Annotated in this window: 41 protein-coding genes and 2 tRNA genes (1 of these 43 cut by a window edge); 18 read left to right on the top strand and 25 right to left on the bottom strand. The window is 62.7% G+C overall.

Features of this window, described 5'->3' with window-relative positions; genetic code table 11:
- Positions 1 to 206 precede the first annotated feature (206 nt).
- From AC04PT_RS17770 to AC04PT_RS17760, 3 genes are all read left to right on the top strand, one after another.
- Positions 207 to 431 (top strand): helix-turn-helix transcriptional regulator, encoded by a 225-nt coding sequence (locus AC04PT_RS17770; RefSeq protein WP_482875121.1) that lies wholly within the window; start codon positions 207 to 209, stop codon positions 429 to 431.
- 84 nt (positions 432 to 515) lie between these two features.
- Positions 516 to 1,472: a DNA-primase RepB domain-containing protein gene (locus AC04PT_RS17765; protein ID WP_482875120.1), complete on the top strand. Its 957-nt coding sequence runs from the start codon at positions 516 to 518 to the stop codon at positions 1,470 to 1,472.
- Positions 1,469 to 2,506 (top strand): AAA family ATPase, encoded by a 1,038-nt coding sequence (locus AC04PT_RS17760; protein ID WP_482875119.1) that lies wholly within the window; start codon positions 1,469 to 1,471, stop codon positions 2,504 to 2,506. The genes AC04PT_RS17765 and AC04PT_RS17760 overlap by 4 nt, the downstream gene beginning before the upstream one ends.
- A gap of 356 nt (positions 2,507 to 2,862) precedes the next feature.
- On the opposite strand, the gene AC04PT_RS17755 is transcribed toward AC04PT_RS17760, so the two are convergent.
- A complete protein-coding gene (locus AC04PT_RS17755) occupies positions 2,863 to 3,093 on the bottom strand; it encodes a hypothetical protein (RefSeq protein ID WP_482875118.1) in 231 nt (76 codons plus the stop codon).
- Positions 3,094 to 4,076: 983 nt separating this feature from the next.
- Between AC04PT_RS17755 and AC04PT_RS17750 the strand changes: the two genes are divergently transcribed.
- Together AC04PT_RS17750 and AC04PT_RS17745 are read left to right on the top strand one after the other, a co-directional pair.
- A complete protein-coding gene (locus AC04PT_RS17750) occupies positions 4,077 to 4,277 on the top strand; it encodes a hypothetical protein (protein ID WP_482875117.1) in 201 nt (66 codons plus the stop codon).
- 225 nt (positions 4,278 to 4,502) lie between these two features.
- Positions 4,503 to 5,627 carry a DNA cytosine methyltransferase gene (locus tag AC04PT_RS17745; protein WP_482875116.1) on the top strand — a complete coding sequence of 375 codons (1,125 nt, stop codon included), beginning with the start codon at positions 4,503 to 4,505 and terminating at the stop codon, positions 5,625 to 5,627.
- A 21-nt stretch (positions 5,628 to 5,648) separates the two neighbouring features.
- On the opposite strand, the gene AC04PT_RS17740 is transcribed toward AC04PT_RS17745, so the two are convergent.
- From AC04PT_RS17740 to AC04PT_RS17680, 13 genes are all read right to left on the bottom strand, one after another.
- Positions 5,649 to 6,335 (bottom strand): hypothetical protein, encoded by a 687-nt coding sequence (locus AC04PT_RS17740; RefSeq protein WP_482875115.1) that lies wholly within the window; start codon positions 6,333 to 6,335, stop codon positions 5,649 to 5,651.
- Between the two features lie 297 nt (positions 6,336 to 6,632).
- Positions 6,633 to 7,577 (bottom strand): hypothetical protein, encoded by a 945-nt coding sequence (locus AC04PT_RS17735; protein ID WP_482875114.1) that lies wholly within the window; start codon positions 7,575 to 7,577, stop codon positions 6,633 to 6,635.
- Positions 7,567 to 8,712, bottom strand: coding sequence for a hypothetical protein (locus AC04PT_RS17730; protein ID WP_482875113.1), 1,146 nt, complete (start codon positions 8,710 to 8,712; stop codon positions 7,567 to 7,569). The genes AC04PT_RS17735 and AC04PT_RS17730 overlap by 11 nt, the downstream gene beginning before the upstream one ends.
- 236 nt (positions 8,713 to 8,948) lie before the next feature.
- Positions 8,949 to 9,023, bottom strand: a tRNA-Phe gene (locus AC04PT_RS17725).
- Positions 9,024 to 9,125: 102 nt separating this feature from the next.
- Positions 9,126 to 10,082 carry an alginate lyase family protein gene (locus AC04PT_RS17720; protein WP_482875112.1) on the bottom strand — a complete coding sequence of 319 codons (957 nt, stop codon included), beginning with the start codon at positions 10,080 to 10,082 and terminating at the stop codon, positions 9,126 to 9,128.
- A 26-nt stretch (positions 10,083 to 10,108) separates the two neighbouring features.
- Positions 10,109 to 12,820: a hypothetical protein gene (locus AC04PT_RS17715; protein WP_482875111.1), complete on the bottom strand. Its 2,712-nt coding sequence runs from the start codon at positions 12,818 to 12,820 to the stop codon at positions 10,109 to 10,111.
- Positions 12,808 to 14,073, bottom strand: coding sequence for an alginate O-acetyltransferase AlgX-related protein (locus AC04PT_RS17710; RefSeq protein WP_482875110.1), 1,266 nt, complete (start codon positions 14,071 to 14,073; stop codon positions 12,808 to 12,810). The genes AC04PT_RS17715 and AC04PT_RS17710 overlap by 13 nt, the downstream gene beginning before the upstream one ends.
- On the bottom strand, positions 14,073 to 14,822 hold the full coding sequence (locus tag AC04PT_RS17705; RefSeq protein WP_482875109.1) for a hypothetical protein: 750 nt from the start codon (positions 14,820 to 14,822) through the stop codon (positions 14,073 to 14,075). Before AC04PT_RS17705 ends, AC04PT_RS17710 begins: the two co-directional genes overlap by 1 nt.
- A 4-nt stretch (positions 14,823 to 14,826) precedes the next feature.
- The gene (locus tag AC04PT_RS17700) at positions 14,827 to 16,323 is read right to left on the bottom strand and encodes a right-handed parallel beta-helix repeat-containing protein (protein ID WP_482875108.1); all 1,497 of its coding nucleotides are present in this window, start codon (positions 16,321 to 16,323) and stop codon (positions 14,827 to 14,829) included.
- Positions 16,313 to 17,716: a mannose-1-phosphate guanylyltransferase gene (locus tag AC04PT_RS17695; protein ID WP_482875107.1), complete on the bottom strand. Its 1,404-nt coding sequence runs from the start codon at positions 17,714 to 17,716 to the stop codon at positions 16,313 to 16,315. Before AC04PT_RS17695 ends, AC04PT_RS17700 begins: the two co-directional genes overlap by 11 nt.
- Positions 17,713 to 18,747, bottom strand: coding sequence for a hypothetical protein (locus AC04PT_RS17690; RefSeq protein WP_482875106.1), 1,035 nt, complete (start codon positions 18,745 to 18,747; stop codon positions 17,713 to 17,715). The genes AC04PT_RS17695 and AC04PT_RS17690 overlap by 4 nt, the downstream gene beginning before the upstream one ends.
- A 71-nt stretch (positions 18,748 to 18,818) precedes the next feature.
- The gene (locus tag AC04PT_RS17685) at positions 18,819 to 20,276 is read right to left on the bottom strand and encodes a glycosyltransferase (RefSeq protein ID WP_482875105.1); all 1,458 of its coding nucleotides are present in this window, start codon (positions 20,274 to 20,276) and stop codon (positions 18,819 to 18,821) included.
- A 25-nt stretch (positions 20,277 to 20,301) separates the two neighbouring features.
- Positions 20,302 to 21,621: a nucleotide sugar dehydrogenase gene (locus AC04PT_RS17680; RefSeq protein ID WP_482875104.1), complete on the bottom strand. Its 1,320-nt coding sequence runs from the start codon at positions 21,619 to 21,621 to the stop codon at positions 20,302 to 20,304.
- Positions 21,622 to 22,044: 423 nt separating this feature from the next.
- Between AC04PT_RS17680 and AC04PT_RS17675 the strand changes: the two genes are divergently transcribed.
- From AC04PT_RS17675 to AC04PT_RS17665, 3 genes are all read left to right on the top strand, one after another.
- Positions 22,045 to 23,337, top strand: a complete 1,293-nt coding sequence (locus tag AC04PT_RS17675; protein WP_482875102.1) for a lipoprotein-releasing ABC transporter permease subunit — start codon at positions 22,045 to 22,047, stop codon at positions 23,335 to 23,337.
- Positions 23,330 to 24,013 (top strand): ABC transporter ATP-binding protein, encoded by a 684-nt coding sequence (locus AC04PT_RS17670; RefSeq protein ID WP_482875100.1) that lies wholly within the window; start codon positions 23,330 to 23,332, stop codon positions 24,011 to 24,013. Before AC04PT_RS17675 ends, AC04PT_RS17670 begins: the two co-directional genes overlap by 8 nt.
- A 120-nt stretch (positions 24,014 to 24,133) precedes the next feature.
- Positions 24,134 to 24,325, top strand: a complete 192-nt coding sequence (locus AC04PT_RS17665) for a hypothetical protein (protein WP_482875098.1) — start codon at positions 24,134 to 24,136, stop codon at positions 24,323 to 24,325.
- Here the strand turns inward: AC04PT_RS17665 and AC04PT_RS17660 are convergent.
- Positions 24,297 to 25,502 carry a pyridoxal-phosphate-dependent aminotransferase family protein gene (locus tag AC04PT_RS17660; RefSeq protein ID WP_482875096.1) on the bottom strand — a complete coding sequence of 402 codons (1,206 nt, stop codon included), beginning with the start codon at positions 25,500 to 25,502 and terminating at the stop codon, positions 24,297 to 24,299. The genes AC04PT_RS17665 and AC04PT_RS17660 overlap by 29 nt on opposite strands.
- Positions 25,503 to 25,656: 154 nt before the next feature.
- Here AC04PT_RS17660 and AC04PT_RS17655 point away from each other — a divergent pair, with 154 nt between their 5' ends.
- Complete coding sequence (locus AC04PT_RS17655) at positions 25,657 to 26,370, top strand: phosphatase domain-containing protein (protein WP_482875094.1); 714 nt, start codon at positions 25,657 to 25,659, stop codon at positions 26,368 to 26,370.
- On the top strand, positions 26,367 to 28,115 hold the full coding sequence (locus AC04PT_RS17650; protein WP_482875092.1) for an ABC transporter ATP-binding protein: 1,749 nt from the start codon (positions 26,367 to 26,369) through the stop codon (positions 28,113 to 28,115). The genes AC04PT_RS17655 and AC04PT_RS17650 overlap by 4 nt, the downstream gene beginning before the upstream one ends.
- An 87-nt stretch (positions 28,116 to 28,202) precedes the next feature.
- Here the strand turns inward: AC04PT_RS17650 and AC04PT_RS17645 are convergent, their stop codons facing one another.
- Complete coding sequence (locus AC04PT_RS17645) at positions 28,203 to 28,901, bottom strand: TIGR04283 family arsenosugar biosynthesis glycosyltransferase (protein ID WP_482875090.1); 699 nt, start codon at positions 28,899 to 28,901, stop codon at positions 28,203 to 28,205.
- Positions 28,902 to 28,966: 65 nt separating this feature from the next.
- On the opposite strand from AC04PT_RS17645, the gene ygfZ reads away from it, so the two are divergent.
- Positions 28,967 to 29,716 (top strand): CAF17-like 4Fe-4S cluster assembly/insertion protein YgfZ, encoded by a 750-nt coding sequence (ygfZ, locus tag AC04PT_RS17640; protein WP_482875088.1) that lies wholly within the window; start codon positions 28,967 to 28,969, stop codon positions 29,714 to 29,716.
- An 8-nt stretch (positions 29,717 to 29,724) separates the two neighbouring features.
- Here the strand turns inward: ygfZ and AC04PT_RS17635 are convergent, their stop codons facing one another.
- On the bottom strand, positions 29,725 to 30,003 hold the full coding sequence (locus AC04PT_RS17635; RefSeq protein WP_482875086.1) for a GNAT family N-acetyltransferase: 279 nt from the start codon (positions 30,001 to 30,003) through the stop codon (positions 29,725 to 29,727).
- Positions 30,004 to 30,093: 90 nt separating this feature from the next.
- The gene (efp, locus tag AC04PT_RS17630; protein WP_482875084.1) at positions 30,094 to 30,657 is read right to left on the bottom strand and encodes an elongation factor P; all 564 of its coding nucleotides are present in this window, start codon (positions 30,655 to 30,657) and stop codon (positions 30,094 to 30,096) included.
- Between the two features lie 215 nt (positions 30,658 to 30,872).
- On the opposite strand from efp, the gene AC04PT_RS17625 reads away from it, so the two are divergent.
- Entirely contained in the window at positions 30,873 to 31,202 is a 330-nt protein-coding gene (locus tag AC04PT_RS17625; RefSeq protein WP_482875082.1) for a DUF6280 family protein, read from the top strand.
- Positions 31,203 to 31,306: 104 nt separating this feature from the next.
- Here the strand turns inward: AC04PT_RS17625 and AC04PT_RS17620 are convergent, their stop codons facing one another.
- From AC04PT_RS17620 to AC04PT_RS17610, 3 genes are all read right to left on the bottom strand, one after another.
- Positions 31,307 to 32,260, bottom strand: a complete 954-nt coding sequence (locus AC04PT_RS17620; RefSeq protein WP_482875080.1) for a hypothetical protein — start codon at positions 32,258 to 32,260, stop codon at positions 31,307 to 31,309.
- 103 nt (positions 32,261 to 32,363) lie between these two features.
- Positions 32,364 to 33,788, bottom strand: a complete 1,425-nt coding sequence (locus tag AC04PT_RS17615) for a TolC family outer membrane protein (RefSeq protein ID WP_482875078.1) — start codon at positions 33,786 to 33,788, stop codon at positions 32,364 to 32,366.
- Positions 33,789 to 33,860: 72 nt separating this feature from the next.
- Entirely contained in the window at positions 33,861 to 34,514 is a 654-nt protein-coding gene (locus AC04PT_RS17610) for a protein-L-isoaspartate O-methyltransferase family protein (RefSeq protein WP_482875076.1), read from the bottom strand.
- 268 nt (positions 34,515 to 34,782) lie between these two features.
- On the opposite strand from AC04PT_RS17610, the gene AC04PT_RS17605 reads away from it, so the two are divergent.
- From AC04PT_RS17605 to AC04PT_RS17590, 4 genes are all read left to right on the top strand, one after another.
- Positions 34,783 to 36,876 carry a DEAD/DEAH box helicase gene (locus AC04PT_RS17605; protein ID WP_482875074.1) on the top strand — a complete coding sequence of 698 codons (2,094 nt, stop codon included), beginning with the start codon at positions 34,783 to 34,785 and terminating at the stop codon, positions 36,874 to 36,876.
- Positions 36,877 to 36,940: 64 nt separating this feature from the next.
- A complete protein-coding gene (locus AC04PT_RS17600) occupies positions 36,941 to 38,050 on the top strand; it encodes a pyridoxal phosphate-dependent aminotransferase (RefSeq protein ID WP_482875072.1) in 1,110 nt (369 codons plus the stop codon).
- Positions 38,043 to 39,032, top strand: coding sequence for an Ldh family oxidoreductase (locus AC04PT_RS17595; protein WP_482875071.1), 990 nt, complete (start codon positions 38,043 to 38,045; stop codon positions 39,030 to 39,032). The genes AC04PT_RS17600 and AC04PT_RS17595 overlap by 8 nt, the downstream gene beginning before the upstream one ends.
- Before the next feature lie 6 nt (positions 39,033 to 39,038).
- Positions 39,039 to 39,437: a DUF2177 family protein gene (locus AC04PT_RS17590; RefSeq protein WP_482875069.1), complete on the top strand. Its 399-nt coding sequence runs from the start codon at positions 39,039 to 39,041 to the stop codon at positions 39,435 to 39,437.
- 5 nt (positions 39,438 to 39,442) lie between these two features.
- On the opposite strand, the gene AC04PT_RS17585 is transcribed toward AC04PT_RS17590, so the two are convergent.
- The gene (locus AC04PT_RS17585) at positions 39,443 to 40,210 is read right to left on the bottom strand and encodes a rhomboid family intramembrane serine protease (protein WP_482875067.1); all 768 of its coding nucleotides are present in this window, start codon (positions 40,208 to 40,210) and stop codon (positions 39,443 to 39,445) included.
- 31 nt (positions 40,211 to 40,241) lie between these two features.
- A complete protein-coding gene (gene putA, locus AC04PT_RS17580; RefSeq protein ID WP_482875065.1) occupies positions 40,242 to 43,676 on the bottom strand; it encodes a bifunctional proline dehydrogenase/L-glutamate gamma-semialdehyde dehydrogenase PutA in 3,435 nt (1,144 codons plus the stop codon).
- 110 nt (positions 43,677 to 43,786) lie between these two features.
- On the opposite strand from putA, the gene AC04PT_RS17575 reads away from it, so the two are divergent.
- Together AC04PT_RS17575 and AC04PT_RS17570 are read left to right on the top strand one after the other, a co-directional pair.
- Entirely contained in the window at positions 43,787 to 44,263 is a 477-nt protein-coding gene (locus tag AC04PT_RS17575) for an Lrp/AsnC family transcriptional regulator (protein ID WP_482875063.1), read from the top strand.
- Positions 44,264 to 44,314: 51 nt separating this feature from the next.
- Positions 44,315 to 44,400: transfer RNA gene (locus AC04PT_RS17570), tRNA-Leu, on the top strand.
- Positions 44,401 to 44,449: 49 nt separating this feature from the next.
- Here the strand turns inward: AC04PT_RS17570 and AC04PT_RS17565 are convergent.
- Positions 44,450 to 45,148, bottom strand: a complete 699-nt coding sequence (locus AC04PT_RS17565; RefSeq protein ID WP_482875061.1) for an aspartate/glutamate racemase family protein — start codon at positions 45,146 to 45,148, stop codon at positions 44,450 to 44,452.
- A gap of 1 nt (position 45,149) precedes the next feature.
- Positions 45,150 to 45,429 carry the final stretch of a TRAP transporter large permease gene (locus AC04PT_RS17560; RefSeq protein ID WP_482875059.1) on the bottom strand. It continues 1,022 nt past the right edge of the window, so 280 of the gene's 1,302 nt are visible here — the last part of the coding sequence; its start codon lies beyond the right edge, outside the window; it ends in the stop codon at positions 45,150 to 45,152.

The raw sequence follows: 45,429 nt of genomic DNA, 5'->3' as shown, positions 1-45,429 counted from the left end.
GTGCGGCGCGTGTTCTTGGAGACCACAGGGCAGCATGAACAACTTGATGGCCCCATCCAACTCGCCCTTCAAGATGTAAAAAGATTCCAACGCAAAACGACCTGACGCTTTCAGGACCTTCGCTCGAAACGGATCACGATCTGCGCCATGTTTCTCCTTGTCGGAGCGCTCCTTCGCAAACCCTAACTTGCTGAAGGAAAAGACAGATGAAGATTGCAGACGACCGCAAGACCTTGGCCACACGCGCAGACCTCAAGCGCCTTGGCATCAACGTGAGCAACACGACCCTGCTGCGCTGGGAGGCCCGTGGGCGTTTCCCGCGACGTATCAGGATGGCCGGGACCAGCGTTGCTTGGTTCCTGTCAGAGATCGAGGACTGGCTCGCTGAACGCGCTGCCGAGCGCGCCCGCACCTACTACGCCGAATACTGACCGGCAGTTCCCCTGACACCCACCACTGATGTGCAACGCGCTTTAGCGCGCGCCTCATGGTGTGCCTTCTCGAAAGACACGACAATGGAAAAGCACAAGAAAAAGTCTGAATACCCTGCCCTGATGGCCGAAGGCGCAACAGAACGCGCCGTTCTGCAAGGCCAATACGATTTCCTCTGCGACCTGTGGTACGACCCGGCGGTTCTCGCACCCGATGCTTTCGGAAACCTTTGTTTCCGCCGTAGGGGCACCACGAAGATGATCGACAAGTTCGTTACCTTGCGGGGAAAAACCAGGATCGACCGCCTTCTCCGTCGCTATGATCGCCATCGTTTCGATCAGTTTTTCAGCCCCAATGTCTATGCGCGCCCGAGCCGAAAAGTCGGTTGCGTCCAGATCACGCGCCTTGGCTGGTGCGACGTGGACGATGCCGACCCGTTCGCCTTCGATCCGAAACCGTCTGTGGTTTGGGCGACCTCGCCGGGACGCACGCAGGCGCTGTGGTTCTGGGATAGACCACACACGCCCGCGCAGGCGTCGGCCTTCTCGAAGGCGCTCACGTATCGTCATGGCGGCGACAAGGGCGGAAGCGCGCCGAACAAGCTGCTGCGGTTGCCGGGATCATTCAACCACAAGCCGGATTACGATGCGCCGTTCATTCCTCTGGTACATTTTGATCCTGACCCGATCACGGCCCGCCCCAAGCTGCTGACGGATCGACACGGCGTCGGCGCGGCAGAACCCGAGTCGCTGGACATGAACCCCCATGCGTATGAACGGCTCGCCGTCCTCAGGAAGTACCGTTCGAAGCTCACGGCCTCGACGCGGTCACTGATCCGGCACAACCGCGTGATGGCACCGAACCGTTCCAGCAGGATCTTTGCGATAGTAGCTGGCCTGCACGAGGCCGAGGCGTCGCTCGATGAAATCGCCAGCGTGATCTGGTCCAGCCCATATTTCCGCGACAAGTACGGCGAAGACCAGAACGCGCTGGAAACCGAGGTATCGCGCATCGTCGCGCGAGTGGGAGGGGCGCAATGACCAAACGGCATTTACCGAAAGGCAGCAGAAGCCAAAACCCGAAGACCACACCGCGCGCACCGAAACGGAACCGTCGCACGGCGAAGCTGGCATCTACGTCTGCGACGGGTGACGGAATTGCGACGATCACGGCTAAAGCTCTTCAATCAAAGGATTTTCCTCCTCTTCGATATGCCGTGGACGGCTATCTTCCCGAGGGCGTGACCCTGCTCGCGGGCAAGCCGAAAATCGGGAAGTCGTGGCTGGCGCTGGACTTCGCAATGGCCGTCGCCACAGGGGGCTCGGCGCTGGGAAGCGTCAGATGTCGCCAAGGCCCCGTCCTGTATTGCGCGTTGGAGGACAACCATCGCCGTCTGAAACGGCGCATGAACCAGCTCTACGGCGATGTCGAGCACTGGCCACCGGGCCTGCACTTCGCCACGCAGGTCAGGCGTTTGGGCGACGGGCTGGTTGATGATTTGAGCGACTGGATCGAGGCACGCCGTCCGAAACTCGTCATCATCGACACCTTCGCTGGCGTTCGCCCGCAGTCGCGACGCGAGGGCTACGACGCCGATTATGCGGCTCTGTCGCCCTTGCAGGAAATGGCCGGTCAGATGGGCGTGGCGATCCTCGTGATCCATCACCTTCGGAAAATGTTGGGTGATGACCCGTTCGACATGATTTCCGGCACCACCGGACTAACAGGCGCGGTCGATACCGCCTTCGTATTGCATCGTGGCAAGCAGGGGATCACGCTCTACGGTCGAGGCCGGGAAATCGAAGAGATGGAACAAGCTGTCGAGTTCGTCGGCGGAATGTGGAAGGTGCTGGGCGATGCTGCCGAGGTTCGGCGGTCGGATGAGCGCAGCGCGGTCCTTGAAGTCCTCGAAGGGGCTGATGAGCCGATGGGACCAAAGCAAATCGCCAGCGCCTTGGGCTGGAAGGCGGAAAACGTGAAGCAACTGCTGTTCAAGATGCACAAGGACGGCGAAATCCAAAAGCAGGGACGCGGTCGGTATTGCTTCGCTGACGAAACATGGCGAACCCGGTAACCTCGGTAACCTGATAACCAACGGCCATGCCCAAGGTTATCGCGTTACCGAAGTTATCGATGGTTGACGGTTTCACGGCTGGGGGCCGAAAACCTCGGCAGTATGTATGACCCCTTGTCCGTCCGTAGGGCGCGCGCCGATAAAAAAAACGCCTCCCCCCATCCCCCTGTGGTCGCCCTGTGCCAGCGCCGCGCGGAACGCCTCGGACCGACCCGTTGACTATCTATCAGTCTGTCGGACGCGAGCCGGACCCGAATTGCTGAGTCTTTTCATGCGGTCCGCATTCGCACTGGGTTCCGGCACCACGCGCCGGGTTCCACGTGGGTAGCAATCTGCCATTTTGGATGCCCTCGCGATCATTCCTGCACCCAGCCTTTGCGGTGAAAGTGGCGGAGCACGATTGACCGGTTGTAGAGCGGGAATCCAATCCAGAGGCCGTTGAGCGTGAAGAACGACAATATCGCCCACAGCCACATTCCCTTGAACAAGTAATACAGTGGCCCGAACAATAGGCACCACAGCCGATGACAGTTGCCGAGTATGATCTTGGTCTCGCCGTTGAAGCTCCATGTTGCGCGTATCGTCATGTTTGATGTCCTCATAGATGAAATCGACATCAGCTGATTAAGATTGCCGCGGATGGCACGTCAGGGTATTTCCCGACGATCCGAAGATCCAAACTATCCGCAGCTTCTTCCAATTTGGGCGATGTCAAGAAAGGCATTGCGAGCCGCAGTGTTTCAGCTCGTTGCAGGCCATCTCAGACGCTACGGCGAAACCAATCAAGCAAGATTCTAGTCATGGACCACCAATACTGGAGGTCCAAATCGTGGTTCACACTACACTGCCATTCTACCTACACTCTGCTGATCAAGAATTCACGAATGCTGTCCGTGATGTGGCGCGCAGGAAAAGCGTGCTCTTCCACGGAACAAGCCTTGGAAGCCTGATCGCCCGAACGGATACATTGCTTTATCCTAACGTGGGTGATCCCGCGGTCAGCTTCACACGTTCCCCGGAAACGGCCGTACACTTTGCGACCCTGCCCAAGGATTTCGACGATGGGCTACCAACGGTGTTCGTTTTCGACCGACAGTCCTTGCGGTCGAGATTTCGGATCGAGCCATACCAGTACCCACCTCCCGAGAACCACAAGGGGGGAAAATTCGAAATGGAGGAAATGATCTGGCATCGGGATGTGGAGCAAGTATCGCGACACCTCACGGCGATTGTTTATTGCGTGATGAGCGATGTGTTCGTGGAAACAGACATCTCTGAAATGAGGCGTTCTTACAAACAAATTGCCGCAGCATGCTCTGAGACAAGCCTCGAAATAAGGTCGGGGCGGTTCGCAAGCTGAATTTCTTTGCGCGCCTCAGCGCGGCGTACAGCGCGCCAGCCGGGATTGCGACGGGATCACCATGCCCGAGGCACGCTGCGGCCTTGCTGGCTCAATACAACGCCGCCGCACGCGCGTATCGCCGTGTGCCAAGGAGGTTTGTTAGGGTTGCTCCTGACATACCAGCTGACCTCGTCTTATCGATCTGCATCGGAAACTTTGGAGATCGACATGCCCGACATCATCACGCTGAAAGCCCTTTGCGAAGAACTCAAGGTCGACCCACGCGAAGCCCGCGAAAAGCTGCGCTCTGCCACCAGCGACGCCAAGGCAAACCCCGAACTGGCGAAAGCACGCAAACCACGTACCCCGTGGCAGTGGGTGAAGGGATCGCCTGCAGAGAAGGAGGCTCGGCAAGCATTGAAAAAGTGAACTGTTCAACTTGTTGGGGGCACGTTGGCGGCAATCCTATCTTGCTTGCCAAGGTCGTTGCTGATAGGAACAAATGCAGAACTAGAGGCCAAATGTTGCTGACATATTGCTTGCAGCTGGTACAAGTGATTGTATGGGAAAAAACGAAACGACCAAGATGCTGACATTGTGTGCTAGTTTTGTAGGTCGACGGCAAATCAGAGGTTCAAAATGAGACGCCCTACCGTGATCGATCTGTTCTGTGGTGCTGGCGGCCTTTCGGAGGGCCTTCGCCAAGCAGGGTTTTCGATTCTGGCAGGAAATGACGTAGATGAGCACGCTGGCAATACCTTCGCTGCCACGCACCCAGAAGCAGCGTTCCTCCCGGGATCGATCTACGACATCACCGCCCAAGATTTCTTGAAGGCCACTGGTCTTAAGAGAGAGGAATTGGACTGCCTCGCTGGAGGGCCCCCTTGCCAGGGTTACTCAGTGTACAACCATCAACGTGGTATGCATGATGAACGCAGTCACCTTTTCAAAGAGTATTTGCGGATCGTTGAAGGCCTGATGCCCAAATGGCTGGTGATGGAAAATGTTACAGGCATTATGTCCGCAGGTGAAGGTGAGGCATTCCAAGCGGTCTTGGCCGGAATTCGAGGCCTTGGCTACAATGTCGAGGCTAAGATACTACGGGCAGAGGATTATGGAGTTCCGCAAGAGCGTCGTCGCGTAGTTTTTATTGGAAACCGAATTGGATCGCCAATCGTATGGCCGCAGAAGACACATGGCGAGGGCTTGAAGCCATTCACTACGATCAAGGATGCTTTGAGTGACCTACCCGAGTTGTTGAACGGAGAGGATAAAGGCGTTGTCAAGTATAGGACTCGCCCAACTTCGGAGTATCAACGCAAGTTGAGGAAAGGTTCTCAATTAGTTCACAATCATTCGGCTTCCAAGTTAGGCGCCATAAACATCGAGCGGATGCGGCATATTCCGCAAGGTGGTAGCTGGCGTGACGTGCCATATGATCTCCTTCCAGCGGGTATGAAGCGTGCAAAACGAAGCGATCACACGAAACGATACGGACGAATGCAATGGGATGGCCTATCCTGCACGGTCTTAACCAAGTGTGATATTCACTGGGGTGCGTACATCCACCCGGAGCAAGACCGCAGTATTACCGTTCGTGAAGCCGCCCGTATTCAAGCATTCCCAGATTGGTTTCACTTCACAGGGCCACGCACTGAACAATTCGTACAGGTTGGCAACGCCGTGCCACCGCTTTTAGGGAGGTGCATTGGCGCTGCATTGCTCGAAGCAGCCGAAGCACAAGACAGTCAACACGAATTGACCGCGGCCACAGCCTGACAAGAGTATTCGCAAAAGGGCTTAAAGGTTCTTCTTTCTGCTCAAAGAACTTAGCTTAGCTGCAAGTGTATCCTGATAGATTCCGAGGGGTGGTAGGTTTTGCGGTGAAACGAACGCAAAGGCAATCTGTTCGACCGTTGTGGTAAATTCAGTTTCTGGGACCAATTGCCGTTCCGTACCATGCCATTCTTCTGCGAGCTGATATGAATGAAATGTAATCGTTCCGGGGCCTTTGGGATATTCTAGCAGAGAACTACCGATCCGGGTCCTAATCTTCTGCAATACCGGATCAGGTAGAACGAAGAACAGCCCGTGCTTAGCCAATTTTTCTCTGCGTAGCGCATGGCCCTTATAGATGATTTGGGGCAAAATTCGTTTTGTAACATTCTCCCAGTTGAACCCAGCGTTAGTTCCACCTTCTCCCCACTTGCTGGGATGCGGCTCTTCTGCGTAATAGCTCGTCGAGGCTTGTTTATAGCTATTTGTGGTATCGATGGTCTGTACTTCTACAGCCACGATAGACTGAGGCTCCAAATCTGTATTTACTTTGGTCAGCAAGAAATCAACCTTAAACGAACCCGTTTCCCCTTCAGCGGCGGGTGCTTTGATCCCAACCTCGCCGCTATAGCCTTGACCGAAAACGACAACCTCGCGCCCGTTCAATGCACCGCCCCGTCGTCTAGTCTCAGCTTCAATATCAGAGATCATATCGCAATCGGAGCCAAACGCCTCTCTGGCAATCCGACTGATTACCTCGAATTGATCTCCATAAAGGCGGTTTGGGCAAATAATGACCGGCGGCGCTGATGGCGCTTGTAGAGAGCAAGCACCACCACTCTGACCCTTTTTGCACTTCACATCAACAAATGGGCACCATCTACGTGATGCAAAGTCCACACTTTCTTTCGAGAGCGGTCTGAACCCGTGAAATTCAAGAATCCTTGTCGGCATTTTCCAACCTTTAGATCAAGCGGGCATCTGCAAAGAGTGGCCTCCGATGCTAAGCTACTCCGTCAAGACTTCAAGTGTAAGGCTGCGGACTTCTTCATCGTAATTTGCGATTTTCGACTTATCCAAGTAATTTTCGAAGGCACCAACTATCCTCGCTCTGTCGAAGACGAACCCCGCTTCCCGAGAACTCTCAATCAACACAGCATCGACTATGTGAAACGGTGTCACGAAAAGTCGTACAGGATCAACAACTGCCGCATCGAACCACTTGAATAGTTTCTTGAGGTTCAAGTCGTCGAATTTTGTATCCCAGTCATTTCCACAGGCACATTGTCCCAAAAAAAACTGTTGAGCTATAGATCGGTTGTCCAACAGCGGCGGCCAGAAGACGAAATCTACGCCTTGGTCGCCAGCATTTGCAGGATCAAGTCCATTGTTCGGTTTCCAGATGAACTCATTTGTCTGCTCTGCAAGAAGAGCAGCGGCGTCAGCGAATCCCGCCGGGCCCTCTGGTGTGCGAGGTGAGCCAAAATGCAAACAACGATTGTCTGGACCAAAGTAGCTTGCCGAAACGTGCCCAACTATTCGTTCAAAAAGCCTCGGCAGGCGGACATATCCACCTTTTGTGATTGATGGTGCAGTACAAATGCAGAGCAGAAACTCGTATATTCCGAATCCATCGCCAATATACCGAAGTGTATTCCCCTCAATTTCAAAAGGATATAAGTACCCGAGTAACTGACCGCGCCGCAACAACTCTTCATGCGTGGCTCCAATTAGGGTATCGACCGCAAGATCATCCGCCTGCCAGGATTCAAGGGAAACGTCCATTTCGCCAGCATCGCCTGGTGAAAAACTTTCAACTGCCCCTGCAAGACGATCATCGGATACTGCCTGATCGATGGATGAGGTTCCATTCCGATATGCTTCTTTCTCGACCTGATCGGCGTCGACGGTAGTTCTCTGATCTCGCCCCCGATAACGATAACTATTCGTCATCTTCAGCGAAGTCCTTGATAGAAGATATTTTTTTAGCAAGCTCGATCGCTTGACTGCGGACACCTTGAGCTGCAGGAAAAATTTCTTCCGCAACTTCCACGTCTATGCTTTTTTCTGCCAACTCATTGTTAAGCTCGCGTAATTCTTTTCGAATGGCAGCCAGTCTTTTTGTCAGCCGTTCCGATATTGGTATTAGTATGTCAAGTGCAGTGGTTACTGACTCTCCTGAAATGATCATGCTTGCCGTTTCAGGATTGCCAAATGCGCGGGCTAGATCACCCAACTCACGAGAGTCACTTATACTGGCACTTCTTCCCCTCGAACCATCTCCGAACATTGCCCGAAAGAGGTTGCCAGCGCGATCAAGATTTTCATCGCCAATCGGATTTGGTCCAACCGCTTGATCTTCCAATCTCAAATAGTCGCGAACCGCCCTATAGCCGAGCATGGTGTAAACCCACGAGAAAGGATAATAGGGGAAACTTCCTCGCCCTCGTTTAACGCTGATTTCAGGTGCGAATTGTCCTGTGTCTGTCATCTGCTCGACGAGATAATAGCCTTCCAAGAGCCTGTTCACAGTCTGATGGTTGTCACCAACCATCTGTGTGATCTCCTTGACGGATAGAGTGGTGTCCGAAACCACTTTCGCCACCCAAGCGGCTTTAGCGTAAGAGTCCCAAGGCTGCGAGCTGGCTATATGGCGGACGCCGAGATAGGGAAGCAGCTCAGCTTCTTGAGTTGCTCGATCAAAAAGAAGGAATGGCACTGGCTCAATCGCTTTTGAGCCATGTTCTCGCCATATCGCTTGGTATTTCTCAACCTTAGCTTTTTGGTTCTTTGCTCTGGGGTCTCCAGAAAGGATAATGCATGCCGCTAGTCTACGGTTTCCTTCCAGTACCAAGAACGTTCCCGCTGTTTCTCCTTCAACGCAAACAAGCGGCTCTGCATCAAAAAAGCCATTTACGGACATAGAGCTTAGAAGATCAAGCACACCAAAATTGTCGACAATATGATCAAGGAGTTCCGTTTGATCGCCGGATCTTGCGCCAGACCCAAAACGAGGATTGTGCGGGTCGAGAAGCAATTGAGAGACAGCTACTTCCGATCTAGCGCCACCTTTGGGTGCAATGTTCATACCCCGACCTGCCTTTCAGATCTCTACGATCCTATTTCTGTAGATTTTTCTGACATATAATGCCCTCTAGCGAGAAGTGGCAAGTTTTCAGAACTGTCACCCCAGATTTTGAACCTATCGGTGCAAGTCAAACGAAAGCTGGAATTTTTTGATACCCAAACGATACCCAAGGCACACGACGAACCTGACGTGAAGCACCTTGATGGCTTTAAGTTATTGTTTTTGTTTTGTTAAAGTGGTGCCCGGGGGCGGAATCGAACCACCGACACGAGGATTTTCAATCCACTGCTCTACCCCTGAGCTACCCGGGCACGGGAGAACGCCAAGCGTTCGGGTGGGGGCGTTCTAGGGGAGGCTCGGGGGAGTGTCCAGTGGGTTTGTGCAAAAAACCAGCCCCAATCGGCGCAGATAAATCACGGCGACGGCGAACGCCAGATCAGGGCCTGATCGCCACCCAGTTTCGAACTGCTCAGAGGTGCGTACAGGGCGGCGATGACCTTCAGCTCAGGAGAAGGGACCAGCGACAGGTAGGCTTCGAGCCAAGCCAGGTTGTAGCCCGAGATCTCGCGGGTGCCATCGAAGTAGGATTGCTCCACTCCTGTTATCTCTCGGGTGCGGCTGCCGTCCGTCAAGTCGCCCACGGTGAAATCGACAACCCGCGTCAGCGCGTCCTCGCAGCGGGCCCCGGGCGACAGGCCGTGGTCGCTGAGCAGGCGCGCGGTGACCACGAGCGGCGCAACGGCATGCAATTGGTAGTGATAGGCAAGGCGACCGCGGGACATCTCTTGCGGCAGGGCACCGGCCTCGTCGGCGGTGCATAGCACATAATCGGCGGACCAGGCCGCCCAGCCGCGGAGGATGCCGTCGCCCGTCAGATCGGCGACAGAGGCACCAGCCAACGCGGCCCAGGCGCGCAGGTTGCCTTGGCTCGCGCCATCGGGGGCGTCCCTTTCCCAGAAGGTCATCTGATCGACCATCAGCGAGGCCAGCCAAGCCCGAACGTCAGCAAGCGCATCGGTGTCGTTGCTATGAGGCACTATCTGGCGCAGAACCAGCCCCAGACCTGCAATGCGCGAACCGACGGTCAGGCGTGCGGTTGGCGACGCGATATCACGCAGGGCGCCGGCGCGCGCCCACGCGGCGATCTGGCCCAGCACGCAATCAGAAATCGCCACGCGGTCTGCGTCTGGGTCGTAGACGCCATTTGCCGTGTCCGCGAGGTCGCGGATGAAATCGTCGAGGGGATCCAGCGCGTCTTCGGCCTCAGCTTCTGCGGCTTCGTCGATCTCGGATCGGGTGGCATCGCCATCGCTGTAGCGACTGCCGTAGTCCAGCGTCATGACCGGTTCGGGCGCGGGGGGGCAGTCCATCGCCTCGGCCGCTCCGGCGAAAAGGGTCAGCGCGACCGCAGTCGCAGCCGCCGTGCCAGGTCCGCGGCGTCGCCGTTGCCGGCGGTGGCAGCCTTGTCGAGCCATTCAAGAGCCTCCGTATCATCACGTTCAGGTCCGACGCCAAGCGCCAGTGTGCGGCCGTATTCGGCCATCGCCGGGATCGAGCCTGCGTATGCGGCGCCGCGCAGCACGGCAACCGCGCGGGTCAGCGTCTGGGGGTCGTTCGCGCGCTGCAGCAGAAGCTGCGCATTCCGCCACATGGCTTCGGGGTCGCCGGTCTCGGCGATTTGGGCGATCAGCAACGGCACATCAAGCGCATCGTCGATCGCGCGGCGCAACGCTTCGGGTGCAGCAAGATATTCTTCAAAGGCCAGCGGCAGGTCGGCGCGGTTGCCCGCAAGTGCCTTGAAATGCGCCGCAGCGGCCTGGGGGTCATAGCTGGCCAAGTCCGACCTGGCGGTCAGATGATAGAGCCTCCACCGCGCGGCCGTATCATCGCTCTGATCACGAGTCACGACGACCAGCGGTCCGGGTGCGGCGCGGGTGTCGAAATCTTCCATCTGGGTGTCGGTGAGGCGCAGTTTGGACAGCACGTTGTGGCCCTCGATCGCCAACCCGACGCGCCGCCAGTGATAGGACATCCGGTCATTGGCGAGCATCGCATGGGCCTCGCCCATTTCGTCCGTGTCCTTGGTCGAACAGTTCATCTCGCTTGCGGCGCGGTCAAAGTAATCGTCGCGCTTGGCCTCTGCCACGAAGGGCAGTGCAAACATCAGGGCGAGGAAATCGCCGCGGTCGTCGATAATCTGGGCGAACTCGGCAAAGATCTCCGGCTCGGCCTCCTCAAGACGTGCAAGCAGCCGGATCGCGGCCCCTTCGCCCCGGTTGCCGGCCTGTCGCAGCAGACGGCGGATTTCCTTGGCAATCTCAGGGTCGTTGCCACTGTCGTTGACCATCGCGACAGACAGATCAAGCGCGGTGGTGACACCGTTGTTCAGGTAGACGCGACGGAAAAATTCAAGCGCAAGCGCGCGTTCGGCGGGATTGGTCGCAAGCTCGAACTCAAGCTTGGCGAATTCCTCCAGCGTCTTGTCGGAATTGTCGACGCGGTCGGCCCAGAGCCTTTGCCGGCTGGCTGTGGCCACCGGATCGACCTGCACCAGTTGCAGGTAATCGGCCAGTGATGTCGGTCGTCCGTCCAGCGCCTGAGTCTGCAATTGCGCCAGGGTCCAGGGTGTCTTGTAGGGGTCGAGGCCGATCAGGTTTGTGGCACTGACCGAAACCGAAGCATGGCTGGTGGCGTCATAGGCGCGCGCCCATGGCGCGGCCTGCTCCAGCAGCGGGGCATCGGGAGCCTGACAGCGATAAAGAGCGTCCAGAGCGTCGAGCGCCTGGGCATCGCGATGCCGGGTGGCGGCCAGGGTAAGAAGGTCGGCGGCGCGGTCCAGTTCCTGCGGGTCGTCACGGTAGCGGATCAGGCGTTGGGCGAGAAAGCGCATGCCTTCGGGATCGTCACGCGTGACGGCGATCTCAAGGTGGCGCAGGATCTCCTCTTCACCGGCCCAGCGGCCACGCCGGACCGATATCTCCTGCGCCAACTGTGTGAACACTGCGCCGGGGGCCGAGGGGATGGCGGCAATCTCGCGCAGGTATGTCAGGTAGGGGCCTCCCGTGCTTGCCTCCATCGCGTCGACGTTGACGTCCATCTCGAGCAGGGCGGTCAGTGACGGCCGGCGGCGTCCGCGATCCTCGGCCTGGTTGTGGGCAAGGATTTCGCGCAGCGTCTCGGTATCGACACCGCCCTTCTCCAGCTGACCCTGCGCGCCGTCATCCACCGCGATGCCGCGCGCAACTGCGCGTCGCAGGTAGCGCAGCATCTCGGCGTTGTCCTGCTGGTCGGTGGGCGCGGTAAGGTGGTGTTCGACCACCCGCCACGCGGCCTGCGCCGACCCCAGATCAGCCGCGAACTTTTCCCAGGCGAGGGCGATCTCGGGATTGCGCTGCACGAACCGGCCCGAGCGATAATGCGTGGCGATCCGCAGCGCGCGGTTGCAAACGCCGCTGTCCATCTGCCCCAGCAATCCGCCGAAGGCCATGGTGGCGGTCAGGTCGGTGGGTGCATCCCAGCCAGGCACCGGCCGGTCTTCGGCCAGACGGCGGGCGATGAACAGCAGCGCATCGGCATGGCCTCCGAAGCCCGCGTCGCGGATCAGCTCATAGGCCGCCGCGTCATCTGCCTCAACACCGATGCCGTTCAGGTAGTAATGGGCCAGCATCATCAGCTGGTTGTTGTTCAGGGTGTCGCGGGCGGCGATCAACTGGCTGACGAGCCCAGCGATCTCAAGCTCGGCAAACCGTCCGGCGTCAATGTGCAGCCCGATCAGATCAATCGTTTCCGCAAGGCCGCCACTGGCCTCGTCAGCGGAAGACAGACGCTTGCGCAGCGCGGTGATGAAATCGAAGTAACGGTTGGGATCGGATGACTGGTATCGGCGTATGTCGCGGCTGAGGTAGCGGGCCCGTTCCTCCTGGGTCAGCTCGTCTTCTTCGGTGCCGACGTCGTCGCGCAGCGCCGGCGCACTGGATTCGCGGCCACAGAGCGACTGCTCTTCGACCGGCGGGGGAAGAAACGCGATATCGAGTGTCGCCGCGACGACAGGCGTGGCAAGGCCTTGCGCGGCAAATGCAAAGGCAAACAGGCGGTTCATCGCAGACATGCGCGCACCTCCACCTTGTCGCCCATCGCGACGTCAAGGCTGACGGTCACGGATTGCGCGCCGCCCGGCCAGAGACCGCTGATCGGCAGATAGAACCGACCAGTGGGCAGTTGCGCCGGGTGACGAACAATCTCGCGCTGTCGGCGCCGGCCCTCATCGGTTTCGAAGGCAAAGACCGCGCGGCGGGCCGGGGCATTCCCGGTATCGACAAACAGCGCATAGTCCGTATCCGGATCCAGCGGTGTGAGATCGACGCTGACCTCTTGCGGTGCCCTGTCGTCCCGGGTGACGTCGAGCGTCAGTGCGCAGTTATTGCGGGCAGCGGCGATCAGTTCCTGCATCGGTTGGTCGTCGTAGGTTCCCGGTGCCTCTGCGAGCGGCAGCTCCCAGACCAGTATCGAGGGCCGCGATTGCTGGAATTCGGCCGATGTCAGATAGGTCGATATCGCCGCGAAGGCCCCGCCGTCCGGCACCGAGTACTGGATCACGTCCAGACTTGTCTCGTCGGCCAGAAAGCCTGCAAAGTTGCTTTCGGGGGTATCGGAATGCTCACTGCCCACCAGCGCGATGATCCCCTGCGGTCCGTCGCCGGTGAAAATGCGCTCGGTCTCGTAGGTTGCGGTCTCGGCCTCGGGCAGCGGCTCGTCGCAGTACTGCTGACGCACCAGCCGGGCATGCGATGGCACGATGGCGCTGCCGGTCGAGGCGGTCTCGAACCGGTTCCGCGCCAGTGCCTCGACGCCCGGCACCTCGGCGATGGCCTCGGCAATTGCGCGCGCCACGCCGCGTGCTCCATCGGCGCTCAGGCGGGGGTCGGTGCGGAAATACGGTAGCGGGCCGTCTGTTGGCATCTTGCTGCGGCCATCGACAGCACGCACGCCCGCCTTCCGTAGCCGGTCCAGCGCGTCCAGAAAAACGGTGTTTGCCAGCGAAAAATCGAAGCCAAAGTCCATCGTCTCGGGCGACAGATGGCGCGGCATCGCCAGCGACTTGGTCGGTATCGGCGCATAGATCAGCGCCGTCCCCTTTTCCGCCAATGCCCGGGTCAGGGCGGCGAGGTCCGCGACCGTTTCCGGCGTCATGGGGTGGTAGGTGCGCAGGTCCGGATCGATTTTGAAGAACACGCCGTCGCGGCCTTCGACCGATGCCATGTAACCTGCCGAAGACAGCCCATCGCAGCCATAGAGCGATCCGGCCGCCGCAGGGCCGGCCAGCGCGGAGCACAACAGCATTGCTGTCATCAGCCGCGGCATCATCCGCTCTCCGCCAGAGCGTCGCGCCGGGCCTTCACGCTGGGCATCAGGGTCTGCGCCATGGTGCGGATTGCCAGGTCGCCGCGGTTTTCAACCACCTCGAGGTAGGAGATGACCTGCGTAAGTCCGGCCCGGTCCAGGTCGGGCCGCGCGAGGTCCTTCAGCGCGAGGCTCAGCACCATGCGCCCGCTGCCTGCCGAGACGATGCGGCTGCGGGTGGCGTTCGACATCGGCCCGAACAGCATTCCTTCACCGTTCAGCGCGATCATTGCATCCTGCGCGCGGGTGTTGCCGGCCCATCCATAACCGTAGAGCACCCTTATATACTGCGAAATTCGCGCCCTTGGCTCGGTGGCCGGGTCCAGCTTGTGAAGCGCGTGGATCATGTCGCCCAGCATGCCCTTGCGGCCCGCACCGGCGGCAACCGCGGCGTAAAAGGCCATGTCGGAGGGGTCCGCGGCTGAGCCCCTTTGACGAAGGATCTTGACCAGCTTCAGCGCGGCCAGAGAATCCCTTCGGTCGGCCAGCGCACGCAGGTCGGTCTCGGTCATTGCGGCGCCGCCGACCATGCGCTTGCGCACTGCGCGCAGCGACCGGGGCAACTGGTTGGTATGGGTCACACCCCGGTCGACGACCACCACGATCTGGCGGCTTTCCGGGCTTGCGGGCAGGACCATGGTCTCGGCCGCGACCATCGGCGCGGCGCTCAGCCCTGCCAGCAGTACGACTGTCCATAGCCTGCGTTTCACCGGTTCAACCTCCGTTTTCGCAATGGCGCGGAAGATCGGTGATCTCGACCGGGCCGGCCGCGTCCAGCGCAATGGGCGCGACGCCTTTCATGTCGGCGGCCACAAAACGTCCCTGACGGCCGAGGTCGCCGGAAAGAAACCTCGGAAACTGCGCCGAGAAGTCGTTGCCTTCCAGCACGATGGCGGCCGCGGTCGCGGTCGCGACGCCCGAGCCGTTGGATTCGAGCACATTGTCCTCGATCCGGGTGACCGCGCCTTCGGGTTGGCCTGAAACCCAGATCCCGGCGCTGCGGTTGCCGACCAGAAGGTTGCTGCTGAGCAGCGCCTCGAGACTGCGTCGCACCTCGATCCCCTTCTGGCGGTTTCCAATCAGGATGTTGCCACGGACCTCGGCACAGCGTGCGTGATCCAGCTTGATGCCACTGCCGTCTCGGTTCCAGACGATATTGCCTTCCACGACCGTGCCCTTGGCCGCATCCTTCACCAAGATGGCCACGCGCTCGCCGCCCAGGATGGCGTTGCCGGTCAGCCGGGTTCCGGTCGCGCCATCGAGTACCCGGATCGCGTTGGTCTTCGACCCGCCGGAGATCAGGTTGGCGGTCACGGTGGTGTCGCGGCTGTGCTGGATCACCAGCGCGGCGCTGCCGGCATTGTGGATGCGGTTGTTGTCGACGGTCAGCCCCTGCGCCGACTGGACCGAAATGCGGCGGACGCGCTCGATCAGCGATCCGGCAATAAAAGACGGCGCGGCGGGCCGATCGAGCGCGGTACGCGCCACCGACACCCCGGAAAATTTGACCGAACTGCCGAAGCCGAGGTCCGACACCTTGCTGTCGCGGATCTGGATCGTGCCCGGGCCGGAGGTGGTGAGGAACGGTGTGAATTCTTCGTTGTGTGGGCTGGCCGGGCCAGTGCCGCGCAGATCGGCCCCGTCGATGATCAACCGGCCGAAGTTGAGGATAAAGGCGCCATGCGTGCGGCTCAGCTGCAAGGTTTCGCCCGGCGCGATGCGCAATTCCGCGTCGTGCCACAGCACCAGCGGCGCACGAAGTTGCACAACGCCTTCGCCCGACACGGCCCCGGCGCCCATCACCTCTGCCAGATCGGTCAGGTTCAGGGTGCCGCGGTCGACCAGCAGGACCTGATTGCCATTGGCGGCCTGTGCCTCGAGCACCGCGCTGTTGTCTTCATGTCCGAAGGCCTGTGCCAGAAGCCCCAGCGCGATGCGCAGATCAAAGCGGCGTGTCTCGACCGGCTCAGGATTTCGGGGGGGCAGGGGGCTCAGGTTGGCCGGCGGCGGCAGGACGAAACCCGCCTCTCTCAGCAGGTCGCGGGCACGCCCGTCGCCCTTGGCCTGAACCGTTTCGGCCAGTTCCTCCACCGCCAGCTTCTGCGCCTGCCCTAGGCTGTCAGACGCTGCAAGCGCCGGCAGGCCAAACCCGGCCAGGGCCAGGCAAGCCGCCAGCCTCAGAGTCCGGAAGAGGGACCGTTCACGAGGCATATCGCGCGCTGCTGGCAAGGTCCTGCGGCTTGGCCTGCAAGGCGATGGTCATCACCAAGACCTCGATCGGCTCATCCGTGGGGTTGGCCAGCGTTGTCGGCGTGGTCTCGCACAGGTTGCGGCGACACCCTTCGCCAAGACGGGCCTGCGTACGGCCATTGGTCAGCAGCACCTCGCCCGACGATACGATGGCCTCGCGCCCCGGCGCGGGGTCCAGCCGCATGGTGGCCCCTGCCTTCACGGTCACGGTGCACAGCGACATGTGATCGCGCGCCACCATCTGCCGGATCGAGCCCCATTCGAAGTCGCTGCGCTGATGCCGGTCAGCCTCGATCCGTTCGGCGGACTTGAGGTGCTCGGCGATCTTCTTGACGCTCTGACAATGGCCCACCTTGGTGACCAACAGGGCGTCGGCGGTGTCGACAACGATGATGTCCTCCAGCCCGACGCAGGTCACCAGCCTAGTTTCCGACCGCACCATGCAATTCTTGGTCTCGACCGCGACCACATCGCCCTGGATGACGTTGCCTTGCGGATCGGCGTTCGAAATGCCGTACATCGCGGTCCAACTTCCGACGTCGCTCCATTCCACGTCCAGTGGGCAGAGCGCGATGCGCCGCGTGCGTTCGAAGACCGCCTTTTCCGTCGGCTCGTTGTCGGCTTGCTGAAACTCGGTCCCGTCAAGCAAAAGGCCTTCCGGCGTCTCCTCGGCACCGCTGAGCGCCTGCACCACGTGGGCAAGCGTCGTCGGGTCGTACTTGGTGTATTCCTCGATGATGGTCGAGGCCTTGAACATGCTGATGCCGCTCGCCCAGTAGGCGATGTCGCTTTCCACCAGCAGCCGCGCCTTGCGGGTGGGCGGCTTCTCGACGAAGCGTTCGACCTCGCGCAGGGTGGGGTGTTCGACGATCGGTCCCCCGTCGGTGATATAGCCGAAGCCGGTCTCGGCATAGCGCGGCTTGATCCCGAAGGTGATGATATAGCCTGCCTCGGCACCGGGCTGCACCGCGCGTATGGCGCTGTTGATATCGCCCTCGATGACGTGATCGGCAGGCACCACCAGCATCAGCGCGTCCGGATCCTTCGCCGACAGTTTCAGCGCCGCCGACAGGACGGCCGGACCGGTGTTGCGGCCCATAGGCTCAAGGATCACGTCTGCGCCTCGGCCGATCTGGCGCAACTGCCGGTGCAGCGCGCGGCCGTGTTTCGAGGATGATACGATCAGCGGTGTGTCAAAGCCCTCACCCGAGTGCCGCTCGACCGCGGACTGAAAGAAGGTCAGCGACGTCGGATCGCCAATACGTTGGAATTGTTTTGGGCTTTGCGTGCGCGAGATGGGCCACAACCGCGTGCCATTGCCACCACAGATGATCAGGGGTGTAATCTGGTTCATTGGCTTACGGTCCCACTCTCGAAGGGTTTGGAGAAATATCCCTTGGAAAGACGCACGCGGGCAGACTTTCCGATGTCTTCGGCAGTCAGCATGCCGGGTTGAGGATCCAGCCGCACCGGCAGGAACAGGTCGCCCTCCTCCGCCGCGGCGCTGGTTGCAGATGTCAGGATCACCCGCGCGGGGATCGCGCGGCCGTCATCCATGTAAAGATGCACCTGCTCGCCGCTCATAGCGCGCGACAGGCCCTCTGTGCTCATCTGGGTCTGCACGCTGACCGTCTTTTCGTCCTCGAACAGCGTCAGGATGGAATCTCCGGGCAGCACAGTGGCGCCTTCGAACATGCCGTCGGTCAGTGCCACATCGCAGTTGCAGGGAGACTGGAAGTTCAGCACGTCGCCCGTGGTGGCTGAAAGCGAATAAAGCACCTCGCCCTTGGACGCGCCGGGGTTGAGATAGATGATCTGGCCGCCACTGGTGGCGCGCATCTCGTTGCCGGCGCGCATGATGAAGACCGGGCGCATCTCGTAGGACGTGGTGTAGCGGACATAAAGCGCGTTGAGCGCCAGCATCACCAATCCGGCCGACATGATGGCCACAGCGATGCTTTTGACCCGGCGGCGGGTATCGTCGGCGGCGCCGGCGGTGCCCTTGGGTTCTTTCGGCTTGGTCGGACCGGTATAGGCCATCATCGAGCCGAGGCTGACCACGTCGCCCGCGATATATGTGTTCATGATATAGCGCAGCTGCGGCAGGTGCGGCCCTGTCGGGTCAATGAATTGCAGGGTCAGCTCGTCCCCGGTGGCGTTGGCGGTGATGCGGGCCTCGGGAAACAGCATGATGGTGAAGCCGCCGAAGTCGAAGCGCAGCCGCACCGCCTGACGCGCGCCGATCAGCACCGGGGGCACCGGGCCCTGCGGCTCGACATAGGCGGCGGTTATGGAAATGCCGTTGCCGGTGAACTTGGTGTCGCCGACCTGCGCGGTGAACGGGACAGGAAGGACAGGGTGTTCGGTGTCGAAGCCGAATTCCACAGGAACTTTCCGCGGTTGCTTTGCACCGCCCTCGTTTTTTCCAGTTGTGGTTTCGTCGAGCATCTCGTGCCTCAGACCTTGGTAAAATAAAGAATTGCAACGGTCAGCCAAGCCAGCGCCAGCACATGGTGGGCCGCCGATTCCATCGCTTTCAATCGTTCACGGAACGCCAGAACGACCCCACCGGAGCCGCTGCCCTGCCGGGTCCATTTCTGCTTGTCCATACGGAACATAACGTAGGTTTTCACTGCCGCGCCAACGACCTGGCTGAAGTACAGGATCGGCGGATGGGTGACCGGGAACCATGTGCCGCGGAACAGCGCGATGATGACGCAGAACACGTAGCGCGTGATCATCACCCAGGCGATATAGAGCGGGATCACCGAGGGCGTGACCATCAGCGCCGCCAGCGCCACGGTTGTCGGGCCGACAAGGGTGGTCCACATCGAAACGCGCTGGTCGAGGATCGACCACCAGGTGAAGCCGCCGATCACCGTGGGCGACAGCCGCAGAGCCCGGCCGTTGGTGCGGATCATGTTACCGAACCAGCGCACCATCAGCGTCTTCGAGCTGTCGAAGAAGGTCGGACGCGGCTGGAATTCGTAGCTGACCGAACAGACGTCGGGCAGATAATGCATCTCGTAGCCGTTCTTGAGAAGCCAGAACCAGGTCGACTTGTCGTCGCCGGTCAGGAACTTGACGCGACCCAGCCGCCAGTGATCGAGGAAATCCTCGCTGATACCCTCGATGAACGTCGGATCGGTCGCCAGATCGGCGCGAAAGACGCTCATCCGCCCGGTCAGGGTCAACACGTGCTTGGACAGCCCCATTGAGCACATCATCACCTGTCGCTGGTTGAAGCGCAGAACGAACCAGTCCTTGAAGAGGCTGTCGCGACCAACCTCGACGGCCTCGTCGGTGGTCAGCGCGCCCACCTTGGGGTTGGTGAACACCGGGGCACTCTCGTACCAGATATCCTCGGGCACCATGGTATCGCCATCGACGAAGACAAGGATGTCGCGGTGGGTGGGCGAGTGCGATCCCAGGATGCGCAGTGTCTTGGCCAGGGCGTCGCGTTTGCCGTTCGCCTTGATGCGGTCGATGATCAGATGGACATTCGTCATGTCCTCGGCCTGCGTATCGTAGATCGAGCGGATCAGCCGCTCGTCCGCACCATCCACGACCGAGGCCACGATGGTCGCGCCGTCCCGCGCGCGCGACGCCGCGCGAAAGACGCTGCGGTAGACCGGCAGCGTCACGTGTGGCTCGACCATGTAGGAGGTGACCAGCATGTACATATGCGACTGGCCGGCGCGCTCGGCAAACCGCCGCCGCGCGCGCCGTTTTCGTTTCGGATGAACGATACGGCGGAAGATCACCGCGCGAGTAAAGTTGATCGCTGCCCAGCTGTAGCGCCAGGTGCCCAAAAACCCCATGATGAAGATCGTGTTGGTCGCATAAGAGATTTCCCCCAGTGCCGTTTTCGGCACCAGGGTCACCAGCAGAACCACCACTGAAAAATACGCCATATGGGACAGGGCAAGCATCATCGGCTTACCAGCAGATCCCTTCATAGGAGCCGTCCGAGACCTTGGCGCGATTCATCCGCGTCAGGTCCAGCACCGGACGATCCTTTGAAGCCGCCTCGAGCGTCTCGACCGTATCACGGTAGAAGTTGCCCACCAGAATGGCGCCCGCATCGTTGATCATCGCGTCCAAATCCGGGGTCATCCGGTCCTTCAGGTCGGGAATCACGTCGTTGCCGCGGCCAGCGGTCGAGTTTTCGTTGGCATAAGCCTCATGCACATATGGGTCGTAAATATCGACCTGCACGCCGCTCTTGATGAGCCGGGCCGCCAGCTCCGCCAAGGGGCTCTCGCGAAGGTCATCCGTGCCCGGCTTGAACGAGATGCCGACAAAGCCGACCTTCTTTGCGCCGGTGCGTTCGACCATTTCCTCGGCACGGCGTATCTGCGCTTCGTTTGCTTCGAGCACTGCATTGAGCAGATGCGCGGGCGTGCCCTGTTGCGACGCCAGGTGGCGCAGCGCGCGTACGTCCTTGGGCAGACAGGAACCGCCGAAGGCGAAACCGGGCCGCATGAAGTAGGACGAAATGTTGACCTTGGTGTCCGAGCACAAGATCTCCATTACCGTCTGACCGTCAAGTCCGGAGGCCTTGGCTATGTTGCCGATCTCGTTGGCGAAGGTCACCTTGACTGCCCGCCATGTGTTCGAGGTGTATTTCACCATCTCGGCGGTGCGCACGTCGACGACCTTGATTTCGCAGGGCAGGCCCTCGTTGATCTCGGTCAGGATGTCCGCGGTGCCTTGATCCAGCGCGCCAAAGACGATCAGGCCGGGATCGTAGTAATCCTCGATGGCCGTGCTTTCGCGCAGGAACTCAGGGTAGTACCCGACGCCAAAGTCCTTGCCCGCGGTCTTGCCGCTGGCCTCTTCGAGGGTCGGGATGCAGGTTCCCTCGGTCGAACCCGGCACAATGGTCGAGCGAATGACAACTGAATGATATCCGTCCTTGTTCGCCAAGGCTTTACCGATGTTGCGGCAGACGATCTCGACGTATTTCAGCCCGACCGACCCATCCGGCGCGCTTGGAGTGCCGACCGCGATAAAGCTGGCGTCCGAGTTGTCGATGGCGTGTTGCACATCGTCCGTCGCGGTCAGCTTGCCGTCCTTGACCACCTGTGCGATCAGCTCGTCGAGACCGTTCTCGACGATGGGGGAAAGTCCGGAATTGATTGCTTCGATCTTGCCGGGGTCGACGTCGACCGCGATCACCTGATGACCGTCACGGGCCAGGCAGGCCGCGGAAACCACGCCTACATACCCAATGCCAAAGACACTGATTCTTGCCATATCTGCCTCTCGTTCACGTTCTTGACGAACGCTTTTTTACCCATCGAATTGTGTTCGATTTTGGGATTTTTAAAGCAATGTTAAGAATTTGGAGCGCTTTGGTAAAGTAAATTGTTAACCTTTACGTGGTTCTAGGCAGGGGTTGCAATTTGGCTACAGCCACGATCCGAGCATTCGGGGGACTCAAGATCGCCCGGTCACACGCAGGGTACAGCCCGGTTCCCACCGCCGCCAACCCGGCGGCTCGCGACACCCGCCTCGACCTTGGAATGCCGCTAATCCGAGCGTGTCGTCGTCTGGATTTTCGGCCACGCGGACCCTCGGAAACGCACGCAGTTGTGTTTCGTGCCGGCCTCGCCACCTGATTTCGCGGCTTGACGGGCCATTGCGCTGCCACCACTTTCCGCGCCAAAAGGACAGATGATGAGCAGACCCCGCACCCCGGCGCCCTTTGCCGCCTTCGAATGGATGATCGCCTGGCGCTATCTCAGGGCAAAGCGGGCCGAGGGTGGCGTGAGCGTCATGACGTGGATCAGCCTGATCGGCATCACGCTTGCTGTCTTTGCGCTGATTGCCACGCTGGCGGTGCGCTCGGGCTTCCGTGAGGAATTTGTCGATACCATCCTCGGCACCAACGCCCACATCACGGTCTACTATCACCCCTCGATCACCGAGTCCGGCCAGATCGACCGGACCATTCCGGACTACATCGACCTTGCCGAACGGGTAAAGACGCAGGGGTTCGTCACCCGCGCCGCGCCCTTGGTGCGGGGACAGGTGATGGCCACCGCCAACGGCCGCAACGCCGGGGTTGAGGCTTTCGGAATTTCGGCGGCAGACCTTGCCACCATCCCCCGCGTGGTGAATCCGGAAGAAAAGCAGGGCGACCTCGATCGGTTCGGGGAAGGCGTTGCCATTGGATCGGGTGTGGCGCGCGAACTGGGCGTCACGATCGGCGACCGCATCCGGCTGATCTCGCCGGACGGGGTGAAGACGGCTTTCGGCACCTCGCCACGGGTGCAGGCCTTTGAGGTGGTCTATATTTTTACCGCCGGGCGCTATGATATCGACCGCACGCGTGTCTACATGCCGTTCGAAGAGGCGCAGGTCTACTTCAATCGCGAAGGCGTGGCCGACGAAATCGAGGTCATGGTTGATGACCCCGATGCCGTCGACGCGCTGGCCTTGCCGCTGTTGCATGCGGCGGGGGACCGGGCGATGGTCTGGACATGGCGCGACGCCAGCGGGGCCTTCCTGCGGGCGCTCGAGATCGAGGACAACGTGATGTTCGTGATCCTGTCGATCCTTGTCTTGATTGCCGCGATGAATATCGTTTCCGGGCTGATCATGCTGGTCAAGAACAAGGGGCGCGACATCGGCATCCTGCGCACGATGGGGCTGTCGGAAGGCTCGGTGCTGCGGGTATTTTTTATCTGCGGGGCCTTTACCGGCATTCTTGGCACCGTCTTCGGCGTCACTCTCGGCGCGCTTTTCGCGATATATGTCGACCAGATCTTTTCGGTGGTGAACTACTTCGCCGGTGGCGGCGTCTGGGACCCGTCAATCCGCGGGCTCTATGCCGTGCCGGCCAAGCTCGAACTTGGAGACGTGCTGTCAGCGGTGGTCCTGTCGCTTGGCCTGAGCTTCGTGGTCACCATATTCCCGGCCCGCCGCGCGGCGCGGCTGAATCCGATCGAGGCGCTGAGATATGAATGAACCGGTGCTGGAACTTCGCGGCGTCACCAAGGCCTACCGCCAAGGCAAGCGCAGCACCGTCGAGGTGCTGCGGGGGGCCGATTTGGTGCTGCAACCGGGCGAGGTGGTCGCGCTGGTGGCGCCCTCGGGGGCGGGCAAGTCGACCTTGCTGCACATAGCCGGGCTTCTGGACACCGCCGACGGTGGCTCGGTCCGGATCGCGGGGCAGGACATGGCGGGCCTCTCGGACCGCAAGCGCACGGCGGCGCGGCGGCGTGACGTCGGCTTCGTCTACCAGTTTCACCACCTGCTGCCCGAATTCACGGCGGCCGAGAACGTGGTGCTGCCGCAATTGGCGAACGGCTTCCCACGGGCCGAGGCCGAGGGCCGGGCGCAGGCTCTGCTTGACAGCGTCGGGCTGGGCCACAGGGCGGATCACCGGCCCGGCGCCCTGTCGGGCGGTGAACAGCAGCGGGTGGCGTTCTGCCGGGCGCTGGCCAATGCCCCCCGCCTTTTGCTGGCGGACGAACCGACCGGCAACCTCGATCCGGCGACCTCGGACACCGTGTTTGACGGTCTGATGCGTCTGGTGCGCGATACGGGGCTGTCGGCGCTGATCGCGACGCACAACCTGGATCTGGCAGCGCGGATGGACCGGCGGGTTCGTCTGGCCGATGGGATGTTGCTTGCGGGATAGGACGGTTCCGTCAATCACCGGCGCCGTTCCTCGCGCAGGCAGCTTGCCGGAAAACGTGACCTGACAGCCGGCGGTAATGCGCTAGACTATTGCTTGCCATTTCAAGTAGCGAGGTGACCGATGTACCATCGTTCGCACGACCGCCCCGTCGGACGGGCGCCGGACTATACCGGCGCCTGCGTTGCGATGTTCGGGGTCAACCTTGTATGGGTACTGATCGCCCTGCTGGCCGTCTTCGGGCTGGTGGCGGTGATGCTCGCGGGCCTTGCAGTCAACCTCTGGATCAGGTGGCTGGGCGCGCGGCGTCGCTGATCACCCGCGACGCCACCTGGATGCCTCCGGCACGGTGCGGGATGTCCAGCGCGGCGAGGCCGGCCTCGACCGATCCCAAGAGCCCCAGTATCATGTGCGTGTTGACGTGACCCATGTGACCAAACCGGAAATAGCCATGGCGCTCCTCGCTGTCGGGCGGCGCCATGCCCAGCCCGATGCCCAGTGTCACGCCGGCGTTGCGCTCGCACCAGTCGCGCAAGCGCTGACCATGCGGCGCCCCGATCCTCAGCGCGGTCACGGCATGGCTGCGATGCGCCGGAGCGGCAATGTTGAGCTTCAAAGGACCCTCGGATCCCCAATGGTCGACCGCAGCCCAGATCGCGCGGGCGAGGGTCTCGTGGCGAGTCCAGATCGCCTCCAGCCCCTCTGCCATCATCAAGTCGAGCGCCGTCCGCAATCCGTAAAGATGATGCGTGGGCGCGGTGCCTCCGAAGTACTGGTAATACATTTCCGGATTGGCCCGCGGCGTCCAGTCCCAGTAGCGCGACACGCGGTCTGGCCGGTGCTTCGCGGCCTTGGGCGAGAAGAAAACGAAGGCCATGCCCGGCGGCACCATCAGCCCCTTCTGCGAGCCCGTGATCATCACGTCGACGCCCCAGGCGTCCATCTCGAAGCGGTCGCAGCCCAGCGAGGCCACGCAATCGGCCATCAGCAATGCCGGGTGCCCGGCGGCGTCAAGCGCCTTGCGCAGCCCGTGAATGTCGTTGCGGGCCGAGGTTGCAGTGTCCACGTGAACGCCCAGAACCGCCTTGATCTCGTGGCCCTTGTCGGCGCGCAGCCGCTCTTCGACCTCGGCCGGATCGAACGGGCTTTGCAGTCCGTAGTCTATGATTTCCGCCTTGATGCCCAATCCCGCGGCCATTTCGACCCAGCCGTAGGAGAACCGTCCGGTCGCCGGCACCAACACCTTGTCGCCGGGGTTCAGGACATTGGCCAGCGAGGCCTCCCAAACGCCGTGTCCGTTGCAGATGTACATCGCGACGCGATGCTCGGTCCGCGCCACCCGGCGCAGGTCGGGGATCAGGCTCTCGGTCAGCTCGACGATCTCGCCCTCGTAGATGTTGACCGAGGTGCGGTGCATGGCGCGCTGCACGGCGTCCGGGGTCTCGGACGGGCCGGGGATCGAGCGGTAGGTGCGGCCGTTTGACAGGGACATGGATATTCTCCGGGATACCGAAATGGCAGCTAACCCGGGCAAAGTGTCGCCGTCAATCAGTGCGGGCCGCGCTTGCCTAGAGAGCGCCACTCGCCTAAACCGCGCCATGCAACCGCCTGACAACCCTCGAGGGGCCGGCATGATCAGACAAGCGATGAGCTGGATCGAAAAACGCGAGCGGCGCTGGCGGAACTCCTTCGGCAAGGACATCTCGACGCCGCGCGGCCGCTTCTGGGGGCATGTCCACACCCACGTGGTGGATCACGCCTTCCTGCGGGTCTACTGGACCAACTTCTTCGAGATCGCGCCGGGCGTCTATCGGTCGAACCATCCCAGCCCGGGGCGTCTGAAACGTTACAAGGCACTTGGCATCAAGTCGGTGGTGACGCTGCGCGGCGAAGAGAAGTTCGCGCATTACAAGTTCGAGAAGGAAGCCTGCGAAAAACTGGGCATGACCTTCCATGTCACCAAGCTTTGGGCGCGCAACGCCACCAAGCGCGAGCGGCTGATCAAGGTGATCGACACCCTCCGCGAAGTCGAGAAGCCCTTTGTCTTCCATTGCAAGTCCGGCGCGGACCGCGCGGGCATCGTCTCGGCCATGTACCTGATGATCTTCGAAGGCGTCCCGGTCGAGGAAGCCCGCAAGCAGCTGGGCATGAAATACCTGCACATGAAATGGACCAAGACCGGGGTGCAGGACTACATTCTCGACGTCTATGAGGCGCGAAAGAACTGGGAGCCGATCGATTTCGAGGAGTGGCTGCGCACCGAGTACCGCGCCATGCGGATCGAGGGCTTCTGGGACCGCAAGGAGCCGCCGATCGCGGCCGCCCGCCATCTGCGCGACCTGGCGCAGACGGAAGGGTGAGCAAGCAAGCCCCCAACTCCAAGGGCCTCGCGCGCTGGCTCTGGCGGTCGTACCTGCGGCGGCACGTCTGGCTGTTGCTGGTGGCGCTGGTGTTCATGGCAATTGAAGGCGGCATGTACGGCGCCATCAGCTACATGATGAAGCCGATGTTCGATCAGATCTTCATCGGCGGTCAGGGGGACAAGCTGATCTGGGTGGCGCTGGCGATCCTCGGCATTTTCGCCCTGCGGGCGGGCGCGTCGGTTGTCCAGAAAGTACTGCTGACGCGGCTTGGGCAGGTGACGGCGGGTGAGATCCGGCAGGATCTGGTGACCCACCTGATGACGCTGGAAGGACAGTTCCACCAGACCCACAGCCCCGGCTACCTGATGCAGCGGGTCGAAGGCGACGTCGGCTCGATCAACAAGGTCTGGCGGACTATCGTCACCGGCACCGGGCGCGACGTGATCGCGCTTGTCTCGCTTTTCGCGGTGGCGCTGGGCATCGACTGGCGCTGGACCGCGGTGGCGCTGGTGGGTGTGCCGGTCATGGTTGTGCCGGTGGTGGTGCTGCAACGCTACGTGCGCAAGCACGCGCGGACGGCGCGCGACGTAGCTGCCAGCCTGTCGGTCAGGCTCAACGAAATTTTCCACGGCATCGTGCCAATCAAGCTGAACCGGCTGGAGAGTTACCAGTCGAAACGCTTCCGCAAGCTTACCCGAAAACGCATCGACGTCGAGACCAAGTCGGCGCTGGGTCAGGCGCTGATCCCCGGCATGGTCGACCTGATGGCCGGCGTCGGCTTCTTCGGCGTGCTGCTCTACGGGGGGCGCGAGATCATCGACGGCACCAAGACCGTCGGCGACTTCATGGCCTTCTTCACGGCGCTGGGGTTGGCCTTCGAACCGCTGCGGCGGCTCGGTGCCGTGTCGGGTGTCTGGCAGGTGGCTGCGGCGGCAATCGAGCGGTTGCGCGAGCTCTTGGAAACCAAGCCCGCGCTGAAATCGCCTGCCTCGCCCAAGCCGGTCCCGCAGGGGGCGCCCGAGATCGTGCTGGACGACGTGCACCTGGCCTATGGCGACGCGCCGGTGCTGCGCGGCGCGTCTCTGGTGGCCGAGGCGGGCAAGACCACGGCGCTGGTCGGGGCGTCGGGGGCGGGCAAGTCGACCGTCTTCAACCTGATCACCCGGCTGGTGGACGTGCAGTCCGGGCGTGTGACCATCGGTGGCACCGACGTGCGCGAGATGGACCTGACCGAGCTGCGCGGCCTGTTTTCGGTGGTCAGCCAGGAGGCGCTTCTGTTCGACGAGAGCCTGCGTGACAATATCGTGCTCGACCGGCAGGGGGTGGACGAGGCGACGCTGCGCGCCGCGCTTGAGGCGGCGCACGTCAGCGACTTCCTGCCGCGGCTCACCGACGGCATCGACAGCCCTGCCGGGCCGCGCGGGTCGAACCTGTCTGGGGGACAGCGCCAGCGGGTCGCCATCGCCCGCGCCGTGCTGCGCGACACCCCGATCCTGCTGCTGGACGAGGCGACCTCGGCGCTGGACACCGCCTCCGAAGCGCTGGTGCAGGATGCGCTGGACCGATTGTCGCGTGGGCGTACCACGCTGGTCATCGCCCACCGGCTGTCGACGGTGCGAGGCGCCGACAAGATCGTGGTCATGGATCAGGGCCGGGTGGTCGAAGCGGGCACACACGACGCGCTGATCGCGGCGGAGGGCGCCTATGCCCGGTTGCATCAGTTGCAGGACGGGGCAGGCTGATCCGGCGGAGCGATGATGCGCACAGGCCGGTTTGCGTTCGGGCCAGGCAGGCCCCGGGGGGCGATGCCCCCGGACCCCCGGGAAGTATCAACCCGAAGAAGGATCTCGCGAATTGTCGTAGCTGCGCGCCAGCGCGTCGGGCGACGCGCCGGCGAGGTAGCGGGCGAGGGTGCTTAGGTTGCGCACGCCACGCCTGATCCAGCCGTCGCGGCCATATCGTGTGGCAGAGGTGACGGCTGTGGCGTCAAGCAAGGTCAGACGGCGGCCGAGGGCGCGGGCAATGGCGACGTCCTCCATCAGCGGCTGGTCGGCAAAGCCGCCGACCCGGTGATAGAGTGCTTGCGGGATCAGTAGGCCCTGATCGCCGTAGGGCAGGGCAAAAACCCGTGAGCGCAGGTTGGCCCAGCCGGCGGTGACCCGCGCCATCGGGTGGCGGCTATCGAAGGCGAGGCGGAAGCTGGCGGCCTTGTCACTTGTGAGATGCGCGAGGACCGCAGCGGTCCAGCCCGGGGCAGGTTGCGTGTCGGCGTGCAGGAACAGCAGCCAGGCGCCTTCGGCGGCCTCGGCTCCCCGGCGCAGTTGCCCCCCGCGGGAGGCTCGGCCGGTGACGATGCGGGCACCGGCGGCCTGTGCCACCGACAGGGTCGTATCGGCAGAGCCGCCGTCGCTGACGATCAGCTCACGGATCAGCCCCTCGCTCAGACCCTCGCCAAGCGCCATCAGGCATCCGGGCAGCTCTGCCCCCGCATTCAGCGTCGGAATAATGACCGAGATCGGCGCGCGCATCTTTGGGCCTGTTGGTTGCGTCGGTCGTGTCTATATGTGACCACGAAGCAGGAAGGAAACGCCAAATGACTTATGCCGAAAGCCGAATGGTGCTGCGCCTGTCCGGGCCTGATGTACGCGAGTTCCTGCAGGGGCTGGTGACAAACGATGTCGCGCGGATCGAAAAGGGGCTGGTCTATGCCGGGATGCTGACACCGCAGGGCAAGCTGATCGCCGATTTCTTCCTCCAGGCCGACGGGGACGACGTGCTGCTCGATGCGCCAGCCAAGGTCGCGGGCGAGCTGTTGCAGCGGTTGCGGATGTACAAGCTGCGGGCCGCGGTGGATGTCGAGGAGACCGATCTGCAGGTCTCGCGCGGGACCGGGCCGCGCCCCGAGGCTGCGCTCGACGATCCGCGTGACCCGCGGTTGGGATGGAGGTTGATCGGACCCGAGGCGATGGCCGACGGCGACACCGACTGGGACGCGCGGCATGTCGACGCGATGGTGCCGCGCTGGGGCCGTGAACTGGGACCGGACAGCTACGTGCTTGAGATGGCGTTCGAGAAGCTGTCCGGCGTCGATTTTCGCAAGGGCTGCTATGTAGGGCAGGAGGTGACCGCCCGGATGAAGCACAAGACCGAGCTGCGCAAGGGCCTCGCGCAGGTCTCTGTCGAGGGCAGCGCCCCGGTCGGCACCGAAATCACCGCCGGCGGCAAGCCGGTGGGCGTGCTGGGAACGCAGGCGAACGGGCGCGGGCTGGCCTATCTGCGTTTTGACCGGGCCGACGGCGAGATGCGCGCCGGAGAGGCTCGCGTAACCCGGGTGCCGGGCTGAAGCCCGGCCTACGGAGCATGCTCAACCTTGCTTTCCGACAGGAAGCGGCGGCGCAACCTGCGACCGATCCCGCGGCGGCGCCAGCCGGGCGCCACGTAGAGCTGTTTGACAACCGGATCGTCCTTTGCCCCCGGCAGCCACAGAAGATAGCCACGCAGCACGCCTTCGGTACGATATGCAATCATTTGGGCGCCCTGATCCAGCAGCGCCGCGATCTGTGCGGCCCTTTGGTGATCCTCCGGGTGAAGCGCGGCGACGCCGGGCAAGTCGGGATGAGTACAGGACATGAAAAAGGCCTCCTTGGCTGATGCCGGAGGCCTTGTCTGTCTGTTATCGCGCCCCCGGCTGTCCGGGGGATATGCGCGCGAGCCCCGAGGTCAGGCGCGTTCGGAATACTCCATGGTCTCGGTGTTGACGACAATGTCCTCGTCCTGCCCCACGAAGGGCGGGACCATGACCTTGACGCCATTGTCGAGCACGGCGGGTTTGAAGCTGTTGGCGGCGGTCTGGCCCTTCACCACAGGCTCGGTCTCGACCACCTTGCAGGTGACCTTCTGAGGCAGAGAGGCGTTCAGCGCCTCTTCCTCGTGGAATTCCACGACGATGGTCATGCCGTCCTGCAGGAAGGGGCGACGTTCGCCGAGGATCTCGGCATCAAGCTGCACCTGATCGTAGGTCTCGGTGTCCATGAAAATAAGCTGGCCGGCATCCTCGTAAAGGAACTGCATGTCCTTCTGCTCCAGTCGAACACGCTCAACCTTGTCGGCGGACCGAAATCTTTCGTTCAGTTTCGAGCCATTGCGAAGGTTCTTCATCTCGACTTGCGCAAATGCACCACCCTTGCCGGGTTTTACATGGTCGACCTTGACAGCAGCCCAAAGGTGGCCGTCGTGCTCCAGGACGTTGCCGGGGCGAATTTCGTTTCCATTAATCTTGGGCATGTGGCGAAACTTTGTCAGAAGGTTGATGTTTGTTTGACCGGTCCTATATCTGGCGTTCGGTTGCAGCGCAAGCTTACCATATCTCGTGCTGCAGGTGCAGAGAGCCATGCCGAATACGCATAGGTGCTATGCTTTTGCAGGGTATCCGAATCAATCAAAACCGGTCATAAGGGCCTTCACGCCGGAAACACAAGAGCAAGAACAAAGGACGTTACATGAAAGATTTCGTTGATGGTACAGCCTTTAACAGTGAGCAGGGCAGCCGTGCCCGGAAACTGTTTGCTGCAGTGGTTCTTGCTGCACTCGACGATGCCATCGCCGACGACAAGAAGTATGGCAACGGCCCCGAGCAAATCGCTCGCTGGGCGCGGTCGCGCGACGGGCGTGAAGTCCTGTCCTGCGCCGGGATCGACCCGAACGAACGTGTGGTGCAGGGTTTGATGGACTTCGTGTCCAAAGGCGTCCGCACATCGGTGGCGCTGTCGCGTGAAGAAAGCGAACGTCGCAACGCCGCGGCTGCTGCAGAGCAGGCCGAAGCCGCCTGACGACCCAGATTACCGACTTGCCTGAAGCGCGCCTCGATCAGAGGCGCGTTTTTTTTTGACTAATCAATTGCTGTAACCTGGCGCAGGGCGTGCCCTGCAACGGCTCAATCCAGATCGTGGCTCGCCAGGGCGCGGTGGATTTCGCGGCGCACCAGCCGGCGGACGTTGCGGGTGATGCGTTCGCCCAGCGCCCCTTGCAGTTCTTCGCGCACGATTTCGGTCACCATGTCGCGCAACATGGCCTCGTCGATGGTCACCGGTTCCCCGGCTTCCTCCTCCGGCGCTTCCGGCCGGTTGGTCGTGAAGACAAGGTCATCGTTGTGCAGGGCAAGCTCGGCCTCCAGATGCGACGCTTCAGGCTGATCGGGCTCGCTTTCCTCGGTAGCATATTCGGCGGATTGCAGTTCGACGGGGGCGGCAGGCGCCTCGGAGAGGTCTTCGCCGGTTTCCGAGGGCATCACGGCCTCGGCGAGGTGATCTTCCCAAGCCATCGTCTCGGGTTCTTCCTCCACCGCTTCCATCGATGTTTCGGAGGCCGTGTCGGGCAAAGCCACGTCGTCGGCGGGCTGGGGTGTCGGGACGGCCTTGCGCCGGGTGTCGATGCTTCCTGAAATCAGTGCCTCCAGCGCAGCGATCTTGGTCTCCAGCGTGGGCGTCGCCGACGGGGGCTCGGGCAGGTCTTCATGTGCGATCTCTTCCCGAAGGTCTTCTGCCGCGGTCTTGGCGGTGGGCTCCGGCTCGGGAACGGTTTCAATCGCCTCGATTGCCTCGGCCTCTGCCAGGGCTTCGGGTACGTCGTCGATCGGTGCGGCCGTTTCCGCAGCGGCGGATTCCAGCGGTTCTGCCGGCGTTGATCGACCGCCTTCATGTACCCGCAGGGACGGGGTCAGCACCAATGCCTCCGAAGAATCTTCGTCCACAGGCTCTGTCTGCGGCGGACTTTCCTCGGCGGCGGGCTGCCGACGGACTGGCGTTTCGTTGCGCGCCTCTTCGGATACAAGCCTGCGAATCGACGCAAGCACATCCTCGATTTCCGAGGATTTGACAGGATCTGACATTGATTTCACCACTTTGCCTCGTGGCAAGAATAACCCGAGGTCGGCAATCACACAACAGATACAGACAATTGCAGCTGACTTGTTGCTTTTGCGTGTGGGTCGGTCAGTCGCCGATGCGACGCAAGATCCGATCCAGCTTTTCGCCCTGTAGGCTTTTCACCGGCGCTTTCTTGATCAGGCGGTAATACTCGGTCGGGTCGTATCGCTGCACGTTCAGCCCAAGATGTTCCGCCGTCAGCAGCCCCATTGAGGCCAATACCTGATAGGCGGCAATCGTCCGGTCTGCGAATGATGCGGCAAGAGCGGTCTGGGCGTCAAGCAGGTCCTGCTCGGCGGTCAACACGTCCAGAGTGGTGCGTTGGCCGAGGCTGGCCTCTTCGCGCACGCCTTGAAACGCAACCCGAGCGGCACGGATCTGGCGCTGGTTGGCTTCGATCGAGGCAATTGCCACGCGCAGGAAGGCAAGCGCATTGCCGACGTTTTGCCGAACAGTGTGCTGCACCACGTGCAGGTTTCCGCGTTCGGCATCGGCGCGGGCCTTGGCCTGACGCGCCAGGGCCGATAGTTCGCCGCCGCGATAGATCGGTCCGCCGAATTCGAGCGCGATCGTTCCGCTGCGGCTGTACGCCTCGGAGTCGAAATCGCCCGTGGTATTGACGCTGCCCCTCAGCTTGGCTGTGGGCTTCATTGCCGCATGTGCCCGGCGCACGTTGATATCGGCCGCGGCCACTTCGTGCTGGGCCGCCCGCATATCAGGGTGAGTGCGCACCGCGATTGCCTTGGCCTGCGCCTCATTGTTCTCGACCGCCGGCAGCTTGCCCACCGGTTGCAGGTTGCGCGGTTTGTGCCCGATGGCAGCGGTGTATTGCTCGATCGCGCGCAGCAAGTCGCCTTCGGCTGCGGCAAGGTTGGCACGGCTTCCCGCCAACCGGGCCTCGGCCAGCGACACGTCCGTCCGGGTGACTTCGCCGACTTCAAAGCGGTCACGAGCGGCCCGAAGCTCGCGGGTCACAAGCCGGACGTTGTTCTGCCGCAGTTGCACGGTCTCGGACAGCAGACGCACGTTGACATAGGCCTGCACGGCATTGAACAGCACCTGCTGCTCCACGGCGACCAGGCCGTGCCGGGTGGCCAGCACGGTCTCTTTCGCGGCGTCGATTCTCAGGCGGGATGCGCCGAAATCGTACAGCAGCAGTTCGGCAAGGACGGAAAAGCTCGCTTCGTTGGACTCGAAATCCGCACGCACGAATTCACCCGCCGCGTTTGAGAAGGCATTGCGCACTCCGGATTGGTGTTGAAAAGACGCAGACCAAGACAGGATGGGACGCAATGCAGCCACTGCGATGGCGACATTCTCGTCCGCCGCTCTCAGAAGGGCGCGGTTCTGATCCAGCAGGCCCGAATGCTTGTAGGCTGCCGCCAATGCATCCGCCAGCGTCTCTGCCGTCGCGACCACCGGCGCCAGTGCCAGCACCCCCGCCAGCGTGGTCCGCGTCAGCGCGCGCCGCACCTTGTTGAAACCCATCATCCGAAGACTCCTGCCTCGTCGATTTCCATACAACCATCGGCCCGGCACCCTCGCGGTGCTGGAACAGTCAATTCAAAGCGCGAATTCCGCCGCCTTCTCGAACCCGGGAAGGACCGGGGCCGCCGCGTTGAAGGCAAAGCGCCAAGTGATGTTGCCGTTCTGCTTGTAGCCGACGCGCACGGTCCCAAGCTCGCCCTCCATGAACAACGCGGCGATGCGCCCGTCTTCCTTAAGCTGATCGGCAATCGCCTGCGGCAGGACTTCGATGCCGCCCTCGATAACTATGACATCGTAAGGCCCATGCTCAGGCGCGCCTTCCTTCAACTCGGCCTGCTGCATGATGACACCGTCCGCGCCGTTGTCCGACAATGCGCCCTGCGCCTCCGAGACGCGGTCTTCATCGTCCTCGACGGCCACCACGGCCTCGGCCATGCGCGCGATCACTGCCGCCGAATAGCCATAGCCGGCGCCGATATCGAGCACCAGTTCGCTGCCGGTGATGGCCAGCGCATCCAGCATCTTGGCCAATGTGCGCGGCTCCAGGATGACACGGCCGGGCGCGATTTCGATGTTTTCGCCGACATACGAGACCTCGCGCCGGTCGCGGGGCACGAAAACCTCGCGCGGGACATGCAGCATCGCGTCAATGATCGGGAACTTGGTCACGTCGGAAGGACGGACCTGGGTATCGACCATGAAGGTCCGGCGGCGGGCATAGTCGGGCATAGCTAAACTCGTCGGTACAAGGGCGTTCTGCCTCTCTTGCCACAACTGCTGCGCCCCGGCAACGTCTCGGTTCGCGTTTTGGCGGAGGTGCGCGCTGGGCGCATCGGTTGTCGGCGTCCGATTGGCGCGCCCCGCGTCAGAGCGTCTCGCCGTGGCGATGCATGCTATACTTTCCGCTCAACAGGGCGTATGGCGCATGGCTTGTCTTGGCTGAACGGTCGGGGCGCAACGCGCGACAGCGCCTCAAGAGACCAGACAGATTTCACTCATGATCCAGACCCTCGCCGATGCGCTGACCGAGCGCGGCTATGACACTCTCACCGCCGTTCAGGAGGCCGTCACCGACCCCGACCTGACGGGGTCCGACCTGCTGGTCTCGGCCCAGACCGGATCGGGCAAGACCGTTGCCTTCGGCCTCGCCATTGCGCCGACCTTGCTGGCTGATGCCGATACGCTCGGCCCCGCAGGTGCGCCGCTGGCGTTGATCATCGCGCCCACGCGCGAATTGGCGCTTCAGGTGATGCGCGAACTGGGCTGGCTATACGGCAAGGCTGGCGCACGTGTGACCACGTGCATCGGCGGCATGGACATGCGCGATGAACGCCGGGCGCTCGACCGTGGCGCGCACATCGTCGTCGGCACCCCCGGCCGCCTGCGCGATCACATCCAGCGCGGTTCGCTCGACATGGGCGACCTCCGTGCCATTGTGCTGGACGAGGCCGACGAAATGCTTGACCTGGGGTTCCGCGAGGATTTGGAGTTCATGCTGGGCGAAGCCCCGGAAGATCGCCGCACCCTGCTGTTTTCCGCCACAGTGCCGCCGCTGATCGCTAAGCTCGCCGAGCAATTTCAGCGCGACGCGGTGCGTATCAACACCGTAAGCGGCACCAGCCAGCATGCTGACATCTCCTATCAGGCGGTGCGCGTGGCGCAGCACGACGCCGAGAACGCGATCATCAACCTGCTGCGTTTCCACGATGCGGAGAATTCCATCGTCTTCGCCAACACCCGTGCCATGGTGAACCGGTTGACCGCGCGGCTGACCAACCGTGGCTTTTCCGTCGTGGCACTTTCGGGTGAACTCAGCCAGCAAGAGCGGACCCATGCCTTGCAGGCCATGCGCGACGGTCGCGCCCGCGTCTGCGTGGCGACCGACGTGGCGGCGCGAGGCATCGACCTTCCGAAGCTGGAACTGGTGATCCATGCCGAGCTGCCGTCGAATGCCGAGGGTCTGCTGCACCGCTCTGGCCGCACCGGTCGGGCCGGGCGCAAGGGCATTTCGGCACTAATCGTGCCCCCGAAGATCACCAAAAAAGCTGAGCGCCTGCTGCGCTTCGCCAAGATCACTGCCGAATGGGTCACCGCGCCCTCCGCCGATGACGTGGTGCGCCGTGACGAAGAGCGGCTGCTGTCCGATCCGGTCTGGACCGAAGAGGCGACGCCTGAACAGCAGGCATTCGCCGAGAAGCTTCTGGCGCTGCACGGCCCCGAGAAGATTGCCGCCGCCTACCTCGCGCTGCACCGCGCGCGTTTGTCGGCGCCCGAGGACCTGGCCGATCCCGACACCCGCCCCGAGCGACGTGAACGCAAGCCCTTCGGTCCGTCAGCCTGGGTCGCGCTGTCGGTAGGCCGGGACGACCGGGCCGAGCCGCGCTGGCTGCTGCCGCTGTTGTGCCGCGCCGGCGATGTGGACAAGGACGCCATCGGCGCGATCCGTATCCAGCAGTCCGAAAGCTTCGTCGAGATCACCGAAGAGGCGCTGCCGGGGCTGATGGGCAAGTTGGCCGCCGACGGCGAACTGGAGCGCGGCGTCAAGATCCGCAAGCTTGACGGCGCGCCCGACATGGCGCCGCCTCCGCGCAAGAGCGGCCCCAAGAAGCCGCATCGCAAATCCGACGACGCGTCGCGCCCGAAACCACCAGCCGAGAAGAAGCCGGACCGCATGGCCGAGGCGATCTCGGACGGAGCGGTCAAACCGTTCCGCAAGCCCGGCGCGCCGGACAAGCCAGCGAAGCCCGCCAGGGCGGAGAGCGCCAAGCCCGCAGGCAAGCCCCGCGACGACCGGTCCAAGGACGCAGCGCCGGGCAAGCCCAAGCCCAAGCCTTTCGGTAAGTCGCCTTCGAAAGAGACTGCGCCCAAGGGGAAATGGGCGGCCAAACCGGGCGGCGGCAAGGGCAAGCCGTCGGGAAAGCCGGCCACAGGCGAAGGCAAGCCTGCCGCCAAGCCCGCCCCGGCGCGGGCCAAGGCCTCAGACACCTCGAAGCGTTTCACCCCGCCGGGGGCCAAGCCTGCCAGGCCCGGCAAGCCGAAACCCGGCGGAAAGCTTCGCAAGGGCGGTGACGGCCCGCCGCGACGCCGCTGACGGTAGCGCAGGGGTCGTACCCGGTGCCTTGCATCGTGCTGCCCCTGTGCGATAACCCGCCGACATGAGAGGCCCCCGTTACACCGATATCGTCGCCGCCCTGCCGGCCACCGTGCCCTTCGTCGGACCCGAGGCGATGGAGCGCGACCGCGGTGCGCCCTTCGCGGCCCGTCTCGGCGCCAATGAAAGCGTCTTCGGGCCATCACCCAAGGCGATCGCCGCGATGCAGGACGCAGCGCACGAAATCTGGAAGTACGGCGACAGCACCAGCCACGATTTGCGCCATGCCATCGCCGGGGATCTCGGCATCGCGCCCGAGTGCATCGTGATCGGCGCCGGCATCGACGGGCTGCTCAATTCGACCGTGCGGCTGATGGTCGGGGCGGGCGATCAGGTGGTAACCTCGGCTGGGGCCTATCCCACCTTCAATTATCATGTCGCGGGCTATGGCGGCACGCTGCACAAGGTGCCCTATCGCGACGATCACGAAGACCCCGAGGCGTTGCTGTCCAAGGCCCACGAGACCGGGGCCAAGCTGATTTACCTCGCCAATCCCGACAATCCCATGGGCACCTGGCATGACGCAGCCACGGTGCAGGCGATGATTGATGACCTGCCACCGGGCTGCGTGCTGGTGCTGGATGAAGCCTACGCCGAATTCGCCCCCGATGGCACAGTGCCGCAGCTCGATACCTCGGATCCGGGTGTGCTGCGCTTCCGCACCTTTTCAAAGGCGTATGGCATGGCCGGTGCGCGGGTGGGCTATGCCATCGGCCACCCGGAGGTGATCGCCGCCTATGAAAAGGTCCGCAACCACTTCGGCATGAACCGCAGCGCCCAGGTCGGCGCGCTTGCAGCTTGGCAGGACCGCGATTGGCTGGCGCATGTTCAGTCCGTAGTGGCGCAGGCCCGCGACCGCATTGCCGCCATCGCCCGCGACAACAACCTTACGCCACTGCCTTCGGCCACCAACTTCGTCGCCGTGGACTGTGGCCGGGACGGAGACTTCGCCCGCCGGGTGCTGGCACGGCTGGTGGCCCGCGGCATATTCGTCCGCATGCCTTTCGTTGCACCGGAAGACCGCTGCATCCGCATCAGCGCCGGAACGCCAGAGATGCTCGACGCCTTTGCCGAGGCCCTGCCTGCGGCCCTTTCGGAGACAGATAATGACTGACATATCCCTCGACCGCATGGAAGACGTGACCCACACGGCGCTGACCCGGCATGGCGCCTCGGACGAGGTTGCGGACCATGTTGCCCGCGCGGTGCGCCGGGCCGAGGGCTACGGCAACCGCATCTGCGGGTTGTACTACGTCGAAAGCTACTGCCAGCAATTGCGCACCGGCCGGGTGAACGGCACCGTTCAGCCGCAGGTCGACACGCCGCGCCCCGGGCTGGTGCAGGTCGACGCGGGCTTTGGCTTTGCGCAGCCAGCCTTTGCCGCCGCGTTGGAGCCGGCGCTCGAGGCCGCCCGCGCCAGCGGCATCGCCACTCTGGCGGTCTCGCATGCGCACACCTGTACTTCGCTCGGCTACTTCACCGAACAGATCGCGCAGCACGGCATGATCGGGCTGGGTTTCACCAATGCCTCGCCGATTGTCGCCGCACCGGGCGGCAAAACGCGCGTCATAGGCACCAATCCGATCGCTTTCGCCGTTCCGGACGGCAAGGGCGGTGTTGCCGTTCAGTTTGACCAGTCCACCACCGCCGTTGCCCTTGGCCGGATCACCATGGCCAAGGCCGCAGGCGAGCAGATCCCCGAGGGCTGGGCGCTGGATGCCGAGGGCAATCCGACCACCGACCCCGACTCGGCACTGGCCGGATCGCTGGCCTCCGCCGGCGGACACAAGGGCTGGGGCTTCGGCGTAATGGCCGAGGTGCTTGCCGCCGCGCTGACCGGCTCGGTCCTGTCGCGCGACGTGAAGCCGTTGAAGGCGCCCGAGGGTGCGCCGCATGACCTCGGACAGTATTACATCCTGATCGACCCCACGGCGGCGCCCGATTTCCACGACCGCATTGCCGCGCTGGCCGAGGCGATCACGGCCGATCCCGGCACCCGTCTGCCGGGGCAGGGGAAGGCGCAGCGCGACCCGGTGGACGTGCCGGAGGCGCTCTGGCAGCAAATGCTGGCCCTGGCCGGGAACGACGCTAGTTAGGACGGGATGCAGATCCTCATCCTTTATATCGCCACCGCAGTGGTGTTCCTCGGCCTCGACGTGATCGGGCTGCGGTTTCTCATCCGGCCGGTGTTCGAAAACCATGTGAACGACATGCTGGTCGACAGCTTCCGCTTCGTGCCGGCACTGGTGTTCTACCTGTTTTACGTGGTCTGCCTGATATGGTTCGTCAGCCTGCCCGCCCTGAAGGACGGCGCGCCATTGCAGGCGCTGCTGGCCGGTGCGCTGCTGGGCGCGATGGCCTATGGCACCTACGAGTTCACCAATCTCGCCACGCTCAAGGGGTGGTCATGGCAGATGGTCGCCGTAGACCTGAGCTGGGGCACATTACTAACCGGCTTTGCCGCTTGGGCCGGGGTGACGATCACGCGCTGGCTGGTCTGATCACCTCAGCCACGCCCCCAGGGGCCACGGCGCCGTTTGCCTGATTTCGGGATCGAGGTACGCGCAAGAGCATAGGTCGCCTCGGCATGTGGCGGATGGCCCTCCGTCTGGCGCCAGTACTTCGGTCCGCCCAGGCGCAGCCACAGTGGCAGGCTTAGCCCGATCCCGGCAAGAAAGCCGCCCGCGTGCGCCCAATAGGCCACGCCGCCGCCGTCGCCGGGGGTGCCAAGCCCGCCGAAGATCTGCAATCCGAACCACAGCCCCAGCATGATCCAGGCCGGTACGGGGATGATCCGGAAAAACACGATGAAAAACAGAAACACGTCCACCTTCGCCCGTGGATAAAGCAACAGGTAGGCCCCCATGACCCCGGCGATCGCCCCCGAGGCACCGACTACCGGAACCATCGACCCCGGCGCGGTGATCCATTGCAGCAGCGCCGCCGCCAGCCCGCTGGCCAGGTAGAACAGCAGATATCTGACATGGCCCATCTCATCCTCGATGTTGTCGCCGAAGATGAACAGGAACAGCATGTTTCCGGCCAGGTGCATGAAGCCGCCGTGCAGGAACATTGACGTGAAGAGTCCTGCGAAGCCTTCGCCGGCGCTCACCCGCGCCGGGATCAGCGCGTATTCCCAGAAAAACAGCGACAATGCACGCGGTTGATCGAACAGGCCATAATATCCCAGAAACACAAGGATATTCACTGCCATCAGGGCGTAGGTGACATAGGGCGTCCGCCCTGACGGGTTGTGATCGCGGATCGGGAACATGGGGGGAAGCTGTGGCCTTCCCCCCGGAAGGTCAAGACATGCCCGACAGAAGCGCCGCATTCCCGCCCGAAGCGGTGGTGTCGACGCAGACATGCCGTTCGTGCACCACGTGACCTTTGTCGGGCCTGCCGGTGATCAGCGGCAGGATCGGGCCCTCGCGCTTGGCCAGTGCCTTGGCATAGGCACGCGCGGTACTCTCGTCGCCCCACCAGAGCGCGCCCGAGAAGTGCTTTAGCGTTGTCAGGCTGTCCGGCTCCAGTGCGCCGCCCACGCGGACCGCCACGCCGCCCAAGGCTTCGACGGCCTCCTTCTGCTGTGCCGCCGCCGCGTCCCCGGGCCCCAGGCAAAGCAGGGGCGACCGGGGCAGGGCTGTTAGCCTATTGGATTCGCCGGTCGGCCCGGGCAGCGACAGTGGCGGTTGCTGCGTGGGCAGCGGTTTGGCTTTCAGCGTTTCTTCCAGCGCCGCCGGGTCGACCTTTGCGCCTGCATCGGCCTCGACCGGGTTGACCGTGTGGCGGCAGAAGCGGCTGAGATAGTTCGGCCCACCGGCCTTCGGCCCGGTGCCCGAAAGCCCCTCGCCGCCAAAGGGCTGGCTGCCCACGATGGCGCCGATCTGGTTGCGGTTGACGTAGATGTTGCCGGCATGAATGCGCTCGGACACGTGCTGCACCCGGTCGTCGATGCGGGTTTGAAGCCCGAACGTCAGCCCGTAGCCAGTTGCGTTTATGGCGTCGATCACCCGGTCCAGTTCATCGGCCTCAAAGGTGGCGATATGCAGGATCGGCCCGAAGATCTCGCGTTCCATGTCCGCAATACCGTCCACGCGCAGCAGGGCGGGGGCGATGAAATGCCCCTGTTTCGGGACCGAGATCTCCTTGATCACCCGGCCGGCTTTGCGGGCCTCGGCCACGTAAATTGCGATCCCTTTCTGCGCCTCGGCATCGATCACCGGGCCGAGGTCGGTCGAGATCTCCCACGGCAGCCCCGGCCGCAGCGTCTCCATCGCGCCCATCAGCATCTCGGTGAAGTGCCCCGCGATATCGCGTTGCACGTAAAGGCAGCGCAGCGCCGAACACCTTTGCCCAGCCGACTGGAAGGCGCTCTCCACGATCGCCTGCACCGCTTGTTCCGGCAGCGCGGTCGAATCCACGATCATCGCGTTCAGCCCGCCGGTCTCGGCCAGGAAGGGCGCGCCCGGCGCGAGGTTCTCGGCCATGGCGCGGCGAATGATCATCGCGGTCTCGGTCGAGCCGGTGAAGGCCACGCCACCGACGCGAGCGTCCGAAGTCAACCGACCGCCAACCTCGCCCGCGCCAGGCAGCAGTTGCAGCACCTCGCGGGGGACACCGGCCTCGTGCAGCAACTCGACCGCGCGATAGGCGATCAGCGATGTCTGCTCGGCCGGTTTTGCCAGCACCGCGTTGCCCGCCGCCAGCGCCGCAGACACCTGACCCGAGAAGATCGCCAGCGGGAAGTTCCACGGGCTGATGCAGGTGAAGGTTCCCACCGGTTCGGTCTCGGGCGCATTTGCGCCGTAGTAGCGCAGGAAATCCACCGCCTCACGCAGTTCCGCCACCGCGTCAGGCAATGTCTTGCCGGCCTCCCGCGCCACCAGCGCGAAAAGCTCGCCGTAATGCGCCTCGTAGAGGTCGGCGGCGCGGCGCAGCACCGCGCCGCGTTCCTCGGGCGATGCGGTCCAGGTTTTCGCCGCCGCCAGTGCTGTCTTGCAATCGGCGACGCTGGCGAAGCGGACCTTGCCCACGGTCTCGTCCGGGTTTGCCGGGTTGGTCACGACAAGGGCATCCTCGGGGGCGGTGTCGCCTGCGATCAGCGGAGCGGCCTGCCATTGATGGTCACGGAACGGCGCGCGGGCGGCCTCGATCGCCTTCAGCGTCGGACGGTGCGCCAGGTCCCAGCCACGCGAGTTGAGGCGCTCAGGCTTGAACAACTCCGGGCCGGTGGGCAGGTGGGGCGTGTTGTCCAGCAGGGCCTCGAAAGGATCGCGGGCCACGACTTCGGGCGGTACGTTCTCATCGACGATCTGGTTGACGAAGGACGAGTTCGCGCCGTTCTCGAGCAGTCGTCGCACGAGATAGGCCAGCAGGTCGCGGTGGGCGCCTACCGGCGCATATATGCGGCAACGGGTGCCTTCGCGCTTCAGCACGATGTCGTGCAGCGCATCGCCCATTCCGTGCAGGCGCTGGAATTCGAATGCATTTTTGTCGTCGGCCATGTCGAGGATGGCAGCTACGGTATGCGCGTTATGGGTGGCGAACTGCGGATAGATGCGGTCGGTCATGTTCAGCAGCCGTCGAGCATTGGCGATGTAGCTCACGTCGGTAGCGGGTTTCGAGGTGAAGACCGGGAAACGCTCCAGCCCCTCAACCTGTGCCAGCTTGATCTCGGTGTCCCAGTAGGCACCTTTCACCAGCCGCACGGCGATGCGGCGATCGGTCTCTACGGCCAGCGCGTAAAGGTAGTCCAGCACCGCGCCGCAGCGGTGTCCGAAGGCCTGCACGACGATGCCCAGCCCGTCCCAGCCGGCTAGCCCCGGATCACGCATAAGCCGTTCAATCAGGTCCATCGAAATCGACAGCCGGTCGGCCTCTTCCGCGTCGATGTTCAGCCCCATCTTGCGGTTCCGCGCCATCAGCGCGAGGTCGCGCAGGCGCGGGTAAAGCTCGGCCGCGACACGGTCCTTCTGCGCCTCTTCATAGCGCGGATGCAGCGCCGAGAGCTTGACCGAGATGCCGGGGTTCAGCCGGACGTCGTCATTTCCGCACCCCTTGGCGATTGCCTCGATCGCGCGCCCATAGGACGCGTGATACCGCATGGCGTCCGCATCTGTCCGCGCGGCCTCGCCCAGCATGTCGTAGCTGTAGGTATAGCCCTTCTGCTCCATGTTGCTGGCGCGTTTCATTGCGGCGCGGATGTCCTCTCCCAGAACGAACTGGCGGCCCATTTCCTTCATCGCGCGGCCCACGGCGGTGCGGATAACCGGCTCGCCCAGACGCTTCACGGCAGCGCGCAGGTGGCCTACCGGGCCGGGCTCGGCATCTTCGCGCAGCACCCGGCCGGTCAGCATCAGCGCCCAAGTCGAGGCGTTGACCAAGGGCGAGGTCGAATGGCCCATATGACGGCCCCAGTCCGATGGCGCAATCTTGTCTTCGATCAGGGCGTCGATGGTCTCGGAGTCGGGCACCCGCAGCAGCGCCTCGGCCAGACACATCAGTGCCACGCCCTCGTCCGTCGACAGGCCATACTCGGCAAGGAAGACCTCCATCAGCCCCGGCTCGGAATGCTCGCGGATGCGCCGCACGAGGTCCGCTCCGGCGGCAGAGATACGCGCGCGGTCGGCTTCGGACAGCGCGGCGGTCGCGACGAGGCTGCGAATATTCTCGGCCTCGTCGGCATAGGTCATCTCGTCGATCCGGCTGCGCAGACCGGTCAGGGTGTCAAGAGGCATGCGACTCTCCAAGGGTAAGGTTGTGGGCACCATATCGCGATTTCGCTGGCCATATTTCCCGAACTTTGCAAAAACACGAGGCATATGAGTTGAAGTTATGAGGTGAACCTGTGCAACTTGACCAGATCGAACTTGACCGTTTCGATCGTGCCATCGTCACCGTTCTGGCCGAAGACGGTCGCATCTCGATCACCGACCTCGCCAAGCGCATAGGGTTGTCTAAATCGCCGACGCAGGCGCGGTTGAGGCGGCTGGAAGAGGCTGGGGTTATTCGCGGCTATCGCGCGCTGCTCGACCCGATCAGGCTGGGGCTGGATCACGTGGCCTTTGTCGAGGTGCGGCTCGCCGACACCCGTGAAAAAGCGCTTGCGGCCTTTGCCGAGGCGGTCGCGAAAATCCCAGAGATCGAGCAGTGCCATCTGATCGCCGGCAACTTCGACTACCTGATGAAGGTGCGGACTTCGGATATGCGGGCCTACCGACGGGTGTTGGCAGACAAGATCTCGACCTTGCCGCATGTGTCGAACACCTCGACCTACGTGGCGATGCAGGCGATCAAGGAAAGCGGACTGGGCGACGTGACCTGACCCATTTTGCGGTTTTCCCCGGCGCGGCACCGGCCTATGGTCGCGGCGCCCGCCCGCGTGGTGGAATGGTAGACACAGAAGACTTAAAATCTTCAGGCCGTATGGCCGTGCCGGTTCGAGTCCGGCCGCGGGCACCAGAACCCATTGAAGTTACCCCTGGTCCGGCACGGCGGCCGAAGAGACCTCTCAGGGGCGTCTTCTCAATCCCGCCGCAAGTTCGGCCAAGGCCAGCGCGGCCTCGATACTGTCGATCACCGGCATGCCGTGCCGCGCCGAGAGGGCCGGGGCGCGACCGGTCAACCCGCCGGAGCCGAGGATTATCGCCCCGGCGCCGTCGAAGTTGCGCGCATCCTCGATCGTCTGATCCAGCTTGCGGTCGATCTCGTCACCACCCGCCGCTGCCGAGGCGACGCCGATGCCCGCCGCACGCACCGAGCAGATTGCACCTGCACCGAGTGAATCCACCAGCGCGCGGATGCCGGGCACCATGCCCTCGACCGTGGTGACGATGGCGATCCTCGGCGCGAAGAGCCGGGCGACCGAGATCGCGGCTTCGGCGGCGCAGACGATGGGGGCGTCCACAAACCGCCGCCCGCCACTGATCGCGATGTCGTCGAAACAGGCCATGACATAGGCGTCGTAGCCCGGGTGCCGCGCAAGCAGGTCGATGGCCAGCGGTTCGGCCACGTCGCGATCGGCGCGGCTTTCGATCGAGCGGGGGCTGCCCTCGGGATGCAGCACCCGGACCGAGGTGGCCGGACCCAGCACTCCGATTGCGGCGTCCGAAACGATGCGCGTGACCTCGGGATTGCTGTTTGGATTGACGACGAGGATGCGTCGCTCGGTGGTTTGTGGCGTGGCGCTGGTGGAAAGCAGGGTGTCCATCTCAGCGCCCCGCAGCCATGTCGGGCAGGAACAGAGCGATCTGCGGCACGGCGACCAATAGGCCGGCGAAGAGGATCATGATCACCACGAAGGGCGTGGCGCCGCGGATCACATCGTTGAAATCGCCGCCGCCCTTGCGCACGCCCTGTACCACGAAGAGGTTCATGCCGACCGGTGGCGTGATCAGACCGATTTCGCACATCACCACCACAAAGACACCGAACCAGACCGGATCGACCCCCAGTGCCGTGACCATCGGCACCGCAATCGGCACCGTCAGC

The sequence above is a fragment of the Litorisediminivivens sp. KMU-197 genome (assembly GCF_056858395.1).
This window is presented reverse-complemented; position numbering and strand designations above follow the sequence as displayed.

What these genes read in the sequence shown, in the direction of transcription:
- AC04PT_RS17735 (WP_482875114.1), bottom strand. Translation starts at nt 7,577, where the DNA reads ATGACGAATAGTTATCGTTATCGGGGGCGAGATCAGAGAACTACCGTC.
- AC04PT_RS17765 (WP_482875120.1), top strand. Translation starts at nt 516, where the DNA reads ATGGAAAAGCACAAGAAAAAGTCTGAATACCCTGCCCTGATGGCCGAA.
- AC04PT_RS17760 (WP_482875119.1), top strand. Translation starts at nt 1,469, where the DNA reads ATGACCAAACGGCATTTACCGAAAGGCAGCAGAAGCCAAAACCCGAAG.
- AC04PT_RS17740 (WP_482875115.1), bottom strand. Translation starts at nt 6,335, where the DNA reads ATGATCTCTGATATTGAAGCTGAGACTAGACGACGGGGCGGTGCATTG.
- AC04PT_RS17680 (WP_482875104.1), bottom strand. Translation starts at nt 21,621, where the DNA reads ATGGCAAGAATCAGTGTCTTTGGCATTGGGTATGTAGGCGTGGTTTCC.
- ygfZ (WP_482875088.1), top strand. Translation starts at nt 28,967, where the DNA reads ATGACTTATGCCGAAAGCCGAATGGTGCTGCGCCTGTCCGGGCCTGAT.
- AC04PT_RS17590 (WP_482875069.1), top strand. Translation starts at nt 39,039, where the DNA reads ATGCAGATCCTCATCCTTTATATCGCCACCGCAGTGGTGTTCCTCGGC.
- AC04PT_RS17615 (WP_482875078.1), bottom strand. Translation starts at nt 33,788, where the DNA reads ATGATGGGTTTCAACAAGGTGCGGCGCGCGCTGACGCGGACCACGCTG.
- AC04PT_RS17670 (WP_482875100.1), top strand. Translation starts at nt 23,330, where the DNA reads ATGAATGAACCGGTGCTGGAACTTCGCGGCGTCACCAAGGCCTACCGC.
- AC04PT_RS17625 (WP_482875082.1), top strand. Translation starts at nt 30,873, where the DNA reads ATGAAAGATTTCGTTGATGGTACAGCCTTTAACAGTGAGCAGGGCAGC.
- AC04PT_RS17595 (WP_482875071.1), top strand. Translation starts at nt 38,043, where the DNA reads ATGACTGACATATCCCTCGACCGCATGGAAGACGTGACCCACACGGCG.
- AC04PT_RS17695 (WP_482875107.1), bottom strand. Translation starts at nt 17,716, where the DNA reads ATGAACCAGATTACACCCCTGATCATCTGTGGTGGCAATGGCACGCGG.
- AC04PT_RS17645 (WP_482875090.1), bottom strand. Translation starts at nt 28,901, where the DNA reads ATGCGCGCGCCGATCTCGGTCATTATTCCGACGCTGAATGCGGGGGCA.
- AC04PT_RS17730 (WP_482875113.1), bottom strand. Translation starts at nt 8,712, where the DNA reads ATGAACATTGCACCCAAAGGTGGCGCTAGATCGGAAGTAGCTGTCTCT.
- AC04PT_RS17755 (WP_482875118.1), bottom strand. Translation starts at nt 3,093, where the DNA reads ATGACGATACGCGCAACATGGAGCTTCAACGGCGAGACCAAGATCATA.
- AC04PT_RS17605 (WP_482875074.1), top strand. Translation starts at nt 34,783, where the DNA reads ATGATCCAGACCCTCGCCGATGCGCTGACCGAGCGCGGCTATGACACT.
- AC04PT_RS17770 (WP_482875121.1), top strand. Translation starts at nt 207, where the DNA reads ATGAAGATTGCAGACGACCGCAAGACCTTGGCCACACGCGCAGACCTC.
- AC04PT_RS17715 (WP_482875111.1), bottom strand. Translation starts at nt 12,820, where the DNA reads ATGTCTGCGATGAACCGCCTGTTTGCCTTTGCATTTGCCGCGCAAGGC.
- AC04PT_RS17675 (WP_482875102.1), top strand. Translation starts at nt 22,045, where the DNA reads ATGAGCAGACCCCGCACCCCGGCGCCCTTTGCCGCCTTCGAATGGATG.
- AC04PT_RS17565 (WP_482875061.1), bottom strand. Translation starts at nt 45,148, where the DNA reads ATGGACACCCTGCTTTCCACCAGCGCCACGCCACAAACCACCGAGCGA.
- AC04PT_RS17660 (WP_482875096.1), bottom strand. Translation starts at nt 25,502, where the DNA reads ATGTCCCTGTCAAACGGCCGCACCTACCGCTCGATCCCCGGCCCGTCC.
- AC04PT_RS17620 (WP_482875080.1), bottom strand. Translation starts at nt 32,260, where the DNA reads ATGTCAGATCCTGTCAAATCCTCGGAAATCGAGGATGTGCTTGCGTCG.
- AC04PT_RS17655 (WP_482875094.1), top strand. Translation starts at nt 25,657, where the DNA reads ATGAGCTGGATCGAAAAACGCGAGCGGCGCTGGCGGAACTCCTTCGGC.
- putA (WP_482875065.1), bottom strand. Translation starts at nt 43,676, where the DNA reads ATGCCTCTTGACACCCTGACCGGTCTGCGCAGCCGGATCGACGAGATG.
- AC04PT_RS17750 (WP_482875117.1), top strand. Translation starts at nt 4,077, where the DNA reads ATGCCCGACATCATCACGCTGAAAGCCCTTTGCGAAGAACTCAAGGTC.
- efp (WP_482875084.1), bottom strand. Translation starts at nt 30,657, where the DNA reads ATGCCCAAGATTAATGGAAACGAAATTCGCCCCGGCAACGTCCTGGAG.
- AC04PT_RS17610 (WP_482875076.1), bottom strand. Translation starts at nt 34,514, where the DNA reads ATGCCCGACTATGCCCGCCGCCGGACCTTCATGGTCGATACCCAGGTC.
- AC04PT_RS17665 (WP_482875098.1), top strand. Translation starts at nt 24,134, where the DNA reads ATGTACCATCGTTCGCACGACCGCCCCGTCGGACGGGCGCCGGACTAT.
- AC04PT_RS17600 (WP_482875072.1), top strand. Translation starts at nt 36,941, where the DNA reads ATGAGAGGCCCCCGTTACACCGATATCGTCGCCGCCCTGCCGGCCACC.
- AC04PT_RS17710 (WP_482875110.1), bottom strand. Translation starts at nt 14,073, where the DNA reads ATGCCGCGGCTGATGACAGCAATGCTGTTGTGCTCCGCGCTGGCCGGC.
- AC04PT_RS17635 (WP_482875086.1), bottom strand. Translation starts at nt 30,003, where the DNA reads ATGTCCTGTACTCATCCCGACTTGCCCGGCGTCGCCGCGCTTCACCCG.
- AC04PT_RS17585 (WP_482875067.1), bottom strand. Translation starts at nt 40,210, where the DNA reads ATGTTCCCGATCCGCGATCACAACCCGTCAGGGCGGACGCCCTATGTC.
- AC04PT_RS17700 (WP_482875108.1), bottom strand. Translation starts at nt 16,323, where the DNA reads ATGCCTCGTGAACGGTCCCTCTTCCGGACTCTGAGGCTGGCGGCTTGC.
- AC04PT_RS17685 (WP_482875105.1), bottom strand. Translation starts at nt 20,276, where the DNA reads ATGGCGTATTTTTCAGTGGTGGTTCTGCTGGTGACCCTGGTGCCGAAA.
- AC04PT_RS17720 (WP_482875112.1), bottom strand. Translation starts at nt 10,082, where the DNA reads ATGGACTGCCCCCCCGCGCCCGAACCGGTCATGACGCTGGACTACGGC.